We start from the raw sequence: 57,671 nt of genomic DNA, 5'->3' as shown, positions 1-57,671 counted from the left end.
TATGGTTAACAATTACGTAAAGCAAGGTTTGGTTTCTCCTCCTGTAAAGAAAAAGTATACTAAACATCATATTGCGTATATAATTGTAGTTTGTTCATTAAAACAAATTTTATCAATTTCTGAAATTTGTGATTTAATAAAAATACAAATAGATACATATCCGATAGAGGAAGCTTATGATTATTTTGCAAGTGAAATGGAAAAGGCTTTTAGAATTGCTTTTATCGGGGATGAAGATATAATAGAAAGTTCAAACAATACTTATGAAGCAAAAATTGTAAGACTTGCGACAAAGTCCCTTGCAAATAAAATTTATTTACAAAAATATTTACTATTTAAAGAAGATGAAGAGAAGCATTAAGCTTTTCTTTTTTATTTCCTAATATCATTTTATTTTTTCATAAATATTTTAATAACTTTATTACATATTCTTTTGTTCTAACACACGAATTTATTTAATTTAGAATATTTTAATATATGATGATAACTTTACTATATGAGTAAATGTATATATAAATATTATTGTTTATTCATGTATGTTTTAAGGAGGTTAATATGTTAAATGTTAAACAGGTTCAAACAAATTTAAAATATTATTATGGTTATTATAAAGGTAATATTGATGGAAAAATTAATAAAGAGACTATAGATGCAATAAAAATATTTCAAAAATTAAATGGACTTAATGTAGATGGAATATATGGTAAAAAAACAAATGATAAGTTGATAGAAAAAATAAAAGTTGTTCAAACACTTTTAAATAAAAAAGGTTTTAAGTTACTAGTAAATGGGATTATAGATAATAATACAATTCAGGCAATAAAAATTTTCCAAAAGAAAAATAAAATTAAAGTAGATGGTATTGTAGGTGAAAATACAATGAGAGCATTACAAGGTATTATTCTAAATAATGTTGGTAAGCCTGAACCTAATAATAAATATTCAAAGTATTTGATTTATATTAATCCTGGACATGGTGGCGTTGATTCCGGTGCAGTAAGAAAATCTGCCGGAAAAATTTTGGCTAAAGAATCAGATATGAACTTATCAGTATCAAAATATTTAATGGAATATTTGAAACAAATGGGATTTAAAACAGCAATTACAAGAACAGGAGACTATTATATGAGCCTTGCAGACAGAGCAAAAAAAGCAAATAATGCAAAAGCTGATTTATATGTATCTGTACATTTTAATGCCGGTGGTGGAGATGGTTTAGAATTAATAGTAAACCCTTCATCTGAAAAAGGATATAAACTTGCAACATATTTAAACAATTCAGTTGTAAAGGAGACAGTCCAGAATTTCAGAAGATATATTAAAAGAGATGATGCAGATGTTACTTATTCAAATATGCCTGCGGTAATTATTGAAGGCTGTTTTATGGATTCAGCTGATTTCTATTTGATAAACACAATAAGTAAAAGACAAAAGTTAGCTATGGTATATGCAAAGGGAATAAAATCTTATATAGATAGTTTATAGGAGGGAAAATAAATGAATATAATTATTTCAAAAATAAGAGAGAGAATGAATGTAACTGTTTTAATACAAACATTATTAGCTATTGTAATGCCTGTTGGTGTATATTATGGGATAACTGTAGATGATATTACTTCATGGTCTAAATTATTAAATATTTTTGTTCAAGCACTTTTAAATCCTGCTGTTATTATTGCAATATGTATTAGTCTTTGGCAAACTTTTAATAATCCAACCGTTTGTAAATTTTCCATACCTGAAAAAGTAGAAATTGAAAAAGACTTATATGACAATAAAAATATTGAAGATTAAAAAAAGGAGTGTATGCTCCTTTTCTTTTGAAACGATTTTATATAAAATATTTTATTTCATGTTATTTAATAATGAAATGATTGTATTACATTTTCTATTAATGTAAAATCGTCACTAATTGGTTGGCTATAAATAATGTAATCTACTATTTCTTCATTACTAAAAACATATAATCTACAATGCATAGTTTTTCCTTTGTTTACACCGCCCATATCATATGTATATTCTATCATTCTACCTTTTACTTCATTAATTGTTATATATTCTTTATTTATTATTTTAAAATCAGTATTATTTTTTTCATTATCCAAATATAATTGAGCATATTCATCTAAAGATGTAGTATTAAAAGTATTGTAGTATTCGCCCATATTATTTTCAAATATCATAATATCAAAAAAATCTGTATTAGGATCTGTTGATTCAAAATTAGAAAAATGTGAGCCACTATCAAAATTTTGTTTACATTCTTTCCATTTTTGTGGAATACACATATAAGCATTTTCTGTTACTTGTATTTCTTCTCCGATACTATTATTATCCCCACCAGTGCATAATGATAGACAAAATAGAGCAAAAAGAGATGCAATTACTATTAGTATTATTTTTATTCCTTTATTTTTCTTTTTAACGGGTATACCATACTTAGCTTGTTCTAATTGAATTTCCTGTTTTAATCTTTTTTCTTCTTTTTTTGACATTTTCATAATCATTTCCTCTTTATTATATTATTGTATTAGAATATTTTGTGAAATAAAAAGTTTTATATTATTTCCATTTTATAGTAAATATTATATCATAAAAATATATTAATTTTAATAAAAATTATAAGAATAAAAAAAGACGGTATTTCCGTCTTTTGAAATTTATTTACTCGAATTATTCATCTTCTAAAATCCTTTAATATAGCATGTCTGCGTGGCTTTTATATTTGTAATAATTTAAAAATCTGGTGCGAGTGATGGGACTTGAACCCATACGTCCGTGGGACACACGGCCCTCAACCGTGCCTGTCTGCCTATTCCAGCACACTCGCATTATTCTTATACATTATATACAAATCTTTTTTTCTTTTCAAGTTAAATATTATGAATAATTTTTACTTTGATTAATATACTTAAGTGAGATAAATATAAGAGGTGTTATTATGTATAGTAAATATAGCAGAAATTCAAAAACAAATAAGAAAAGAAAAAATTATTATAATTATAATCAAAGTCGATATAACAGCAAAAAGAATACAAAAGTTAAAAAAGACAGGTTTTTAAATATAATGATATTTTTAGTTATTATTGCTATTTCTTATGTTTCAATGGACATGTTTGATGTAAAATTACCGTCTTCTTTAACTTCAAAGATTTCAGAAGTCTTTAACAGCGAATTTTTGTCTTTTGGTGAAACGAAAGATAAAGTTGTTTCTTTTGTAAATAATACGGCAAGTGTTTTTAATGGAGAAAAGAGCAGTGTTAATAGCTCATCAAATGCTTTAAAATTGGAAATGCCTGTAAACGGAGAAGTTATAACAACTTTTGAAGATACAACTCACCCTGTTTTTAATACAACAGTAAAACCAAGGGGAATTGAAATTCAAACAAGTAAGAGCGAGGAGGTTTTTGCAAGTATAGGGGGAGTAGTTTCAAATATTGTATCTAGTTCTTACGGTGGCAGCAGGGTTGTATTTGATGTTGGAAATGATACTACGGTCGTATATGACGGTGTAAAAAGTACCTTTGTAAAAGTAGGCGATAATGTAAAAACCGGAGATTTGATAGGCTCTATGGGTAGTGAAGAAAGTGGCGACGTATTAGGTTTTGAAGTGTGGGTTGATAATACTGCTGTTGATCCAATTTCTTATATGGATATAGATGATAATAAGGAAAATGAAAAATAATTTTTGAAAAAGGAGTATTATGTTTGATAAGTTTAAGCCTTTTTTGAGTAAATTTACACTAACTTCTCTTAGTTTATTTGCTCTTTTAATTATTTATTCTCAAAGTGGATTTGTAAATTTTTTGATTTTTTTATTTACTATTTTAATTCATGAGGCATCGCATCTTATTTGTGCAAAGGTATTTGATGTTAAGATAAATAACATAAAATTTTTACCTTTTGGTGCAAAAATTTCATATAGTTGTGATGCCTTAAGTGCAGATAAAGCGCTTTGCCTTTATTTATCCGGTCCAATGTCAAATTTTATTTTTGCAGGTATAATTGTCTTTTCATCTTATTATTTGTATATACCTTCTTATGATTTTTTTATTTTCTATAATATTCTTATAGGTTCCATAAATTTAATTCCTACAATACCTTTGGATGCTTCAAAGTGTCTTTTTACGCTTTTGAATTTAAAATTAAATAAGCTAGATTCATTTAAGTATATAAAGCTGATAAGTATAATAATCGATATGGGTATTCTAATGCTTGGAATTTATGTATTACTTCTTGGAAGTAAAAATGTTTTGCTGATTTTTTTATCTGTTTTTCTTTTGAACAATATAAAGAGTGAAAAAGAAAAAAATTATTTTTCATATATAAACGAAAATAAGAATAAAATATTAAATAATGGTGATTTAAAATAATTATCAATACTAAAAAATAAAACATATGTGCTATAATATAAAGTAGTTTGTTTTATTAGGAGAAATAATGAATATAAGGAAACAAAAAGAACAAGAAGAATTAAAAAGATTAAGTAAATATGCTTTTAAAGTTGTAAATACAAAAGGAAGAAAAAAAGAAATAACACCATGTGAGATAAGGACAGATTTTGAAAGAGATAGAGACAGAATAATTCATTCAAAATCTTTTAGAAGGTTAAAGCATAAAACTCAGGTGTTTATTTCACCTGAAACCGATCATAACAGAACAAGGCTAACTCATACTCTTGAGGTATCTCAAATATCAAGAAGTATTGCAAGAGCTCTTTGTTTAAATGAAGATTTAACTGAAGCAATTGCACTTGGTCATGATTTGGGACATACTCCTTTTGGTCATAGCGGGGAACAGATTTTAAATGAGATTTGTCCATTTGAATTTAAACATAATTTACAAAGTGTAAGAGTAGTTGAAGAAATTGAATCAGAAGGTAAAGGTCTTAATCTTACTTATGAAGTTATTGATGGAATAAAAAATCATTGTCACGGGTTCAAGCCTAGTACATTAGAAGGTGAAATAGTTTTCTTTTCCGATAAAATTGCATATATCAATCATGATATTGATGATGCAATCCGTTTTGGTGTCTTAAACCCTTCAGATATTCCAAAAGAATATACTGATATTTTGGGAGAAACAAACTCCAAAAGAATAAACACAATGATTTTAGATATTATTAACAACAGCTATGATAAAAATAAAATAAAAATGAGCGATGAGATATTTGAAGCAACCATGGGACTTAGAAGTTTCTTGTTTAAAAATGTATATCATTCTAAAAGAGCTATGGAAGAGAGTGATAAAGGCAAGACCATAGTAAAAAGACTTTATGAATATTTTATGAAGCATCCTGATAAAATGTTAGAAGAATTTTATGTAAGAGTTAATTGTGATAATTTAGATAGAGTTGTTTGTGATTATGTAGCTTGTATGTCTGATATATATGCAATTAATATGTATAAAGAGTTATTTATTCCAAATGCTTATTGGGGAATGTAAGGAGTTTTATGAAAGGATATTTTAAAAAAGATTTTATTAGAAGATTAGTTGATGATGCAGATATTGTAGGTATAATAAATCAATATGTTCCTCTTACCAGAAGCGGAAACAGATATAAGGCAAGGTGTCCATTCCATACGGAAAAGACTCCTTCTTTTATAGTTACTCCTGATATGAATAGATATCACTGCTTTGGGTGTGGTGCAAACGGAGATGTACTGGATTTCTTGATGGAAATTAATAAACTGGATTTCTCTTCTGCAGTTGAAATGTTAGCCGATTTGGAAGGTGTAAATGTTCAATATGAAGAAAACGGCAATTATACAAGAAGCAGTGAAAATTCCATAAGCTATAATCAAAAACAGGAACTTTATAATTGTATAAAAGATACTGCAAATTATTTTTATAAAAATTTAATTCATAATAAGGTTACATTAAATTATTTATTAAATAGAGGGCTTAGTAAAGAGACCATAAAAAAATTTGGACTTGGATATTCTTTAAATAGTTTTGATGGGTTATATAATTATTTGGTAAAAGAAAAAAAATATTCTGTTAATGTTCTAATAAAAGCTGGGCTTGTAAAAACTAAAGAAGATGGGGGAGTTTATGATTATTTTAGAGATAGAATAATGTTTCCTATTCAAGATGTAAATGGAAAACTTATAGCTTTTGGGGGAAGAATATATAAAGATGTAAAAAATGCTCCCAAATACTTAAATTCACCTGAAACCATTGTATTTAAGAAGAATTCCACATTGTATAATTTGAATAATGCAAGAAAAGAACTTCCTCAAAAACCTCTTATTTTGGTAGAGGGGTATATGGATGTTATTTCTCTTGTAAATAATGGAATAAACAATGCTGTAGCCACACTTGGAACAGCGTTTAATATAAATCATGCAAAGTTAATAAATAGATATACAAAAAATGTTGTTGTTATGTACGATTCTGATACGGCAGGGTTAAATGCAACAATTAAAGCTTGTGAAATACTTGAAAGTGCAAATATTTATCCTAAGGTTGTAAGACTTCCTGAGGGTGATGATCCTGATAGTTATATTCTAAATAATAGCATAGAGAAGTTTAATAATTTGGTGGAAAATGGAATTGACAGTATTGAATTTAGAATAAAATTATTAGAAAAAAATCATAACTTACTTGATAATTGGGAAAAGGTTGATTTTATAAAGAAAGCATGTGTTGTTATAGGTAAAGTTGATGATAATGTAAGAAAAGAATTTTATATAAAATATTTACATCATAAAACAGGAGCTGAAATTTCAACGATTGAAAATGAGGTAAATACAAATAGTTTTATAACACCTAATCATTTAATTGGAAAAAACAAAAATGAAACTGCAAACAAAAAAAGCCAAATAATGAAAAAGATTATAAATGCACAAGAAATTATTTTAAGATATATGGTAGAAAATGCTTTAAATATTGATAAAATAAAAGATATTAATATTGATGAAAATGTATTTGTGGGAGATGATTATAAAAAAATATATGAAAAAATTGTTTTTTGTATAAATAATGAAAAAAAGGTTGACTTTATAGAGTTGTTTGATTATAATGATAAATTGGCTACAACCATGTCAAGAATCGTGTCTTTAGATCAAAATATAACTTGGGATGATGTAATAAAAGCGAGACAAACACTCATAATAAACAATATTAACAGAAAAATTATGAATGTTAAAAATGCAATTAAAGATATTCAGGATTCTGAAGATAAAGAAATGTTAGATGTTTTGATAGCCGAATTTTATAAATTAAAATCTGATCTTTTAAAAGCAAAAAATGGAGGTACTCTAATATAATGAGTCAAGAAAATACAAGTAATGTTACTATTGAAGTAGTAGGTAAAAATTCAAAAAAGAAGACATCTAAAAAAGACGCAGTTAGAAAAGAGGTTAAGAAGTTAAAAACCATTGATGATATAAAAGAATGGGCAAAAAAAGAAAGTGTAGTAAATCAAAGTGAAATGAATCAACATTTTACTGATTTAAATCTAAATAATGATGAAATAGATCAAATTCTAGAATTTTTCTTTAAAGAAGGAATTGTTCTTCAAGATGATGATATCGATAAAGATGTTGATGAACTTTTGGATGATGATTTAAAAGATGATGATATAGATATAAAAAAGGCAGATCTAAAAGGTTATGAACCTTCTGTACATATAAATGACCCTGTTAGAATGTATCTAAAAGAAATCGGTAAAGTTGACTTATTACATGCCGAAGAAGAAATGGAACTTGCAAAAAGAATAGAAAATGGTGATGTTGAAGCAAGAAAAAAATTATGTGAAGCCAACTTAAGACTTGTTGTAAGTATTGCAAAAAGATATGTTAACAGAGGTATGTCTTTCCTTGATTTAATTCAAGAAGGTAATTTAGGGCTTTTAAAAGCTGTTGAAAAATTTGATTATACAAAAGGATTTAAATTCTCTACATATGCCACATGGTGGATTAGACAAGCAATAACAAGAGCCATTGCAGACCAAGCTAGAACAATCAGAATACCTGTTCATATGGTTGAAACTATAAATAAATTAAAAAGAGTTCAAAGAATGCTAATTCAAGATTTAGGAAGAGATCCAAATGCTGCAGAAATAGCTAAAGAAATGGGGCTACCGGAAGAAAAAGTCAGAGATATTATGAAAATATCACAAGATCCGGTATCTTTAGAAACACCTATAGGTGAAGAAGAAGATTCTCATTTAGGTGATTTTATTCCTGATGATGATGCAGTTGCTCCTGAAGAAGCTGCAAGTTATATGCTTCTTAGATCTCAACTTTTTGAAGTATTAAAAACTTTAACAGATAGAGAAGCAAAAGTTCTTATTTTAAGATTTGGTTTAGAAGATGGAAGACCAAGAACTCTTGAAGAAGTAGGGGATATATTCTGTGTAACAAGAGAAAGAATAAGACAAATTGAAGCAAAAGCTCTTAGAAAATTAAGACACCCAACCAGAAGTAAAAAATTAAGAGATTTCTTATAGAAAAAAGCCATTTTAAATGGCTTTTTTTATTTTGATTTACTACATTTGATTTAATAATTAAAAAATATTATATGTATAGTGGTATAATGATATAAATTGGAGGTGTACAGTATGTTATTTGATAGTTATTCGCTAAAAGGTAATCTAATAAAAAATAGAGTTGTTATGCCACCTATGGTTACTTTTTCTTTGGTTAGGGAAGATGGTTTTATAGATGAAAAACATATAAGTTATTATGAAAAAAGAGCAAAGAAAGAAGTAGGCACAATCATTGTTGAAGCAAGCGGCGTAGATGGGAGTCAAAAAGCTTGGAATCAAATAGGTGTTTGGGATGATAAGTTTATAGATGATCTTTCTAAACTTGCATCAGCCATAAATTCTAATGGAGCTTTCAGTGTTATACAGCTTCATAATGCAGGACTAAAAGCAAAGTTAAGTGAATGTCCTTATGGTCCCAGTGTTATTGATGGTTTTGGAAGAGAAATGACAAAAGAAGATATTGAAAAATCAATTGATGATTTTAAAAATGCTGCTTTAAGAGCAAAAAAAGCAGGTTTTAAAGCTGTTGAAATTCATGGAGCTCACGGATATTTACTTTGTGAATTTACTTTAAAAAAATATAATAAACGAAATGATGAATATGGGTTTGATAATATAGTAGATAGATATAGATTTCCTTTAGAAGTTGTAAGAGCCGTAAGAGAAGCTGTAGGAGAGGATTATCCTATTTATTACAGACTTGGAGTTAATATGGATGATATAGAAGATGTAAAAAAGGGTGCTAAAATGCTTGAGATGGCAGGAGTAGACGTTCTTGATATTTCTTCTGCTTTTGATGCTTCAACATCTTTGGAGGATAAAGAACATGAATTTAATGAGGTTGTTACAAGTGCAAAGATAATAAAGGGAAATGTAAATATACCTGTAATAGCTGTTAATAGAATATCAACACCTGACAGGGCAGAAAAACTTTTAAAAGAAGGATATTGTGATTTTACAGCAATAGGAAGAGAATTGTTATCTGATTATAGGTGGGCATATAAAGCAAAAAATAACATTCCTATAAATTATTGCTATCACTGTAAACCTAAATGTAAACTTAATGGTGGAGATAATAAATGTCCCAATTTAATAAAAAACAATGAAACACTATATTAAAAAAGACGCTTATGCGTCTTTTTTATTCGTCTTCTTCTTCGATATCAACGTTGATTTCATGAATGATATCTTCTTTTTCTTCTTCTGAAATATCAGCATCTTCACCTAATTTGATTGCAATAATTTGATCAAATAATGCATTTATTTCTTCACATAATTCGTCTGCAACATGGTCATACGTTCCTTCTTCTTCATATGCTGCATAAATTAATTTACCAATTTCTCTGTATTTTCTTGAAATTTGATAATCAAGTTTTTCTGCTTTAATTGTTTTTTTAGCAGATTCTGCAAAGTTTTTTGATGCTTCTATTACTTCAGATGAAATTTGTTTTGTTTTTTCTGTTGCTTCTCCGATAAATTCACTGGCTTTGTTAATTAATTCGTCTTTGTTCATTTTGTAACCTCCTGTATTTCCATCATTATAACATATTTTATAAATAAAAAATATTTTTATTTTTAGTATTTGTATAAATTTTCAAATTAAAAGCAATAATATCAATTGCATAAACAAATTGGGAGATAGATAATGAGACATTCGTATATTAATTTTTTTAATAATAAAGTAGAAGAATCGGGCGTAATAAAATCTGATATAGATTTTTCATCGGTTGCCGGACTTGATGAGATTAAAGAAGAATTATTGGAAATAAGTGACTTTTTGGATAAACCTCAAAAATATAAAAATTTTGGTGCAAAAATTCCAAGTGGAGTTTTACTGTATGGTCCTCCCGGAACAGGAAAAACCTTAATAGCAAAGGCCTTAGCCGGGCAATGTAAGGCAACATTTATTTATGCTTCAGGAAGTGAATTTATAGAAAAATTTGTAGGAATTGGTGCAAGTAGAATAAGGGCTTTGTTTGAAAAAGCAAGAAAAAAAGCTCCCGCAATTATTTTTATAGATGAGCTTGATGCAATAGGAGTTAGTAGGAACACTGATAATAATTCTGAAAGAGATCAAACTTTAAATCAGTTTTTAATTGAATTAGACGGATTTAGTGATAACAGCGGTGTTGTGGTTATGGGAGCAACAAACAGAATAGATATGCTTGATAAGGCTTTGCTTAGACCGGGAAGGTTTGATAGACATATTTTTGTAGGAAATCCTTCTGCTATTACAAGAAGAGAAATTTTAAAATACCATATTAAAAATAAACCTATTGCAAAGAATTTTAAAATCGACAGTGTTGTTGAAAAGACAAACGGTTTAAGTGGTGCTCATCTTGCTAATATCGTTAACGAATCTGCACTTCTAGCAATTAGAAAAGGAAAGAAGACCATAAATAATGAAGATTTTGATAGGGCAATAATAAAAACAACTGCAGGACTAAAAAATAAAAGTATGGTTTTAAGCAATAAAGAAAAAAGGATAGTTGCTTTTCATGAGGCAGGGCATACGCTTATAAGTTTTTTGTTAAATGGAATTTTACCGGATAAAGTAACAATCGTTCCTTATGGAGTTTCTCTTGGATTTGTTTTATCTTCTTTTGGAGAGGATAAAATGATATTGACAAAAAATGAGTTGGAAGATAAAATATGTATTTTACTTGCAGGAAGAGCAAGTGAAGAAATAATATTTGGTGAAATAAGTACAGGAGCACAAAATGATATTTTAAAGGCAAATGAACTTGCTTATTCTATGGTATGTGATTATGGAATGAGTAAATACAAAAATAAGATTTTTCCAGGGGACAAAAATAACTTTTTAAAAGAAGATATAGAACACGAAATAAGTAATATATTAGATAATGCATATGAGAAGGCTATAGGTTTATTAAACGAAAATAGTAATGTTTTAAATTTAATAGCTAAAACTTTATATAAAAAAGAGGATTTGAATGCTTCAGATCTTGAAAAAATCTTTCACATGGCTCTTATATAAAAAAAAGACTGTATTAACAGTCTTTTTATAATACTTTCTTTAAGAATTTTTTTGTTCTGTCATGTTGAGGATTGTTAATAATTTCTTTTGCACTTCCTTGTTCAACAATTACACCGTCAGCCATAAACACTACTCTATCAGCAACTTCTCTTGCAAATCCCATTTCATGAGTTACAACAATCATTGTAATATTATGTTTTTTTGCAAGATTTTTCATTACTTCTAATACTTCTCCAACAAGTTCAGGGTCTAATGCTGATGTCGCTTCGTCAAAAAGCATAATTTCTGGTTCCATTGCAAGAGCTCTGGCTATGGCAACCCTTTGTTGTTGTCCTCCTGATAATCTGCTTGGATATTCATCTGCTTTATCTTTAAGACCTACCATATCAAGTAATTCAAGAGCTTTATCTTTAATAGCATCTTTATCTACTTTTTTTACTACCATTGGTGCTAATGTTACATTTTCAAGGGCAGTTTTATGAGGGAAAAGATTAAATCTTTGAAAAACCATACCAACTTTTGTACGTAGTTTTACAAGTTTGTCTTTGTCTGTTTTTATTAAACTTTTATTATCTTTTCTATCAAATATTAGTTCATCATCTATATATATTTTTCCTGAAGTCATTTTTTCAAGGTGGTTTAAACATCTTAAAAATGTACTCTTACCTGAACCGGAAGGTCCTATTATACATACTACTTCACCTTTTTCAACTTCAAGGTTAATATCTTTTAATACACTTAATGTTCCAAAATCTTTTTTTAAATTTTCTACTTTTAAAGTACTCATTATAACCTCCTATAGGTATTTGCTTGATTTCTTTTCAAGATGTCTAAAGAATAAGATACATACTGATGTTAATACTAAATATATACCGCCGGCTACAAAGTAATAACTCCAATCACCACTTGCGGCAAATTGTTTTGATACCCTCATTAAATCAGCCATACCTATTGTAGATACAAGGGAAGTATCTTTTAAAATCATGATAAACTCATTTGCAAAAGGTGGGATAACTCTTGCGTATGTTTGTGGAATAATTACTTTAAACATAGCTTGTGAATATGTCATTCCAAGAGCTTTTGCTGCTTCAAGTTGACCTTTATCAATTGATTGGATACCTGCTCTGAAAATTTCTGCGGTATAAGCTGCTGTATTTAATGTAAGTGATATTATAGCAGCAGTAAAAGGTTCGAAATTTAAAGGTTCTCCAGTTACTTCTTTAAACATTAATGGAATTGCAAAATATACAACCATAATTTGAAGTAGCAAAGGGGTTCCTCTGAATACCCATGTATATAACCATGCTATACCTTTTAAAATTTTATTTTTTCCTATGCTCATAAAAGCTAAGATTAAAGCAAGTATCATTCCAAGAATTATACTTATTATTGTAAGCTCTATTGTTGATATTGTACCTTCAACCAGCTTTTCGATTTGTATACTAGTCATATTTAATCTCCTAAATTTTTATTTATAAAATGAAGAAAACCTATATACAATATAGGCTTTCTTTTTATGCTGACATATTATTCGTCGTAACCTTTTATTGTTGTATCTATATTACTTGTTAAATCTTTACCGAATATATCTTTTGATATATTTGCTAACGTTCCGTCATTTTTAAATTCTTCGATAATTTTATTTACTTCATCTATTAAAGGTTGATTTGATTTCTTTGCAGCAACAGCAATTGGTTCGTTTGTCAATTTATCACATGTTTTTATAAATTTATCAGGGTTATTATGTACATAATATTCTCCAACAACCAAGTCTGTAACAACACAATCAACACTTCCGCCTTCAAGAGCAACAAATGCTTCTGTCATTCCGTCAAATTGACGTAAATCAAATTCACTACCTTGAGATAAATAGTATTGGCAAGTATCATCTGAAGTTGTGCTTACTTGTACTGCAACTTTTTTGCCGTTTAATTCATCAATTGATTTGATTTGTGTACCATTTTTTGAAGAGATGATAACTTGTTGATTTGCAAGGTATGCATCTGAAAGAGCAAGCTGTTCTTGTCTGTCCTTGTTAATTCCAACAGAAGAAATTACAAGGTCATATTTGTCTGAATCAAGTCCTGCAAATATTCCATCCCAAGCTACATTTACAAACTCAACTTTTCTTCCCATTTTTTCAGCGATTGCTTTTGCAAATTCAATATCAAATCCTACTGTTTTACCACTATCATCAACATATTCCATTGGGGGGTAAGTATTGTCTATTCCAACAACCAAAGTACCTTCTTTTACAAATTGTGGAGTTGTTGAAACTTCTTCACTTGAACCACATCCTGTAAGTAAACAAGTAGTTAATATTGATGTAATGATCAAAGCAGTAATTTTTTTTGCTTTTTTCATTTTTTTCCTCCGTTCCAAATAACAAAAATACTTTATAAATATACTATATATAATTAAAAAATGCAATAGGTTTAATTAATTTTTATAAACAAATATGCATATTTATACTTTTTTTGTGATTATAAAAAAGTATAAAAAAATAAAAAAGCCCGTATCAGGCTTTTTTATTTTTATAAAATTAAATTATTTATTATTCATCATAATTTTTTAAATTTGAGTCAATGTTTTTAGTTAAGTCTTCACCAAATAACTCTTTTGAAATTTCAGCAGTTTTTCCGCTTTCAATTAAAGATTTTAAAGATGTATTTACTGCATTAATAACAGCTGTATTACCTTTTTTAGCAGCAATTGCGATAGGTTCGTTTGTTAAGTTATCGCAAGATTTTACATAATCATTAGGATTGTTATTTACATAATAGTCCCCAACAACTAAGTCTGTAACTACACAATCAACGCTTCCGCTTTTTAGTGCAAGGAATGCTGCTGTCATATCGTCAAATTGTTGTAATTCAAATTCCATGCCTTTATCGTTTTGATAATATTGACAAGCTTCGTCTGCAGTTGTTCCAACTTGAACGGCAACTTTTTTACCTGTTAATTGATCTACAGATGTAATTTGTTTTCCGTCTTTTGCTGAAATAATTACTTGTTGGTTTGCTAAATATGTATCAGAAAGTTCTAAAGTTTCTTGTCTTTCTTCTGTAACACTTATTGCAGAAATTACAATATCATATTTATCTGCATCAAGACCAGCAAAAATTGCATCAAATCCAACTTGAACAAATTCAACTTCTAATCCCATATCAGCTGCGATTGCTTTTGCAAGTTCGATATCAAATCCTGTAAGTTCTCCAGTTTCTTCATCAATATATTCCATTGGTGGATATGTAGCTTCAAGTCCAACTGTTAAAGTTCCATCTTTAACAAGTTTCATTTCTCCGTTATCTGCTGTTTCTTTACTTCCACATCCTGTAAACATTGCAAGACTCATTATTGCAACTGTTGATAATGCAATTATTTTTTTCAATTTCATAATAAAAATAATCCTCCTCTATACCTATAACTTTATTAAAGTTTACTATGATTTTACAAAAAAATCAATACATTTTTTTATTTTTATGCATTTTTATTTATATTTATGCTTTTTGTTTATTTTGTTTAAAGAGGAGCTTTTTTTATTTTCGCTTGTTTTCTTGGATATTTTTTGTTAGTTAATTCCATTTTCTTTATTTCTATAATATCTCTGTTTGAAAGAGAATAAGGAAGTTTTTCTTTATGGTTTTTTATAATTTTGCAAGAAAGAATATTTAATGCATTTTTGCTTTGATCTATTTCTTCTTCTCCTTTACTTCCTTTTAAAGCTATAAAACTACTTTCTTTTTTTATAAAGGGAATTGTATATTCTAAAAGAACATTTAATGAAGCGACCGCTCTTGCAGTTACATAATCAAATTGTTCTCTATATTCATCATCATGTGAAAGTTCTTCTGCCCTTTGATGTATTGCTTCTATATTATTAAGGTTTAATTCTTTTATTGTATTATTTAGGTAGTTTACTCTTTTATTTAAACTGTCAAGAAGAAGGATATTTAAATCTTCTCTAAGTATTTTTATTACAATTCCGGGCATACCGGCCCCAGAACCTATATCTATAAGTTTTCCTTCATTTTTAATATATTTTATGGAAAGGGCACTGTCGATAATGTGTTTTTCAATAAATTCTTTTTCATCGGTTATTGCCGTAAGATTAAATTTTTTATTTTCTCTTAAAACTATATCCATAAATAAAAGTAGTTTTTCTGTTTGTTCTTCAGTTATTTGGATATTGCATTTATTAAGTCCCTCAGTTAAATATTCTTTTAAATTCATTATATTCTCCTTATTGTTTGTAAAAAATAGTATAGCAGAATTACTTAATAAGAAAAAGAGGTAATATATTTATTTTTTTTACCTTTTATGTTATTCTTTATAATAGAATTTTTTTGATTGTGAGGAAAAAATGAAGAAAAAATTAGTTATTATAGATGCATATTCGATTATTTATAAATGTTTCTACGGAGTAAGACCAATGCACTCTCCAAAAGGCGTTTCGACGAATGCTATTTTTGGGTTTTTAAATATAATTTTAAAGCTTATAGAACAGGAAAAACCTAATTATTTATATGCTGCTTTTGATAAAGGACATAAAAATTTTAGACACGAAAAATACAGTGAATACAAAGCAGGAAGACAAAGTATGCCTGAAGAATTAAGAGAACAACTTCCTTATATTGATGAACTTTTAGATGCTGCGAATATTATTTCTTTAAAAGTAGATAATTATGAAGCGGATGATATTATAGGAAGTGTAAGTGAGATAGCAGATTCTAAAGGAATCGACACTGTTGTTATAACAGGAGACAGAGACTCATTCCAACTAGTTTCTGAACATACAAAGATTCTTTATTCAAAAAGAGGAATAAGTGATATTGAAGTAATAGACGAAGCTTATATCATGGATAAATACTCTCTTACACCAAAACAAATGATAGATTTAAAAGCTTTAATGGGTGATAAATCTGATAATATTCCAGGTGTTAAAGGGGTAGGAGAAAAGACGGCTTTAGGTTTACTTGAAAAATATAAGACACTTGAAGGTGTGTATGAAAATATAGATGAAGTAAAAGGAAAATTAAAAGAAAAGTTAATAAATGATAAAGACAATGCATTTTTGAGTAAGGAACTTGGAAGTATTGTCGTAGATATGGATGTTGATATAAATCTTGAAGAAGAATGCGATTTTAACTTTAAAAATGAAAAGTTTATTACAATATTATCAAGTCTTGATTTAAAATCAATAATGAAGAAACTTGGTGTTGAAAATAATTTAGACAAAGAAGAAAAAAATGATGATTTTTCTAATTTAAAAGAAGAATATTTAAACATAGGTAATGACATAAAACCCGATGAACTTTGCAAAGTATTAGAGAAAAAAGACTATATTAGCATTTATTTTGTTTTAAATGATGAAAACAATAAATTAAAAGAAGCTATGATATTTGACGGGGAAAAGTTTTATCTTTTTGATTTAACCGTTTTACCTGTTTCGGATATGGCAGCAATAATAAATAAAAATAATAATATAATTACTCATGACTTTAAAAATGTATATAAATGTTTTAAACGTGAAGGATATGATGTTAAGTGTTTATTTGATACTTATATTGGAGGATATGTTTTAAATCCAAGTGATGAAAGATACTCCCTTGAAGTAATGGGTAAAAAATATCTTGATGTAGATTTAAAAGAAGACAAATATGAAGCTGTTCAACAAAGTTTTCTTGATATTGAGGATAAAGAAAAGTATCTAACATATATTAAAAAGGCAAAATGTATATATTCATTATATAAACTTCTAAATGAAAAAATAAAAGAAGAGGGAATGGAAGAATTATATAATAATATTGAACATAAACTTATGTATGTTCTTGCCGATATGGAAATAGAAGGCTTTAAGGTTGATGTGAATATGCTTGAAGTTTTAGGTGAAGACTTTGATAAACGAGTTGAAAATTTAACGAAACAAATAAGAGAACTTGCAGGAGAAGATGAAAGCTTTAATGTTAATTCTACAAAACAACTAGGACATGTTCTTTTTGAAAAACTTAATCTTCCTGTAATAAAGAAAACAAAAACAGGATATTCAACAAATATAGAAGTACTTGAAAAATTAAAAGATCATCATCCTATAATTCCTCTTATAATCGAATTAAGACAGGTAAGTAAGCTTAATTCAACATATGTAAAAGGATTTGTTACTTTAATTGATAGGAAAGAAGATAAAATTCATTCTACTTTTAATCAAACAATTACTACAACAGGAAGAATATCTTCTTCAAATCCAAATTTACAAAATATTCCTGTTAGAACGAATGAAGGAAGAATAATAAGAAAAGTATTTATACCTAGTAAAGAGGGGAATGTTTTAGTTGATGCGGATTATTCTCAAATAGAGCTTAGAGTTTTGGCACATATATCTTCAGATGAAAAGTTAATTAATGCATTTAAAAATAATGAAGATATACATGCAAGAACTGCAAGTGAAGTATTTGGTGTTAATATAGAAGATGTTACAAGCGAAATGCGTAGTAGAGCAAAAGCAGTTAATTTTGGTATTGTATATGGGATAAGTGACTTTGGTCTATCAAAAGATTTAAACATTTCAAGAAAAAATGCGAAAGAATATATTGATACGTATCTTGCTAAATATCCAAATGTAAGTAAATATATGAGGGATATTGTTGAATTTGCAAAAGAAAATGGATATGTAACTACAATGTTTAACAGACGTAGATATATTAATGAAATTCATTCAAAGAATTTTAATGTAAGATCTTTTGGAGAGAGAACAGCTCTTAATACTCCTATTCAAGGAAGTGCAGCTGATATAATAAAACTTGCAATGATAAATGTTGAAAGTGAGATTAAGAAAAGAAATCTTAAATCAAAACTTATTTTACAGGTACACGATGAACTAATAATAGATGCACCTGAAAATGAAGTTATGGAAGTAAAAGAAATTTTAAAAGATAAAATGGAAAATGCAGTTAAGATGGATTGTCCATTAAAAGCTGATATAAATGTAGGTAAAAATTGGTTTGAGGCAAAATAATGAAAGTAATAGGGTTAACAGGTTCAATCGGAACAGGTAAAAGTTCCGTTTCAAAAATTTTAAATGAAGATTATAATATACCAATTATTGATGCTGATAAAATAAGTAAAGAAGCTGTTCAAAAAGGAAGCAGAGGGTTAAATAAAATAAAAGATGTTTTTGGCAGTGATTATATTTTAGATAATGGTGAACTTAATCGTCCAAAAATGGCAAGTCTTGTTTTTAATGATGAAAAAGCAAGGCTTGCTTTAAATAATATTGTCCATCCGGAAGTAACAGATAAATACAATTATCTTATAAACAAATATAAACAAAGAGATGAAAAATATGTAATATATGATTGCCCGCTTTTAATAGAAGAAAAACTTACCAATATGGTTGATGTTGTAATGCTAGTATATACTTCATTAGATATTCAAATTAAGAGAATAATGTTAAGGGATAATGTGAAAAAAGAGCAAGCCTTAATGCGTATAAAAGCTCAAATGTCCACAGAAGATAAAATGAGGTATGCGGATATAATAATAGACAACAGTTCTGATTTTAATGATTTAAAAAATAATATAAATAAAATATACAATAGTGAATTTTCTAAAAATAATACTTGCATAAATATACATTAATATGTATAATATATCATATTATGGAGGTATTGGAATGATTGATGTAGGTATTTTGGGTGCTACGGGATATACCGGAGCAATTTTAGTAAGTATATTAAAAAAACATAAAGAAGTTAGAAATATAAAACTTGGCTCTCACAGTTATGTGGGTAAAGAGTTTAGTGATGTTTATGAAGCATTTAGAAATATAGAAGATGGTCCATGTTTGGAAAGCGATATGAATGAATTTGCAAATGACTGCGATGTTGTTTTTATGGCTCTTCCTCATGGTGTTGCATCAAAGGTTGTTACAAAAGAGGTTTTAGAAAAGACAAAGATAATAGACCTTGGTGCTGATTTTAGATTAAATGATAAGGCTACATATGAAAAATGGTATAAGACAGAACATTTTGCAGAAGATTTACTTAAAGAAAGTGTATACGGACTTTGTGAAATTGAAAGAGAAAATATAAAAAATACAAGACTTTTAGCAAATCCGGGATGTTATACAACTTGTTCTATTTTATCACTATATCCATTGGTAAAGGAAAATATTATTGATGTGAATTCAATAATAATAGATGCCAAATCGGGCGTAAGCGGTTCAGGAAGAAAAGCAAATGTTAGTTCTTTATTCTGTGAATGTAATGAATCCATAAAAGCATATGGAGTAGGTACACACAGACATACGCCTGAAATTGAACAACAACTTTCAAAATATGGACATGATATTAAACTTTCTTTTACTCCTCATTTGGTTCCAATGAATAAAGGAATTCTTACAACTATTTATGCAAATGTGGATGAAAGTATAACGAAGGAAAAAATAAAAGAAGTTTATGAAGAGTATTATAATGATGAATATTTTATAAGACTTAGAGAGTCTGGTAATTTGCCTTCAACAAACTATGTAAAAGGCACTAATATTTTTGATACATCTTTTGTTCTTGATAAAAGGGTAAACAGAATTATCGTTTCAAGTGCAATAGATAATTTAATGAAAGGGGCTTCATCTCAAGCAGTTCAAAATATGAATATAATGTTTGGGTTTAGCGAAAAGGAAGGTATTGATTTTCTTCCTTTATATATATAAAAATATTTTAATTTAAAAGATTTATATTTTTTAGTTATTAAGGAGTTTTGATAGATGAAAATAGTAAAAGGTTGTGTTGTTGCACCAAAAGGTTTTTATGCATCAGGAAAGTCAACAGGGCTTAAAAGAAAAAGAAAGGATATGTCGCTTATTTATTCTGAAAAACCTTGTAATGTTGCGGCAGTATTTACAACAAATAAAGTAAAAGCAAGCAGTGTATTACATAATATGGCTTTATATGAAAAAGGATTAAAAGCAAGAGCTATTATAGTAAATAGTGGTAATGCAAATGCCTGTACAGGAGAACAAGGATTAAAAAATACAGATGAAATGGCAGCAGAAACAGCAAGATGTCTTGCTTTAAAGCCTGAAGATGTTTATGTTAATTCAACAGGTGTTATAGGGGTACAACTTCCTATGGATAAAATAATAAACGGAATAAGAGAAGTTTCTCTTGCACTTGATGATGATATTGTTTCAGGAGTAAATTGTGCAGAAGGTATTCTTACAACGGATACTTTTATAAAAGATAAATCAGTTGAAATAATAATAGATGATAAAAAAGTAAGAATAGGCGGTATTGCAAAAGGTTCAGGAATGATACATCCTAATATGGCTACAATGCTTTCATTTATTACAACTGATGTAAATATCGACGATAAAACTTTTAAAGATCTATTAAAAGAAATTGCAGACGATACTTATAATATGATTTCTGTTGATGGAGATACATCTACAAATGACAGCGTAATTGCTTTTGCAAACGGTATGGCAGGTAATGAAGTTCTTACTAAAGAACATAAAGATTATCATGTGTTTAAAGATGCTTTAATGTTTGTTTGCAAACACCTTGCCACTCAAATTGTAAAAGATGGTGAAGGAGCTACAAAATTCTTAGCTGTAAATGTATTAAATGCAAAGACAAAAGACGATGCTAAGAAAATTGCAAAGAGCATTATAGGTTCTTCTTTAGTTAAGACAGCATTCTTTGGAGAAGATGCAAACTGGGGAAGAGTTTTATGTGCAGCAGGATATTCAGGAGTTGATTTTGATCCTAATATAGTTACACTTTCTTTTAAAAGTGTAAAAGGCGAAATAGAGTTATATAAAGACGGTATAGCTCTTGAATTTGATGAAGATAAAGCTCTTGAAATTTTACAACAAGTTGAAATAGAAATTGATATAAACATGAACTGCGGAAAAGAAAACGCAACAGCATGGGGATGTGATTTAAGTTATGAATATGTAAAAATTAACGGAGAGTATAGAAGCTAATGGATGATAAATATTTTAAACAAGCCAGTGTATTAATAGAAGCTCTTCCTTATATAAAAGAATTTAGTGGACAAATAGTAGTTATTAAATATGGTGGAGCTGCTTTAGTAGATAAAAAAATGGAGCAAAGTGTAATAAATGATATTGCTCTAATGAAATTAGTTGGTATTTTACCTGTAATTGTTCATGGTGGCGGTAAAGATATAAATAAAATGCTTGATAGAGTAGGAAAAGAACATAAATTTGTAAATGGACTTAGATTTACAGACAGCGATACAATGAATATTGTTCAAATGGTTCTTGCAGGTGGAGTAAATAAAGATTTAGTTTCTCTATTTACAAAACAGGGAATGAATGCAATTGGTATTACAGGACAAGATGGTAAACTTTTAGAAGTTGAAAAACATACTCCTGGTGGAGATGATATAGGTTTTGTTGGAAAAATTAAAGGTGTAAATCCAATGCTTATTGCAAAACTTTTGGATGATGATTTTATCCCTATTATTGCACCTATTGGTGTTGACGAAACAGGACAAAGCTATAATATTAATGCTGATTATGTTGCTTGCCATGTTGCAAGCGCTCTTCATGCAAAAAAACTTCTTTTCATGTCTGATATTGAAGGAGTTATGGACAAAGAAAAAAATCTAATTAAACAAATTAATATAGATGAAATTCAAGGTTTAATTGATGATGGTACAATTAATGGGGGAATGATTCCAAAGATTAGAGGCGCAAAAGAAAGTGTTGAAAACGGAGTAAGTGGTGTTCATATCATTGACGGAAGAGTTGAACATAGTTTATTAATAGAATTATTTACAAACTGTGGAATAGGAACTATGATAAAGGAGTAGGCAGCAATGGAAGATATAGTTAAAACAGGTGAAAAAGTATTAATGCATACATACTCAAGATTTCCTTTAGTTTTTGAAAAAGGAGAAGGTGTGTATCTTTATGATGAAAACGGAAAAAAATATTTAGATTTTGTAGCAGGTATTGCTGTAAATGATTTGGGATACAATGATGAAGGTTTAAATAAAGCATTAGAAGAACAAATGCATAAGTTATATCATGTATCAAATTTATATTATACTAAAGCGAATGTAGAGGCTGCAAAAACTTTGGTTGATAATAGTGCATTAGACAGAGTTTTCTTTTGTAATTCAGGAGCTGAAGCAACTGAAGCAGCCTTAAAATTATCAAGATTATATGCATATAAATTTAGAAATAAAGAAACAAAAATTATTGCTATGAATAATTCTTTTCATGGAAGAACTTTCGGTTCTATAACAGCTACAGGACAACTTAAATATCAAAAAGGTCTTGGTCCTATTTTACCTGATGTTGTTCATGTTCCTTTTATGGATTTTGAAGCAATTGAAAAAGAAGCAAGAAGTGGCGCTTGCGGAATTATAATAGAACCTGTTCAAGGAGAAGGCGGTATAAGACCTGCAAGTAAAGAATTTTTGCAAAAGGTAAGAGCTTTATGTGATGAACTTGATATATTATTAATATTTGATGAAGTTCAATGTGGTATAGGAAGAAGTGGATATTTATTTGCATATGAATATTTTGATGTTGTTCCTGATGTAGTTTGCATGGCAAAAGGTTTAGGAGGAGGTTTCCCAATAGGTGCAATTCTTGTTAAAGAAGAAAAGGCAAAAGGTTTTGAACCTGGAAACCATGCTTCAACTTTTGGAGGAAATGCACTTGCTTCTACTGCAAGTAAATATGTTTTAAATAAGATAATAAATGAAAATATTTTAGATAACGTAAAAGAACAAGGAAGTTATTTAAAATCTAAACTAGAACAGTTAAAAGAAAAATATGATTTTATTAATGATGTAAGAGGTATTGGTTTAATGCTTGGAATGGAATTTGAATTCCCTGTTTCTGACATTATTAATAAGGCTATTGATAAAGGACTATTACTTTTAAATTCGGGACAAAACATTATAAGATTTGTGCCTCCATTGATTATTTTAAAGGATGAAATAGACGAAGGTATTACAATCTTAGACAATATTTTACAAGAAATATAACATATTTTGTAAAATATTTCGTATTAGTATAATAAAAAGAAAAAATTATGTATTTTTCTAATTTTTTCTTTTTTTTAATGTAAAGTTTGTGGTATTATATATTTATATATTGATATTTTATATTTTATAAAAGAATGGGTGATACATATGGAAGAAAAGAGTACAGCAAAAAACAGAGTAGTCGTTAATATTTTAGGGTCAAATTATACAATCATTACAGATAATGACGAAGAACAATTAAAAAAAGTTGCCGGTTTTGTTGACGAATTAATCAGACAAGTTAAGAAAAATAATCCTTATATGAATCCTTATACCGCTGCAGTCTTGTCTTCTTTAAATTTATGTGAAGAACTTTTCGAACTTAAAGATGAAGTTGAAGATCTTAGAAAAGATAAAGAGGAATATGAAATTCTAACTGATTATAAAGAAAAATTAATGTCTGCACTGGAAGAAGCAGAAGCTAATGAAGCAAAAAGACTTTCTATGCAATATAAATATGAAAAAATGGAAATAGAAAACGAAGAGTTAAAAGATCTGCTTGAAGAGTACAAGGAAAAATTTACTTCAATGAGAAGTGAGATAGAACTTAATAGAAGATCTATAAGTGAACTTCAAAATAAACTTTTAGAAAATCAAATAGAGCTTGTTAAAGCAAGAAAGAATATTTTGGATTATTCAAGCTAGAATATAAAAAATAAAAAGATGCAGTTTTGCATCTTTTTTATTTGCTCATTATAACTGTAACTTTACTGGCTCTTTGGTATTTGTTTTCTCTTCCGTCTTTTATATCTTCCTCAGATACAAATACATCAACAAGGGTATAACCTTCTTCAGCTTTTTCATTAAGATAATTTTGCAATTTACTCATGAATAAATCTCGCTCAACAATATACTTCAACTCTTTTCCCTCCTGTAATTCCAGCTTGTTTTATTATAGAATACTATAACATAATTACATAGATAAGTAAATAAACATAATTATTATTTTTAACAAACTTCATTACAAAATCATTACAAAAAAAGAAGAGTTTTATCTCTTCTTTTTCTATATTGATTCATTATTTATTTTATTTTCTTCTGCAAATGTTAATGCATACGAACCATAAGGTGCATATATTTTTATGTTTTTACTTCCATCAAATGCTGTAGAATCTATTGTTGAAAGACTATATGTTGCTTCTATTTTGGTAAGTTTTGGGCAGTTGCTGAAAGCTTTTTGATTAATGTTTGTTACTCCTTCATTTAAAGTTACTTCTTGTAAATTAGAGCAATCAGCAAATACATAATCTCTTAAATAGTTTACGTAAATTGGAAGACTTACTTTTGTTAAACTTGAACATCCTCTGAATACTTCTTTACCTATTGTATGAAGAGAATCAGGGAAAGATACATTATTTAGTTTTGTACAATTTTTAAATGCACCGCCTTCTAATTTTTGAAGTGTGTTAGGGAATTTAACTGTTGTAAGATTTTCGCATTCTCTAAAAGAATTGCTGCCTATTGTTATAACACCATCTTTAAATTTTACAGTTGTTAAACTTACACTTCCTAAAAATGTTTCTTCTTTGATTTCTTCTACATTTTCCGGTATTTCTATGCTTGTTAGGCTTCTAGTGTTGTAAAAAGCATATTTACCTATTGATTTAAGTTTATTTGGAAGTGTGATGTTTTTTAAATACTTATTAGAATAAAATGCACTTTCTTTTATTGATGTCGTTTTTTCATTTACTGTGAAACCTTCATCTTCTTTGCTTATTGGGTAAGATATTAAAGTTTTCATGTTTTTTGAATATAATACACCATTTTCTGCCGTAAATTTTTTATTTTCTTGTGCTACTGTAAAGCTTTTTAAATTAGTACAATTTGTAAAAGCATTAGAGCCTATTTTTTTTACTGATGCAGGAATAGATACTTCCTTCATACCACAATTTAAAAATGCATTTTCTGCAATATTTTCAATTCCTTCTTCTAAAGTAATATCTTTTAAACTTATACAGTTTGCAAAGGCATATTCATTTATATTCTTGCATCCGTTTATTGTTACAGATTCCAATTTATTACAATTGTAGAAAGCATAATCACCTATAGTTTCTAAGCTGCTTGGAATTGTAAGATTTATTATCGGCGTATTTTTAAATGCATTATCTCTGATTTCTATAACAGGATAATTATTAATTTTATCAGGTATAGAAAGGTTTTTTACTTCTTCTTCCTTTGTAGTATACGATATTATATAAGCTTTTGAATCTTTTATCATATACGTAAATCCATTTTGGTTGCCTTGAATTGTGTTTGCAAGGTTTTGAGTTATTTCCGTTTCTGTTTGTGTATCTGCATTTATAAAGCTAAATATTGGTGATATAAAAAATGTTAATAATAGAATAAATATTAATGTTTTTTTATTTGTCATACTTTGAACCTCTTTTCCATTGCTAATTATTCTATCATAAATACATTAAATTTTAAACTTTTTAAATTACATATTTATATTTTAAATTAAAAAATAATTAAAATTTTAAAGTTTAGTTGACAAATAAAATTTTAGATTGTATTATTGTATTAGTTAATTAATACAATAATACAATCTAAAAGAAAGGCAGGATTAATATGGGATGGGAATTTGAAAATGATAGACCAATATATTTACAAATAGCCTCATTTATTGAAAGAGATATATTAAAAGGAAGATATAAAGCAGGGGATAAACTTCCTTCGGTTCGTGAATTTGCCTCTGTTGCTGATGTTAATCCAAATACAATGCAAAAGGCCTTTAGTGAACTTGAAAAAAATAATATAGTTTTTTCTTCAAGAACAAGCGGAAGATTTGTAACGGAAGACGAAGAGATTATTCAAAGGAGGCGATTATTGCTGGCTAAAGAATATGTTTATGATTTTTTAATTAAGATGAAAGAAATTGGATTTGATGAAAAAGAAATAAATTTAATTATGGAAGAATCAATGAAGGGAGACAAAAATGAATAACTTAATTGAGATAAAAAACTTGTTTAAAGAATTTGACGGAAAGTTTGCTCTTAATAATGTAAATTTAAACATTAAAAGTGGAAAAATCGTTGGATTGTTAGGACCTAACGGAAGCGGTAAAACAACTCTTATTAAACTTATGAATAAACTTCTTGTTCCATCTGGTGGAGAACTTTATATTGACGGTTTAGCTCCAGGAATAGAAACAAAAAAAATAGTTTCATATTTACCTGATAAAAGTTATTTGAATGAGTGGATGAATGCAAAAGAACTTATCAATTTCTTTAGTGATTTTTATGAAGATTTTGATAGTAAAAAGGCATATCAAATGTTAGAAAGCTTAAATATTTCTCCAAATGATAAACTTAAGAATATGTCTAAAGGAACAAAAGAAAAAGTTCAGCTTATTTTAGTAATGAGCAGAAAGGCAAAAATATATCTTTTGGATGAACCTATAGGGGGTGTTGATCCTGCAAGCAGAGATTATATTCTTAAAACCATAATAAATAATTATTCTGATGATTCAACTGTGATTATATCTACTCATTTAATTTCTGATATTGAAAAAGTTTTAGATCAAGTAATATTTATAAAAAACGGTAGCATTGTATTAAACGGGGATGCTGATGAAATAAGAGAAGAAAAAGGTATGTCTATTGATAAATTGTTTAGGGAGGAATTCAGGTGTTAAGTAAATTAATAAAGTACGAAATTAAAGCAACTAAAAGAATTATGATACCGGTTATAATTGCTTTAATATGTGTATCTGTACTTAATGGCGTTTTAGTTGGAATATCTACTAATAATATACTTCATGATAGTATTATATATAATATCTTTTCGGCAGTAAGCGGTTCAGTATATATGTTAGGAATTATGGCAATATTAATCTTGGCAGCAGTTTTAAGTATAATTAGATTTTATAAGGCAGATTTATCTAATGAAGGTTATCTTACTCATACTCTTCCAATCAATATTGGAAAAGAGATTTTAAGCAAAGTAATTGTTGGTACTTTATGGGTTATTTTAACCGGTATTGCAATAATTATATCAATGTTGTTTGTATATATGTTTGCAAGTTTCTTTAATTTTTCAAGTGTTGATTTGAATTATTATATGGATAATTTGCATAGAATTGTAACAATGAATAATTGGGGTGATTTACTTATTGCTATGCTATATCTATTTATAGTTATTTTATTAGGTTGTGCAAATAAAATTTTATCTGTTTATTCTGCTATGGCAATAGGTTTTAGCTTTAATAAAAATAAAATTTTATTATCATTTGTGTCTTACATTGCAATATCTGTATTAACTACAATTCTAACAATTATTTTAGGAGTAATATTTGCAAGTCCATTGTATAACTTTTTAAGTAATACATTATCTCCAATAGCTATGGCTCATTTGGTATTTGTAGGATTAATTGCTTTCTTATTAATTTTAAGTATTATATATTTCTTTATTGTTAAATTTTTCTTTGAAAGAAAATTAAATTTAGAATAAATATGTATTTGGATAGATTATATATTTTTAGAAGGGGAATACCCCTTCTTTTTATATTTTATTAAATAATGTTTTATTAGTTTGTATAAAATTTTATGGATTTTTTATGTTTTGTTGTAACAACTCAATATTTTCATTAATTTTATGAAAAAATTTTCTAAAAATTCTTGAAGTTATATATAAGTAATGATATTATTTAATTTAATAATATTTTAGGAGGAGTAAAATATGGCAATAGTAAAACCATTTAAGGGTGTTAGACCCGATGCAAAATATGCAAAAGAAGTATCCTGTCTACCTTATGACGTAATGAACAGAGATGAAGCAAGAGAAATGGGTAAAGATGAAAAATCCTTCTTGCATATTGTACGCTCCGATATTGATTTACCTGACAGTGTAGATATACACGATGAAAAAGTTTATGAAAAAGCAAAAGAAAATTATGATAAATTTTTGAATGAGGGTTATTTAATCAGGGAGGAAAAAGAAGTTTATTACATCTACAGAGAAATAATGAACGGAAGAGTTCAAACGGGGATTTGTGGATGTTGTTCCACTTTCGAATATGAAAAGGGAATAATAAAGAAACATGAGTTTACAAGACCGGAAAAAGAAGTTGATAGAATAAATAACTTTTTGGCTTGTTCGGCTCATACTGAACCTGTTTTCTTCGCTCACAGACATAACGAAGATTTACATAATTTTATATCTGAATATACAAAAAACAATAAACCTGTATATGATTTTGTAGCAGAAGATGGAATAAGTCATATTTTATGGGTTGTTGATAAAGATGAAGATGTTGAAAAAGTAAGAGAATTTTATAATAAAATTGATTATTTATACATAGCTGACGGTCATCACAGAACAGCTTCTTCATATGAAGTAGGAAAAAGAAAAAGAGAAGAAGCGGGGGATAGTGTTGATAGAGAATACAACTATATCTTAGCTGTAATATTTGATAGTAATGAACTTGAAATAATGGATTATAACAGAGTTGTAAAAAACTTAGCTGGTTATTCCAAAGAAGAGTTTTTAGATAAAGTAAGTGAAAAATTCGATATTGTATCAAATGATGAAAATATAATAAAACCAGAAAAGAAACATGATTTTTCAATGTATCTTGATAAGAAGTGGTATCTTTTAAGAGCTAAAGAAGGAACTTATGACAAAGAAAATCCTGTAAAAAGTTTAGATGCAGATATTTTACAAGAAAATCTTCTTGCTCCTGTACTTAATATAGAAGATCCAAGAACAAGTGACAACATAGAATTTGTTGGTGGAATAAGAGGATTAAAAGAACTTGAACAAAGAGCAGATAGCTTTAACGGTGTTGCTTTTGCAGTGTATCCTGTAACAATGAATGATTTATTCTCTGTTGCAGATGCAAACATGGTTATGCCGCCAAAATCAACTTGGTTTGAACCAAAACTTAGAAGCGGATTATTTATTCATGAAATTTAAACAAATATAATAATATAGTAATGATAAAGGAGATTTTATAAAATGGGAAGAGTATATAATTTTTCAGCAGGTCCTGCTGTTTTACCTGAAGAAGTATTAAAAGAAGCTGCGGCAGAAATGCTTGATTACAATGGAAGCGGAATGTCAGTAATGGAAATGAGCCATCGTTCAAAATGGTTTGATGACATTATTAAAACAGCTGAAAAAGATTTAAGAGAATTAATGAATATTCCAGATAATTATAAGGTTTTATTCTTACAAGGCGGTGCAAGCCAACAATTTGCAATGATTCCTATGAACCTTACAAAAAATGGTGTTGCTGATTACATAATAACAGGACAATGGGCAAAAAAAGCTTATAACGAAGCTAAAAAGTATACAAATGCAAAAGCAGTTGCTTCAAGTGAAGATAAGACTTATTCTTATATTCCTGACTGCTCTGATTTAGATATTGATGAAGATGCAGATTATGTATATATTTGTGAAAATAATACAATTTACGGTACAAAATATCATACATTACCTAATACAAAAGGAAAAACATTAGTTGCTGACGTATCTTCTTGTTTCTTATCAGAACCTGTTGATGTTGAAAAATATGGTATCATTTATGGTGGGGTACAAAAAAATGTAGGTCCTGCCGGTGTAGTAATAGTAATTATCAGAGAAGACTTAATTCCATCAGATGATGAAATTGATGAAAAAGTTCCGACAATGTTAAGATATAAAACTCATTCTGACAATGATTCTTTATTTAATACACCACCTGCATATGGTATTTACATTTGCGGTAAAGTATTTAAGTGGCTTAAAAAACAAGGTGGTCTTGCTAAAATGAAAGAACTAAATGAAAAGAAAGCAAAAATCTTATATGACTATCTTGATGAAAGCAAAATGTTTAAAGGCACAGTTGTAAAAGAAGACCGTTCTTTAATGAATGTACCTTTCGTAACTGGAGACAAAGACTTAGATGCAAAATTTGTTGAAGAAGCTACAAAAGCAGGCTTTGTAAACTTAAAAGGACATAGAACTGTAGGCGGAATGAGAGCTTCAATTTACAATGCTATGCCTATTGAAGGTGTTGAAAAATTAGTTGAATTTATGAAAAAATTTGAAGAAGAAAATGCTTAATATAAAGCGTCGGATTACCGACGCTTTTTTATTTTATATATTAAATTTTTTAAATAATAAATTATAATTTATGTAATAATTTTATTATATATGTATAAAGTATAAAATAATATTATTGTTTTTATTAATATATTAAATATATTTAAAATAAATATTTAATAATATCATGAATAGTTAGATAGGATATGAAAAATGATGAATTATAAAATAGATGATAAAGATATTAATGTAAAAGATTTTATTTCCTTTGTAAATCAAATTTGGAAAGGTGAGTATGATGTTTTAAAAACAAAAAATGCTTTAACAAAAACCATGAATATAACTGCTTATGATGAAGAAAAATTTATTGGATGCATAAGAATATTAACAGACGGATACTTTTTTGGAACAATAACTGGGCTTCTTGTACTCCCAGAGTATCAAAAGAAGGGGATAGGAAGTAAACTTTTAGAACTTGCAAAAGAACATACACCTACAATGTTATATTTCGGTTCAAAACCTGGGACCCAAAATTTTTATGAGAAAAATGGATGTAAAAAAGTTTACAATCTTTTATAATTGAAAAATAAAATATGATGTATACATTAAATTATCTGTGTAAATATTATTAAAAATAAGATTTTCATAAATAAAAGTAAGTGGTCAAATAAAAAAAATTATTGAAAAAATTTGAAAATAGCATAACACTAATACTAAAACTAAAAATAAACAAAACTGTTTAAATTTAAAAAAAAAGTTGATTCATTTTTCATATAAATTATTGATTTTAGTAATTTTTTTATATATAATACTCTTAAAGTTCAATTTATGCTCGAATATTGGGGCTAATTTAAACTTGCTACTATTTAGAAGTTCTGTTTGGAACTTCAAGAAAAAATAATAAATAATTATAATATTTAGGAGGAATTTTATTATGGCAGTAAAAGTAGCTATTAACGGATTTGGTAGAATTGGGAGGTTAGCATTCAGACAAATGTTTGGCGCTGAAGGTTATGAAGTTGTTGCAATCAACGACTTAACTTCTCCAAAGATGTTAGCACATTTATTAAAATATGACTCATCTCAAGGTAGATATGAATTAGCAGACAAAGTATCTGCAACTGATGATTCTATCATTATCGATGGAAAAGAAATCAAAATTTATGCAGAAGCTGACGCTAAAAACCTTCCTTGGGGAGAAATCGGTGTAGACGTAGTACTTGAATGTACAGGTTTCTATACATCAAAAGCAAAAGCAGAAGCTCACATCGAAGCTGGTGCTAGAAAAGTTGTTATCTCTGCTCCTGCAGGAAACGACCTTCCAACAATCGTTTACAATGTAAACCATGAAACATTAAAACCAGAAGATACAGTTATTTCTGCAGCTTCTTGTACAACAAACTGTTTAGCTCCAATGGCTAAAGCATTAAACGATTTAGCTCCAATCCAATCTGGTATCATGAGCACAATTCATGCTTACACAGGTGACCAAATGACTCTTGACGGACCACAAAGAAAAGGTGACTTAAGAAGATCTAGAGCAGCTGCAGTTAACATCGTTCCTAACTCAACAGGTGCTGCAAAAGCTATCGGTTTAGTTATTCCAGAACTTAACGGTAAATTAATCGGTTCTGCTCAAAGAGTTCCAACTCCTACAGGTTCTACAACAATCTTAGTAGCTGTTGTTAAAGGTAATGTAACAGTTGAACAAATCAACGAAGCTATGAAAGCAGCTCAAACAGAATCTTACGGATACACAGAAGAAGAATTAGTATCTAGCGATATCGTAGGTATGAGATATGGTTCTTTATTCGATGCTACACAAACAATGGTTTCACCAATGGAAAACGGTGATACACAAGTTCAAGTTGTATCTTGGTATGATAACGAAAACTCTTACACAAGCCAAATGGTAAGAACAATCAAATACTTCTCAGAATTAGCTTAATTAATTCTAAACAAAGTAAAACTTACAAAGATCCAAAATGGGTCCGGGATCATTACTGGCCCGGACCTTTTTATTTACAAAAAATTGAAAGGAGCACTCTTAGATGCTAAATAAAAAATCAGTAGATGATATAAATGTAAAAGGAAAAAGAGTATTAATCAGATGTGACTTTAACGTACCTTTAAAAGATGGTGAAATCACAGACGAAAACAGAATTAATGCTGCTCTTCCAACAATTAAAAAAGTAATGAACGACGGTGGTAAAGTTATTTTATGTTCTCACTTAGGAAAACCAAAAGGAGAACCAAAACCAGAATTATCTTTAGCACCTGTTGCAAAAAGATTATCTGAAAAATTAGGTAAAGAAGTTGTTTTTGCAGCTGATGACAATGTAGTAGGCGAAAATGCTAAAAAAGCAGTTGCTGAAATGAACGACGGAGATGTTGTTTTACTTCAAAATACACGTTACAGAGCTGAAGAAACAAAAAATGGCGAAGCATTAAGCAAAGACTTAGCTTCACTTTGTGATATTTTTGTTAACGATGCTTTCGGTACAGCTCATAGAGCTCACTGCTCAAACGTTGGTGTAACAGAATATGTTGACACAGCTGTAGTTGGTTACTTAATGCAAAAAGAAATCGACTTCTTAGGTAATGCTGTAAACAATCCTGAAAGACCATTCGTTTCAATTTTAGGTGGTGCTAAAGTTGCTGATAAATTAAACGTAATCAACAACTTACTTGAAAAATGTGATACATTAATCATCGGTGGTGGTATGGCTTATACATTCCTTAAAGCTAAAGGATATGAAGTTGGTACATCATTAGTTGATGATTCTAAAATTGATTACTGTAAAGAAATGATGGCTAAAGCTGAAGAACTTGGCAAAAAATTATTACTTCCTATCGATACAACAATCACAAAAGATTTCCCAGATCCAATCGATGCTGAAATTGAAATCACAGTAGTTGATTCTAATAAAATTCCTGCTGACATGATGGGACTTGATATCGGAACAAAAACAGCTGAATTATTTGCAAGCGAAGTTAAATCTGCAAAAACAGTTGTTTGGAACGGACCTATGGGTGTATTTGAAAACCCAATTCTTGCAAAAGGTACAATGGCTGTAGCTAAAGCTCTTGCTGATACAGACGCTACAACAATTATCGGTGGTGGTGACTCTGCTGCTGCTGTTAACCAACTTGGTTTTGGTGACAAAATGACTCATATCTCAACAGGTGGCGGTGCCAGCCTTGAATTCTTAGAAGGTAAAGACCTTCCTGGTGTTGTTGCAGCAAACGACAAATAAACAATTTTAGTAATTAAAGGAGAAATATATAAAATGTCAAGAAAAACAGTAATTGCCGGAAACTGGAAAATGAACAAAACAGCTGCCGAAGCAAAAGAATTTTTTAATGAATTTTTAGATAAAATCAATGTAGCAGATCCTGAAGTTGTAATTTGCCCAACTTATATGACAATTCCTGCTGCTGTTGAAGCTACAAAAGGTACTAATGTTGGTATCGGTGCTCAAAATATTTATTTTGAAGATAGTGGTGCTTACACAGGTGAAGTAACAGCTGATATGATTATTGAAGCTGGTTGTAAATATGTAATCATCGGTCACAGTGAAAGAAGACAATACTTCAACGAAACTGATGAAGGCGTAAACAAAAAAACAAAGAAAGCTTTAGCAAAAGGCTTAATTCCAATTCCATGTGTTGGTGAAACACTAGAAGAAAGAGAAAGCGGAAAAGCTTTTGATGTATTAAAAGAACAAACAACAAAATTACTTGAAGGTATCTCAGCTGAAGATGCTAAGAAAATTATTCTTGCTTATGAACCAGTTTGGGCTATCGGTACAGGTAAAACAGCTACTGATGAACAAGCTAACGAAGCTTGCGGTTACATTAGAAGCCTTGTTAAAGAATTACTTGGTGAAGAAGTTGCAGAAGCAATGAGAATTCTTTACGGTGGTAGTGTTAACGCAGGTAACGTAAAAGCTTTAATGTCTATGAGCGACATCGACGGTGCTTTAGTTGGTGGAGCAAGCTTAAAAGCTGATTTTGTTACACTTGTAAACTACAAAGAACTATAATAGGTGGAATTAATGAGTAATAAAGTATTATTAATGATTTTAGACGGATTTGGATTTTCAACAAAACATGAAGGAAATGCCGTTTATAGTGCCAACACTCCCAATTTAGATAAATTATGGGAAAACAATCCTCATTTATTATTAAATTGTAGTGGAGAAAGCGTTGGTCTTCCTGACGGACAAATGGGTAACAGTGAAGTTGGTCATTTAAACTTAGGTGCAGGAAGAATCGTATATCAAGAACTAACAAGAATCACAAAGTCTATAAAAGACGGTGATTTCTTTGAAAATGAAGAATTTTTAAAAGCTGTTCAAAATGTCAAAGATAACGGCTCAGCTCTTCATTTAATGGGTCTTGTATCTGACGGTGGTGTTCACTCTTCTAATGAACATTTATATGCTTTACTTGAACTTGCTAAAAGACAAGGTTTAGAAAAAGTTTATGTTCATTGCTATATGGACGGAAGGGATACTCCTCCAAAAAGTGGTAAAGGCTACATTGAAGAACTTGAAGAAAAAATCAAAGAAATCGGTGTAGGTAAAATTGGTGTAGTATCAGGAAGATACTATGCAATGGATAGAGATACAAGATGGGAAAGAACAAAAAAAGCATATGATGCTTTAGTATATGGTATCGGTGAAAAAGCTAATAGCGCTGCTGAAGCTATGCAACATTCATATGATAATGATGTTACTGATGAATTTGTTCTTCCTACAATCGTTTGTGAAGATGCAAAAATTTCTAAGAATGACAGCGTAATATTCTTTAACTTCAGACCTGACAGAGCAAGACAAATCACAAGAGCTTTAGTTGAGGATGATTTTGACGGCTTTGATAGAGAAGAAGATTTGAATTTAACTTTTGTTACATTCACAAATTATGATGCAAGCTTTAAAAACGTATTAATCGCATTTAAACCACAAGTTATTACAAATACTTTAGGTGAATACTTAAGTAATAACGGATACACTCAACTTAGAATTGCCGAAACAGAAAAATATGCTCATGTAACATATTTCTTTAACGGTGGTGTTGAAACAGAATATAAAGGTGAAGACAGAGTTTTAGTTTCTTCTCCAAAAGTTGCAACATATGACTTAAAACCTGAAATGAGTGCATACGAAGTAAAAGATAAACTTGTTGATTTAATTAACAACAAAGATTACGATTTTATTGCAGTAAACTTTGCAAACTGTGACATGGTTGGTCATACAGGTATATTTGATGCAGCAGTAGCTGCTGTTGAAGCTGTTGATAAATGTGTTGGTGAAGTTATGGAAGCTGCTGAAAATAATGATTACAATGTTATTATTACAGCTGACCATGGTAACGCTGAATTAATGTTTGAAGATGGAAAACCATTCACAGCTCATACAACAAATAAAGTTGAATGTATAGTTGAAAGCAAATTAATTAAAGGAGTAAAAGATGATGCTGCTTTATGTGATGTTGCTCCAACAATACTTGACTTAATGGATATTGAACAACCTGAAGAAATGACAGGTAAATCTTTTGTTGAAAAATAAGAGAATAAAATAAAAAAGAGGCGAGAGCCTCTTTTTTTTGTTTTATAAAATATATTTAAGCTAAATTTATTACTTTAATATTTTTTTCTTTTGCATAATTTATTGTATAAGAAGTTTCTCCTGTGTTTTTTGTTTTATAGGTAATACATACACTGCTATTATTAATTAAAAGTCTGTTTCTATTCAAAATACAACTTTTATCTTTGTAATATTCTGATGTATATACAACTTTATCACTTTGCTTTTTTATAAATTCATATATATTTTTATCTGCTTTATTCCAGTATTTTGATTGGTCTTTACAAGGCAGAACCATTATTAATTTAATATGAGGGTATTTTCTTCTTAAATTTAAAACTTCTATTGCTGCCATTGTATCAAATCCTAAAGCACCTCCGGCAGCAAAAAAACGATATCCTTTATTTATAAGTTTTTCTAATTCTTCAATTAATTTTATTCTTATTTCTTCTTCTTTATCAGCGGGGATATTTCTATGTCCGCTAAAACAACAGGTTTTTGATTTCATTTTATCACTTCCTTTACGATATGTAGAATATAATATCACTTTTAAAACGATAAAACAATGTATATTACGGAAATAATCATATAAATTAAATATATGTGTAATATACAATGAGATAAAAAGGTGGTGAGAAAATGTTTAAAAATGAATTTGCAGATAGATTATCAAAACTAAGGTTAGAAAAAGGTGTTTCAGCAAGAGATATGAGTTTATCCTTAGGTCAAAATCCAGGTTATATTAATAATATTGAAAATGGGAAAGCTCTTCCGTCTATGTCTGTTTTCTTTTCTATTTGTTATTTTTTAAATATTTCTCCAAGTGAATTTTTTGATATAGAAAATGATAACCCAGAAAAGATTGATGAAATAGTTGATGATTTGAAGAAATTAAATAAAGAACAATTAGATAATATTGCAAAATTAATTAAAGGACTTTTATAAAAATAACCGCAAAATTGTGGTTATTTTTTTAATTTCTTGAGTCTAATAATATAAATTTTATGGTATAAATTTCATTTTAAAGAGAAAAATATTTACAAAAAGGAGGAGTAAATATTTTGGAAAATACAAAAATAAATGATATTTATGCCAGAGAGATTTTGGATTCAAGGTCTAATCCTACCGTTGAAGTTGATGTAGTTCTTGAAGATGGTTCCATTGGTAGGGCTGCTGTTCCTTCAGGTGCTTCAACGGGTGAGTTTGAGGCTGTTGAGCTTAGAGATAAAGATGAAAATAGATATGTAGGTAATGGTGTATTAAAAGCGGTAGAAAATGTAAATCATTATATTAAAGCGCATTTAATAGGAATGAATGCTGCTTATCAAGATGATATTGACGCTGCATTATGTAAAATAGATGGTAGTAAGAATAAAGGAAATATTGGTGCAAATGCAATTTTAGGCGTTTCTCTTGCATGTGCCGATGCAGTAAGCAAATCTTTAAAACTTCCTTTATATAGTTATATAGGGCAGTTATCTAATAATGATGCGACATTACTTCCGGTTCCTATGATGAATATTTTAAACGGTGGAAAACACGCAAATAACAATTTAGATGTTCAAGAATTTATGATACTTCCTCATAGTGCAGATACTTTTAAAGATGCTTTAAGAATGGGCAGTGAAATCTATCACAAATTAAGAGGCATTTTAATAGAGAAGATGATGAGTGTTTCCGTTGGTGATGAAGGAGGATTTGCTCCTGATGTGGATAGTGCGGAAGAAGCTATTATGCTTATAATGAAAGCTATTGAAAATGCAGGGTATAAACCGGGAGATGATGTATATATAGCTCTTGATATGGCAAGCAGTGAGCTTTATGAAAAAAAGCTTGATTCGTATTTTTATGAAATAAAAGAAAGAAAATACGGCGAGATGATAGCATATTATGAAAAACTTATAAGTAAATATCCTATCATATCTATTGAAGATGGTATACATGAAAATGATTTTGAAAGCTGGAAATTTTTAAGTGACAGACTTAATAACAGCGTTCAGCTTGTTGGAGATGATTTGTTTGTAACCAATAAAGAAAGACTTAAAAAAGGTATTGATATGGGGGTTGCAAACTCTATATTAATAAAATTAAATCAAATAGGAACATTAAGCGAAACTTTAGACACTATGAATTTAGCAAGAAAAAATAATTATACAACGGTTGTATCTCATAGGTCAGGTGAAACGGAAGATACTTTTATTGCTGATTTGGCTGTTGGTTTTAACGCAGGACAAATAAAAACAGGAGCACCTTGCAGAAGTGAAAGAGTTGCTAAATATAACAGACTTTTAAGAATTGAAGAAGAGCTAAAGGATAAGGCAAGATATATCGGTAAGGATGTTTTTACTAATATAAGATTAAAATAAAAAAAGCAGTTGTAACTGCTTTTTTTTACTTCTCTAAATAGGGTTATATTATAGTTCTTGTAGGTTAATACAAAATATTTTACTTGCATATATTTCCCAAAATGAATTTTAGGATGGTTTTACCGCGTTTATGGTAAATTAATTAATTGTTCCCAATTATATCTTTTAAGATATAAAAATGTATATTTGAAACACTGAGAGGAGATTTAATAAAAAACAAATATTTAAAAAAGTATTTATATTTAGAGCATTATTAGTTATAGGGTCCTTTATTATAAAATTAGTTATGGTATATTGCTATAATATAACTTCTTAAATACTTTTGTGAAACTTATTATAAAGGGTAAGTGTGAAATAAGTTTGTTAAAATGTGAATATTTGATTATATTGTATCTAAAAAATAAGTGGTAAAAATAAAAAATAAAATGAACTTAATATGAAAAAAGAATACGCTTAGCGTATTCTTCTATCCTTTTAAACCATCGGCTTGTCTTTGCATATTTTCTACTACTATGTCGTGTATGTCGCCAAGAGAGTTGCAATATTTTAATACATCCCATGGTTCATTTGTATGAAAGTGTATTTTTATTAATTTTTCATCTCCGACTGCAAGCAGGCAGTCCCCTTTAAAGTTATTTGTTATATAATCATGGATTTCATCTTCATCTAAATTTTCTCCGGCAATAAGAAGCTGTGTATCAAATTTGAATTCTATCATAAATTTTTCTCCTTTTATTTAAGGGCTTTTATAATTTGTTTAGTCCTATTTTATATTTTGATTATATAATATAAATTTTATATTTACAATAATCTAAAAAAGAGTTATACTTATTTAGTAATGAATTTATTTATTGGTGTAATCCTCCAATTATTCTTATAAATAAATTATTATAGAAAATTGAATATTGAAGAATTTATCTTCAGGGCAAGGTGTAATTCCTGACCGCCAGTAAAGTCTGGGAGCGAAAGCTGATATGGTGTGATTCCATAACCGACGGTATAGTCCGGATGAAAGAAGATATGATAATTAATGCCCTGTTATTTTAGTATAACAGGCATTTTTTAAATTCACCTCATATCTATAATAAGGAGAATAATGGAAAACTTAACAACAAATCAAACAACAAACTCAAAAATCAGTACAAGGGTAATGGTATGTACGGCTATGTTAGCGGCTGTATCATTTTTACTCGCATTTTTAGAAGTACCAATGCTTTTATCACCATCTTTTGCAAGAATGGATTTATCTGACCTTCCTGCATTAATCGGTGCATTTGCTTTTGGACCTATGGCTGGTGTTGTAATTGAACTAATTAAAAACGGGCTTCAAGTATTTTCAACACAAACAGCAGGAATAGGGGAACTTGCAAATTTTGCAATGGGTGCTTCTTTTGTTTTTACTGCAGGATTAATTTACAAAAGAAATAAAACAAAGAAAACTGCTTTAATTGCTTGTATTATTGCAAGTGTAGTAATGGGAGTAGTTGCAGGATTACTTAATTATTTTGTTTTACTTCCTATGTATAGTGCATTTATGCCAATTGATCAGGTTATTGCTTCTTTTGGAGAAATAATACCTTTCATTCAGACTAAATTTGAAGTAATTTTATTTAGTGCAATTCCTGCAAATATTATTAAAGGTCTGATTATTTCATTATTTGCTATTCTTATTTATAAAGGGGTAAGTCCTATATTAAAAGGAGAAAAGTAAAAAATGGAAAAAGCCAAAGATTATTTATCATTTTTGGTAGATGAAGTTCATTCTACGGTTTTTGCAACAGTAGATAAAAACGGAGAACCTGAAACGAGCATTATAGATTTAATGCTTTATGATGAAGACAGTGTTTATTTCTTAACAGCAAAAGGGAAGCCTTTTTATGATAGACTTATGGATAAAAAGGTAGTTTCCATATCTGCAATGAAAGGAATGAATACAATGTCTACAAAAGCCATTATGATGAAAGCTAAAGTAATGAATATAGGTAGAGATAAACTCGATGAAATATTTGAGAAAAATACTTATATGAATGAAATTTATACAAGTGAAGAAAGTAAAATGGCTCTTGAAGTATTCAAGGTGTACGATATGGAGGGCGAATATCTTGATATGTCACAACAACCCATTTTAAGAAAAACATTTTCAATTGGAGGGGGAAATGTTAGAAAAGCAAGTTATCATATAAATGGAGATTGTATAGGGTGTGGGAAGTGTTTTGAGGTATGTTCCTTTAAAGCAATAAAGAAAGGAAATCCTTATAAAATAATTGATAACTATTGTTTTGAATGTGGAAATTGTTATAGTGTTTGTCCTGTAAATGCTGTTGATAAAAATAATTAGGACTTATGAATTTTTAAATTCAATTAATATTACATAGTTAAAATAAAAAAGACACTTAAGTGTCTTTTTTATTTTGATAAAAGTTTCTTTTCAATTTTATTTTTATTTTTTAAATAATATAAAATCCCTGTAATATCGGCAAGCGTCCAACCAATAGGCACGCTCATCCATATACCTTTTACTCCTATAAATGAAATAGAAGATAAAGTATAAGCAAGGAAGACTCTGCTTCCAAGAGAAATAATTGTTAAAATAACGGACATTAAAGGTTTTTCTATTGCTCTGTAAATACCATAAAGTAGGAACAAACATCCTATTCCTATATAAAAAGCACCTTCAATTCTTAAGTATTCTATTCCTGCATTTATAATTGCTGTTTCATTTGCATTTACAAATATCATCATTAATTGTTTTGCAAATACAAAAACTATAAAGGAAATAATTAAACAGAAAATGCTTGATAAAGTAATTGCACTTTTTATTCCTTTTTTTATTCTCTCAGTTTCTTTTGCTCTGTAATTTTGAGCTATAAATGTTGAAAATGCATTACCAAAATCTTGAACCGGCATATAAGCAAAGGAGTCTATTTTTACAGCAGCGGCAAAGGCTGCCATTATTGTAGCCCCAAAAGAATTAACTAAACCTTGTACCATTAAAATTCCAAAATTCATTATAGATTGTTATATACAAGTTAAGAAGGAAAACTTAAATATTTCATTTAAAATATTTTTATTCCATTTCATATATTTCTTTTTGAATCTAAAATCAGGGAATTTAAAAAGTGTATATATTGTTATTCCAAGACCTGAGATGTACTGAGAAAATACTGTGGCTATGGCTGCTCTTTCTACTCCCATATTTAGAGTTATTACAAAGAATAAATCAAGTATAATATTAATAATTGCAGATATCCCAAGAAATACAAGAGGAATGATTGAATTCCCTACTGCTCTATGTACACAAGCATAATAGTTGTAAAGAAAAGTTGCCGTTATTCCAAAGAAAATAATAAAAGTATAACTTTTCATTATCATAAAAATATTTTCCGGAATATTTAAAAAGTATAGTATCGGATCAATAAAAATAAAAACTAAAATATTTAATATAATTGTTATTAGAAGAATTAAGAAAAAGGAAACAAATAAACTTTCTTTTAATTTTTCTTCATTTTTTTCTCCATATCTAATGGAAAAAATAGCACCGCTGCCCATACATAAACCCAAAAGAATTGATGTAATAAAAACCATTAATGTATAGGCAGAACCTACTGCCGCAAGAGCATTTGTTCCGATAAATTTTCCTACAATTAATGTATCTGCTATGTTATATAGTTGTTGCAAAAGATTTCCAGTTATCATCGGAAATGCAAATAATAATATTTTTTTTGTGATGTTTCCTTTTGTTAAATCAAGCTGCATATGTTTTGCCTTTTGTTTTTTTTATTAATGATATATCTATATTGTAAATTTGTCAATTTGATGTATTATTGTATTAATAAAATATTGTTTAAATACACTGTTTTAATGGTTGTATAATTGACTTTGATAACATATTTTGATATACTCTTTTGTTAGGTAAAGGTATTTTTTTACCGTGATAAAAGGAGGAAATAACAATGATAAAAGTAACATTTCCGGATGGAAACATTAAAGAATTTGAAAACGGCGTAAGTGTATTAGATGTAGCTGAAAGTATTTCTCCTGCACTTAAAAGAGATGTTTTATGCGCTAAAGTAAATGATGAGATTGTGGATATAAGAACCACTTTAGATAAAGACGTTAGCATTGTATTTTATAAATTTGATGACTTAGACGGCAAAAAAGCATTTTGGCATACTACAAGCCATATCTTAGCTCAAGCAGTTAAAAGAATATATGGCGATAAAGTAAAACTTGCAATTGGACCAAGTATAGATGATGGTTTCTATTATGATTTTGATACAGAAACACCGCTTCTTGAAAGTGATCTTGAAAAAATAGAAGCAGAAATGAAAAAAATCGTAAAAGAAAATATTTCAATTGAAAAATACGTTTTACCAAGACAAGAAGCTATTGATTTTGAAAAGGAACAAAAAGAAGATTATAAAGTTGAATTAATTGAAGATTTACCTGAAGACAGCATTATATCTTTCTATAAACAAGGAGACTTTACAGACCTTTGTGCAGGTCCTCATCTACTTAATACAAAACCTGTAAAAGCAATTAAACTTTTATCTATTACAGGTGCTTACTGGAGAGGGGACAGCAACAAAAAGATGCTTCAAAGAATTTACGGTATTTCTTTCCCTAAAGCAAAAATGCTTGAAGAATACTTACAAATGCTTGAAGAAGCAAAGAAAAGAGATCATAGAAAAATTGGTAAAGATATGGACTTATTCATGATTTGTGAAGAAGGTCCAGGATTTCCTTTCTTCCTTCCAAAAGGAATGGTTATAAGAAATGAACTTGAAAACTTCTGGAGAAAAGAACATAGAAAAAGAGGATATGAAGAAATCAAAACTCCTCTTATCTTAAATGAAGATTTATGGCATACATCAGGTCACTGGGATCATTATAAAGATAATATGTACTTTACTCAAATTGACGGAAACGATTATGCAATAAAACCAATGAACTGCCCTGGTTCAATGCTTGTATATAAAAGAAAAATGTATTCATACAGAGATTTACCTTTAAGAATAGGTGAACTTGGACAAGTACATCGTCATGAACTTTCAGGTGCACTTCACGGACTTATGAGAGTTAGAACATTTACTCAAGACGATGCTCATATCTTTATGTTACCTGAACAAATTAAAGATGAAGTTATAGGCGTAATTGATTTTATCGATTATGTATATAATATGTTTGGATTTAAGTATCATGTAGAATTATCTACACGTCCAGATGATTCAATGGGTTCTGATGAAGATTGGAACATGGCAACAGAAGCTTTAAGAGAAGCTATGGAAGCAAAAGGAATGGATTATGTTGTAAATGAAGGCGACGGTGCATTCTATGGTCCAAAACTTGATTTCCACTTGGAAGACTGTCTCGGAAGAACATGGCAATGTGGTACAATCCAACTTGATTTCCAAATGCCTCAAAGATTTGACCTTACATATGTAGGTCATGACGGAGAAAAACACAGACCTGTAATGATTCACAGAGTAATCTTCGGTTCAATCGAAAGATTTATTGGTATCTTAACAGAACACTTTGCAGGTGCATTCCCACTTTGGTTAGCTCCTGTTCAAGTTAAATTAATTCCTATTACAGATAGAAACCTTGAATATGTAAAAGGAATTAAAGATAAATTGGAAGAAAAAGGCATTAGATGCGAAATTGATGATAGAAGCGAAAAAATGGGATATAAAATCAGAGAAGCTCAACTTGAAAAAGTTCCTTATATGTTAATTGCAGGAGATAGAGATATGGAAGGTAACGTTGTTTCTGTTCGTGCAAGAAAAGATGGTGAAAATTTAGGAGCAATGAGCGTTGATGAATTTATTGAAAAAGCTTTAAATGAAATAAATACAAAATCACTTTAAAAAAACACCCTTTGGGGTGTTTTTTTTAATTAAAATATTTACCGTTTGGTTTATTATACTTATATTTTTTATAGTGTTTATGACATATTATGTAGTATACAATATATCCGATTACAGCGCTTATTGTATTAAATATCACATCATCAATATCAGCAACACGGCTTACTAAAAAGAAAAATTGCATTATCTCAATAAATAGAGATAAAAAAAATGCACTTTTTACAGTTCTTTTAAAAGTTATTCTTCCTGGAAAACTTAAAGGAAGTAAAAATCCGTAAGGAAGTAACAACCCAATATTACCAAATAAATTGATGAAAGCTATCATGGAAAGCTTTCCTCCGTTTATAAGTTCAGTATATTGTAAACTTTGCCAGTAGTTTTTAATACTTAGAAAAGGAACTAAGTTATAATGTTGTTCATATGTATATTCTCCAATATAAGGAACTAGCGTCATTGAAAATACAATAAGCAGATATATTGATAAAATTAAAAAGCAAAGCCAATTTACTTTTTTATTTTTTCCTGTCAAAATTTTACCTCTTTTCTAAAAAAATGCTATTTAATGATACAATAAAGAAAAGCAAAAAACAATTAATATGAAAAAGTTTAATTTTTTCTTAATAAACTTCATTGTAAATTAAAGATATATTTATACTACATTGCTATTTATATTTTTTAGATGTATAATATTTAAGATTTCAAATTAATGGAGAATAAAGATATGAGCTTTCAAATAATAAGCGATGGTGCTTGTGATTTACCTAAAAGTTATGTAGAAGAAAATGATATAAAACTTGTTCCTTTTTATGTTTCATTTGGCGATGAAGAATTACACAAAGAGGGTAGTTTTATAACTGTTGAAGAGTTTTATACTAAAATGGTTGAAAACCCTTCGGTTTTCCCAAAAACATCTCTTCCAAGCGTTAACGACTATATAGATGTATTTACTCCTTTTGTAGAAAAGAATATTCCTATATTATGCATTTGTACAGATTTACAATTAAGCGGTTCTTTTAATAGTGCGAGAATGGCAAAAGAAGTTTTAGAGGATAAATATGATAATGCTAAAATAAAAGTAATCAATTCAATTAATATAACAGCTTCTCAGGCAGTTTTTGTAGGTGAAGCCATAAGAATGAGAGATAATGGTATTGAATTTGAAGATTGTTATGAAAGACTTGAAAAACTTAAAGAATATGGAAGAATTCATTTTATGGTAGGAAGTATTGATTATCTTAAACATGGAGGAAGAATAGGTAAACTTGCTGGCTTTGCTGCCGGTGCACTTGGTTTGAAACCTCTTATTGAGCTTAAATATGGAGAGGTTTGTTCAGCAGGTGTAGCAAGAAGCAGAAAAAAATCTATTAAACAAGTTTTGGATTATACAAAAAAATTCTTTGAACGTAAAAATGAAAATCCTGATGATTATGTTTTTTGTGTAGGTTATGGATACAGTAAAGAAGAGGGGGAAGAATATAGACTTAAACTTCATAAATCTTTACAAGAGTATTCTAATGTTAAATTAGAAGAAATACATATGATACAAATAGGAGCAACAATTGGTGTTCATACAGGTCCTTATGCTCTAGGACATGGATTTATAAAGAAATATGATAAATAGTATTCCTAAGCGAGTTTATATTAATATAAGCTCGCTTTTCTTTTTGTATGGTATAATATGTAAAATTAATTTTAAATTGAGGTAGATATGAATAATATAATTTCCATTTTTATTGTATTAATATTATTTTTAATATGTTTAACAATAAGTATTTTACAGTTAAGTTGTAAAGGTCCGTTGTTAAATAACGCTTACCTTTTTGCTTCAAAGAAGGAAAGAGAAAATATGAATAAAAAGCCTCATTATAGACAAACAGGAATAGTTTTTCTATTTTTATCAGCAATTTTCTTATGTCTTTTAATTAATATTATATTTAAAATTAAGATTTTGGGTTATATTAGATGGTGTTTAATATTATGTACGATACTGTATGCTTTGGTATCTTCAATAAAATTATATAAGTAAAGTTAAATTTTTTCTTGACTCTAACGTTAGGTAATAGTGTATTTTAAATTTGGAGGTAAGATATGAAGTTAACTGTTGGTGAAGTTTCTAAATTATTTGATATTAGTGTGCGCACACTTCATTATTATGATGAAATAAACTTATTAAACCCAAGTGAGAAAAAAGATAACGGATATAGATACTATACAGATGAAGATTTGGTATTGCTTCAAGAAATTATTTTTTATAAAGATCTTATGTTACCTCTAAAAGATATAAAATATATTTTAAAACAAGAAAAAAGAGATAAGGTTGATATCTTAAATAAACATAAAAAAATTCTTATGTTAAAAAGAGAAAAGATTGACTTATTGATTAAATTTGTTGATGATACTTTAAATGGAGGGAAAACTAAAATGAATAAAGATAATATTGATAAAATAAATATGTATAAAGAGGAATATAAAAAAGAAGTGTTGGATAAATGGGGAAAGACTAAGGAATACGCTGAATATAAGGACAAAACATCTTCTTATACAAAGAATAAATGGAATCAAATAGAGGAAGAAACAAAGAAGATTTTTTTACTTTTCTATAAAAATAAGAACAATGATGTAACAAGCAATCAAGTAAAGGCATTAGTAAGAATGTGGAAGGATTTTATAAGTGATAATTTTTATTATTGTTCAAATGAGATATTATTATTTTTAAGTGATATGTATATAAATGATGAAAGATTTAGAAATAATATCGATAGTGTAGGGGAAGGGACTGCAGAATTTATGAGTAGAGCAATAAAAGAATTTGTTAGGGAGAATTAAATGGATAAAAAAAGATTAAAAGAAGAATATAAAAAGAAAAGGACTGATATGGGAGTTTATAAAGTTAATTTTAATGAAAGTAATAAAGTTTATTTAGGAATAGCCGAGGATTTAAAAGGAAACATAAATTCCCTTAAATTTCAATTAAAGTTAGGATCCTTTAGGCAAAGTAATAATTTACAAAATGAATATAATAAATTTGGTGATAAAAGTTTAAATATTGAAGTTGTTGAAATTCTTGAATATAAAGATAATAAAGAAAATTATATAGAAGAATTGGAAGAGCTTAGAGATTTGGTTATTGAAAATTATAAAGACGCAGAAAAAATAAAATATAGAAAGAAAAAATAATGGTAGAGAAATTCAATATTAATGATTTAGATATTATATTAGATATTTGGTTAAATGGAAATTTAGATGCTCATAATTTTATAAATAAGAAATATTTTTATGATAATTTAGATTATGTAAAAGAAATATTACCTAAAAGTGAAATATATATTTTAAAAGAAGATAATATAATAAAAGGGTTTATTGGGTTAAATAAAGGATATATAGAAGGATTATTTATAAAAAGAGAATACAGAAATCAAGGTATTGGGAAAATACTTATTGATAAGGCAAAAAGTCTTTATAATGTTTTAAGCTTAAGTGTATATGAAAAAAATAAAAAAGCTTTAGAATTTTATTTAAAACGAGGCTTTGAAATTAAAGAAAAACATATTGATGAAGATACAATGGAGTTAGAATTATTACTTAAATATAAAAAGATGTAGCATAAGCTACATCTTTTGTTTTATTCTTCAAATAATTCTGTTGAAAGATATCTTTCTCCTGTATCAGGAAGTAATGCAACAATAGTTTTACCTTTATTTTCTTCTCTATTTGCGATGATTGTTGCTGCTTTAATTGCTGCACCTGAAGAAATCCCGACAAGAATTCCATCACTTTTTGCAACTTTTCTTGCGCTTTCAAAAGCTTCATCATTTTCAATTGTTATTATTTCATCATAAATATTTTTATCAAGAGTATTTGGAACGAAATTTGCACCTATTCCTTGTATTTTATGTGCACCTGCTTTACCTTCTGTTAATACAGGTGATGATTTAGGTTCAACTGCAACAATTTTAATATTTGGATTTTTTTCTTTTAAATATTTACCAACCCCGCTTAAAGTTCCTCCTGTGCCTACACCTGCAACAAAGTAATCTATTTTTCCTTCAGTATCTTCATAAATTTCAGGACCTGTTGTATTGTAGTGCATTTTAGGATTTTCCATATTTTCAAATTGACTTGGAATAAAACTATCTTTTATTTCTTTTTGTAATTCTTCTGCTTTTTCTATTGCACCTTTCATTCCTTTACTGCCGTCTGTAAGTACAATTTCTGCTCCATATGCTTTTAAAAGTTTTCTTCTTTCAATGCTCATTGTTTCTGGCATTGTTAAAATTGCTTTATATCCTTTTGCAGCTGCTATACTTGCAAGTCCAATACCAGTATTTCCGCTTGTTGGTTCAATTATTGTACTTTCTTCTTTTAATAATCCCTCTTTTTCTGCATTTTCAATCATTGCTTTTGCAATCCTATCTTTAACGCTTCCTGCAGGATTGAAAAATTCTATTTTGGCAAGAATATTTGCTTGTAAATTGTTTTCTTTTTCATAGTTTACAAGTTCCATTATTGGTGTTTTCCCAACAAGTTGTGTTATATTTTTATATACTTTCATTTTATCCTCCATAAAATAAATTATTTTTCTTATTTCCTATATAAATACTATGAAATAAATATATATAATATTAAATAAAAAGTCAAGTGAAAAATAAAAAAAAGCAGAAAAATCTGCTTTTAAATACTATAGTTTAAATTTTCATCACTATTTTTTATAAGATCTTCTAACGTAACACTGTTTACGTAGTCTTCAATTACTTTATATAAGCCTTTCCAAAACTCTAAAGTTGCACAGGCACCACATCTTGTACAGCTGTTTTTTTCATCTTCAAGGCATGCAATAGGGGCGAGACTTCCTTCAGTAACTCTTAAAATATCACCTACGGTATAATTTTTAGGTTCTTTTGAAAGTTTATATCCTCCTTTAGGTCCTCTTACACTAATTAAGTATTCTGCCCTGCAAAGTTGAGTTGTAATTTGTTCTAAATATTTGATTGAAATTTCTTGTCTTTTTGAAACTTCTTTTAATGTAATGTATTTACCATCGTAATTTTTTGCTAAATCTATCATAAGTCTGAGTGCATATCTTCCTTTTGTAGAAATCTTCATATAAATACCTCTTTATAATGAAATAAGCTTTTTATAATATAACATAGTCATGTTTAAAAATCAAAGAAAAAAAGGATAAATTCTGTAAAAAAATAAAAAATCAAATGTTTGCATAAAATTTTGTTTAATATTATAATAATGAATATTTAGTATTTAGGGGGATATATGGAAAATACCAGAAATACAATTCAAAAGAAAATTATTTTTAATACACTAAAAGATATAAATGGGCATCCTACGGCAAAAGAAGTTTATGAAACATTACATACGAAATATTCAACAATAAGTAGAGCAACGGTATTTAGAGTGTTAAATAATCTTGCAAGTGCAGGGCATATAAATAAAATAAAAATATTAGATAGTTCTGATGTTTATGATTATATAACGGATGGACATCAACATATTATATGTACAAAATGTAATAGAATTTCCAATGTAAATATTTCATTTGATAAAAATATTAGTAGTGAAGTTGAAGAAGAAAGTAAATATAAAGTATTAAGTTATAACTTAGTTTTTAAAGGGATATGTAGTGATTGTTTGGAAAAGGGAAAAAATAAATAAATGCTTTATATAATTATATTTATGTGAAGAATATGTGAAAAAATATATATTTATTCATAAATATTATTTCAATTATAAGTTATCAAAGGTTTTATATAGCTTCATTATCGTTTCATTATATTTTCACATTTGAAAAATATAATATAAACAGTTCAAAGAAGGAGGTCATATATTATGGATGATAAAATTAATGATATGATGACAGATAATGAAGTTGATAATAAATTTGATTCTATAACAAATGATAATGCTAAAGAAAAAAAATTTTTTAAAAAGGAACATAAAAGTAATAAAAAGAGAAGAAATGCTGCTTTTGCTTTGATTATCGTTGCAATGATGATTACTTCAACTTGCTTAGGATTTGTGGGCGGTGTTGTAGCAAATAAATTTTTAGCAACTAATAAAGCTGATGGTGTTACCTCAACAGAAATTCCCGTAGCTTCAACGTCTACTGATAGTAGTGGGAAAATGGATGTTTCAAGTGTTGTAAAAGGTGTTCAAAGTTCAGTTGTTTCAATTGAATGCCAAAGTGAATCAGAAGCAAATAGATATAGTTTTGGAGAAAGTGCTACTACAACTTCTGCTGGAAGTGGTGTTATTATAACCAGTGATGGGTATATTGCAACAAACAATCATGTAGTAGAAGGTGCAAGCAAAATTACTATTACAACTGCAGACAGTAAATCTTATACAGCTAAACTTGTTGGTAGGGATGAGCAAACAGACATTGCCGTTTTAAAGATAGAAGCAACAGGATTAAAAAATGCGACTCTTGGTAAATCAAGTTCTCTTGAAGTTGGTGATGAAGTTGTTGCAATAGGTAATCCTTTGGGTGAACTTTCAGGAACAGTAACAAATGGTATTGTTTCTGCTTTAAACAGAGAAGTTACTATTGAAAATGAAACAATGAGTTTAATTCAAACAAACGCATCAATAAATGCCGGAAATTCAGGTGGTGGTTTGTTTGATAAAAACGGACTTCTTGTAGGTATTGTAAATGCAAAAGCTTCAGGTGAAAATGTTGAGGGGCTTGGCTTTGCAATTCCAATAGATACTGCAAAAGAAGTTATAGAACAGATAATGGATTATGGTTATGTTAAAGGCAGAGTTACAAGTGGTCTTACTCTAATAGATATTTTAGATAAACAAACTGCAATGCAATATGGAGTAAATGAACTTGGAGTATATATTTACAGCGTAGAAGAAGGTTCGAATGCTGAAAAAGCAGGATTGAAATCAGGATATATTGTAACAGTGGTAAATGATACAAAAGTTGAACGTGCAAGTGATTTTAAGGCAGTAATTAATAAATTAGAAGTTGGGGATACAATAAAAGTAACCGTTTCAAACGGTATAAATCAGGGAAGTGTAGAGTATAAGTTAACAGAAAAAACTAATTAACAAATACATGAATATTTCAAAATGAGTTCACATATTTTACACATTACTTTGTTAACATTTTTGTATAAGCAATATGCTTATGGATATTCGTTTTAAACGAATAATTCCCTCTTTTAAAAATATGTAATCTAATATTACCGATGCATTTGCATCGGTAATATTAGTATATGAACAAAAAAAGTGATATAATATATTTAAAATTATGGGAGGATATTATGCCAAGGATATTAATTGTTGATGATGAGCCAAAGATAGCAGAACTTATAAATAAATATGCTACTTTTGAAGGATATGATACAGTAGAAGTTAATGATGGAATGAAAGCCATTGAGATATGTAAAAATGAAGATTTCGATATTATTGTAATGGACATAATGATGCCGGAACTTGATGGTTTTTCAGCTGTAAGAGAAATAAGAAAAGTAAAAGATACGCCGGTTATCATGCTTTCTGCAAGAGGAGAAGAATACGACAGAATACATGGGTTTGAAGTTGGTGCTGATGATTATGTTGTAAAACCTTTTTCTCCTAAAGAGCTTATGATGAGAATTGAAGCAATATTAAAAAGGACTAAACCTCGTAAAGATAAAGAAGAAAATGATGTAATTAACATAGATGGCATAAGTATAGATTTAGCAGCAAGAATTGTTAAAGTTGAAGGTGAAGTTGTAAATTTAACTCCTAAAGAATATGATTTACTTACATTCCTTGTTGAAAACAGAGGAATTGCTCTTTCTAGAGAAAAGATTATTTCTACAGTTTGGGGATATGATTATTATGGAGATGATAGAACACTGGATACTCACATAAAACTCCTTAGAAAAAATTTAGGACCTTATTCTAATAAAATTGTTACTTTAAGAGGAGTTGGATACAGATTTGAAAAAGAAGACTGATTTGAGCCTTAAATGGCGTATGTTTAAATACTTCGCCATATTTGTCGCAGTAGTATTGATTTTTTTATGGTTTTTTCAAATTGTTTTTTTAGATGCTACTTATAAATATATAAAAACAAAAGAAATAAAGGAAGCAGCTTCAAAAATTTCTCAAAATTTCAATGAACAATATATTGAAGAAATTGCACTATCGAAAGATTTTTGTGTTTTGATTTTAGATAGTTATGGCAATGAAGCTTTTTCTATAAAAACTTCATCAAAATGTACGATACATAAATTATCTCCACAAGGTATAGGTTATTATGTTTCAAAAGCAATAGATAATAATGGAGAATTTTTGGAAAAATCTATGTTATCAAGAGAAGAAAAAGAATTTAGATTTGGTAATATTATTTTTTCAAAACCTGAAAGTATAGTTTATACAAAAATAGTAAATGTTGGGGATACTTTTTATGTAATGCTTCTTGATGCAACAATTTCACCTATTAATGCAACTGTTTCAACGTTAAGAGCTCAACTTTTTTGGATAACAATAGGGCTTATATTATTTGCCGGAATTTTAGCTTTTTGGATTTCAAAAAGAATCTCGTCTCCAATTGAAAAAGTGACAGGAAAAGCGAGAGATCTTGCAAAAGGAAATTATAAATCGGAAGAATTTGATGGTGGATATAGAGAAATCAATGAACTTATTAGTACACTTGATTATGCGGCTTCTGAAATAGATAAAAATGAAGAATACAAAAGAGAACTTATTGCTAATGTTTCTCATGATCTACGAACACCACTTACTATGATTATTGGTTATAGTGAAATGATCAGAGACTATCCTGATAAAACGAAAGCAGAAGATATTCAAACTATTATTGATGAAGCAAAACGTTTAAGTAATCTTGTAAATGATACATTGGACATGGCTAAATATGAGTCAGGTGCGGTTGAGTTAAATAAAACGACTTTTGATTTAACATTGGAAGTAAAAAATATTATATTAAGATTATCGACTTTTACTGATTATAATATAACCTTTAATTATGATGAACATGTATATATTAATGCTGATGAGCTTCAAATTTCACAGGTAATTTATAATTTACTTACAAATGCAATAAATTATACAGGTGAAGATAAAGTTATAAAAGTTAATCAGATTGTTAATTCAAATACTGTAAAAATTGAAGTTACAGATACAGGGGAAGGTATACCGGAAGAAAAACTTCCAAATATATGGGAAAGATATTATAAAATAGATAAAACCCATAAACGTTCTGTTGTTGGAACGGGACTTGGACTATTGATTGTAAAAACAATTCTGTTAAGACATGGTGCAAAATTTGGTGTTAGAAGTCAGGTGGGAAAAGGAAGTACTTTCTGGTTTGAATTAAAAATAGAAGGTAATAAGAATAAAGAAAAGAAGGAATAAGCTCAGCTTATTCTTTCTTTTGTATAACATATATTTTACAAAACATTGAATAATAGTATGCTTTATGATATAATATAATGCAGAAAATTTATGGAGGGGTAATATGTCAGGACATTCTAAATGGTCAACAATTAAACATAAAAAAGCGAAAACAGACGCTCAAAAAGGTAAAATATATACAAAAATGGCAAAGCTTATTGCTGTTGCAGCAAGAGAAGGTGGTTCAGATCCTGATCTAAATGCTAAATTAAAAGATGCAATTGCAAAAGCAAAATCAAATAACATGCCAAATGATAACATTGAAAGAGCTATCAAAAAAGGTGCTGGGGAACTTGGTAACAGCGTATACGAACAAATCACATATGAAGGATATGGAATCGGTGGAGTTGCAGTTATTGTTGAAGCTTTAACAGACAATAAAAATAGAACTGCCGGAGATGTAAGATATTACTTTGATAAAAATGGTGGTAATTTAGGAACAACAGGATGCGTATCTTTTATGTTTGATAAAAAAGGAACAATTCTTGTAGATAATGACGGGAGTGTTGATGAAGAAGAACTTATGATGATTGCACTTGATAGTGGTGCAGAAGATTTTGATGTAAGTGATGATGGTTTTGAAATTACAACACAACCTGAAACTTTTTCAAAAGTATGTGATGCTTTAGAAGAAAATAATATAAAAACATTATCTGCTGAAGTTGCTATGGTTCCTAAAAATTATACAAAGTTGGAAGATGAAGAACAAATTAAGAAATTTGAAAAAATGCTTGAAATGTTCGATGATAATGATGATGTACAAGATGTATATCATAATGCAGAACTTCCTGATGATTATGAATAATAATTTTATAAAGCCTTAAAAGATTTTTCTTATAAGGCTTTTTTTATTTAATAGAATTAAACAAAATTTTGTATCATATATAAATTATAAATTATCTGAGTATAATTTATAATGTTATAAATTAATTTATATTGAAAATATATTACCTATTAAGATATTAAACAAACTTTATGTAGTTTGTTTTTTTATGTATAAAATTTCCGTATATGGCTAAAATATGAAATAACAAATAAATCTGATAAGAGGTTATTATGGAAAATTTAAGTAAACATAAAATTATGTTAATAGGATTTTTATTTTTAATGATATGCACAGTGTTCAGTGCTTGTTCTTTTGCCGGGATGGAAATTACAAAATCTGATGGGAATCAAGTAAAGGGAAGTTTGGAAAATAATAAAGAAAATATTATAACTACTACGACAACAAGTGTAACATTTAAGCGCTATTATACTAAAACTAATACAAAAAAAACAGAAACAGTAAATATAGAAGCTGGAAATGTAGGTTTAAATAAAAGCCAGTTTTTAGAAAAATATAAAGATTGGACGGTTGAAAGTTTTAATTCTGATTCAATTGTATTATCAAAAAATATAGATTCTTATCCTAAAGGATATTATTTAATTACTGTTAATGAAGATACTCCAGAAGGGTATATTGCTGTATATTCTTTTGATGATGATGGAAATAAAAGTATAGTAGAACAAACTCAAACTCCTATTGAATTATTAGACAGTACTGCAGTTGAAGAAATAAAAAAAGGTATTGTAGTTCAAAGTGAAGATGAGATGTATAATATATTACAAAACTATGCGGAGTAAGGTGAAAATGAAAAATAAAACAATGAAGAAAAAGACAAGTAAGAATAAGACAATGAAGAATAAAACAATGATTTTTATTATATTAATTTGTATTTTAATGACTACAGGTGTTTATTTTGTAAATATTTATGCTGGAAATTATGTTTATTATGGTTCCCCATCTTCTCAAGTTACTCCTGTGCAGCAAAAACTGAAAAGATGGGGGTATTATGATGGAACGGTAGACGGGAAATTTGGTTCACAAACGGAAAAGGCTGTTAAATATTTTCAAAGTAAAAATGGCTTAACAGTTGATGGTAAAGCAGGAAAGAGAACTTTGGAAAAAATGGGACTTTACAATTTATTGTCTTCAAGTTCTTCATCTTCTTATTACAATTTAAGCAGTAGTGAAATAAATTTAATAGCAAGAGCCGTAAACGGAGAGGCAAGGGGAGAACCTTATGAAGGGCAGGTTGCTGTTGCTGCCGTAATTTTAAATAGAGTAAAATCTTCATCATTTCCTAATACAGTAAGTGGTGTTGTTTATCAAAACGGTGCATTTGATGCAGTTGCAGATGGACAAGTTAATTTAACTCCAAGCACTTCTTGTGTAAATGCTGTAAAAGATGCTATAAACGGCTGGGATCCTTCCGGAGGAGCTTTGTATTATTATAATCCTAAAACAGCAACAAATGAGTGGATAAGAACAAGACCTATTATCAGAACAATAGGAAATCATGTTTTTTGTAAGTAGGTGAAAAGATGAAAAAAAATATTTTGATTGGATTTTTATTGATTACTGTAGTTACACTTGGTGTGTTTTCTTACCTTGAAATAAAAGATAGCAAAGTGTTGGCAAATAGCATAGAAAATAACTACGATAAAAGTTTAAATTCGCTTCTTGAAAGTTTTGAACAGCTAAGTTCCAGACTTTCTAAAGTTAATGTAAGTAATGACGAGGAATTTATAAAAGAAGAGCTAATAAACTTATATGGACTTAATTTATCTATTAACGAAAATATAAATAATCTGCCTATAAATCATAGTGCAGTTGTTGATGCAAGCGAATTTTTAAATAAAACGACAAACTATTATTATTCATTAATAACATCTGATAAAAAAATTACAAATGAAAATAAAAAAGATATAAATGAAATATATGAAGCATGCGATAAAATATACAAAAAATTGGATGAAATGAATAGTGAAATACAATATGGAAATGAAGGTTATGATTGGATTGAAAACAGTAATGTATTTATGGCAAATGAGTATACAAAAATAGATAATACCTTTAAAGCTTTAAACGAAGAGGTAAATGAATATCCTACACTGATATTTGACGGTCCATTTTCTGATGCTATAAATCAAAATAAGAAAATATCATTATCAGATAAAATAATAACTAAAGAAGAAGGTATAAAAATTGTAAAAGAACTTATAGGTAATGGTGTAGACGTAACTTATAACTCTGATATGAATTCAAGCATAGAATGTTTTGTATATTCTTATGAAATTTCAGATGTTAAATATTATGCGTATGTTAGTAAAAGAGGTGGAAAAATAATAAGCATAAACAGTAATTATGATGCTGATGAAACAGCTAACAGGTTAGTAAGCATAAAGCAAGCAATTGAAATAGGAAAAGAATATATGCAAAAGATGGATATTGATAATATGGAAGAAAATTATTATGAAACAAACGGAAATGTTATCACCATAAATTATGCTTATGAAACGAATGGAGTTACTTGTTATCCTGATTTAATAAAAATTAAAGTAAGCCTAACCAATAAAAGTGTTGTAGGATTTGAAGCTACAAACTATTATTCAAATCATAAACAAAGAACTTTTGATAAAGATATTTTAAGTAGCAAAGAAGTGTTAAGTTTGGTTAATGAAGATCTTGATGTAACAAGAGTAAGGCTTGCTGTTATTCCGACAAGTACGGAAGAAGAAAAATATTGTTATGAAATAAAAGGCAAATATAATGATGAAATTTTTATAATATATATAAATGCTAAAACAGGACATGAAGAGGATATTTTAAAAGTTATAGAAGCAAATGAGAGTATTCTTACGATGTAATATTTTGTTGAAAAAGATTTTTAAAAATGATATAATAAACCTTTAAATAGCAAGTCGTTTGATCGCTTTTATTTTAAAAGAGGAAAGTCCGAGCTCCATAGGGCAACGATGCCGGTTAACGGCCGGTTAGGGTAACCTAAAGGAAAGTGCAAC

61 protein-coding genes, 1 tRNA gene, 1 other RNA gene and 1 riboswitch (2 of these 64 cut by a window edge) are annotated in these 57,671 nt (G+C 28.5%); of the genes, 46 read left to right on the top strand and 17 right to left on the bottom strand.

Annotated features, from left to right (window positions below; translation table 11 throughout):
• The 3 genes from ACTQYZ_RS06090 to ACTQYZ_RS06080 all read left to right on the top strand — a co-directional run.
• Positions 1–361, top strand: partial view of a DUF1836 domain-containing protein gene (locus ACTQYZ_RS06090; RefSeq protein WP_441022010.1) — the 3' portion only. Its footprint begins 170 nt before the window's first position; only the last 361 of its 531 coding nucleotides appear in the window; its start codon lies off the left edge, out of view; it ends in the stop codon at positions 359–361.
• Positions 362–555: 194 nt separating this feature from the next.
• On the top strand, positions 556–1,485 hold the full coding sequence (locus ACTQYZ_RS06085) for an N-acetylmuramoyl-L-alanine amidase (RefSeq protein WP_441416217.1): 930 nt from the start codon (positions 556–558) through the stop codon (positions 1,483–1,485).
• 12 nt (positions 1,486–1,497) lie between these two features.
• A complete protein-coding gene (locus ACTQYZ_RS06080) occupies positions 1,498–1,794 on the top strand; it encodes a phage holin (protein WP_441416216.1) in 297 nt (98 codons plus the stop codon).
• Positions 1,795–1,859: 65 nt separating this feature from the next.
• Here ACTQYZ_RS06080 and ACTQYZ_RS06075 read toward each other — a convergent pair whose 3' ends face one another.
• On the bottom strand, positions 1,860–2,501 hold the full coding sequence (locus tag ACTQYZ_RS06075; RefSeq protein ID WP_441416215.1) for a hypothetical protein: 642 nt from the start codon (positions 2,499–2,501) through the stop codon (positions 1,860–1,862).
• A 243-nt stretch (positions 2,502–2,744) separates the two neighbouring features.
• Positions 2,745–2,830: transfer RNA gene (locus ACTQYZ_RS06070), tRNA-Leu, on the bottom strand.
• A gap of 111 nt (positions 2,831–2,941) precedes the next feature.
• Between ACTQYZ_RS06070 and ACTQYZ_RS06065 the strand changes: the two genes are divergently transcribed.
• The 6 genes from ACTQYZ_RS06065 to ACTQYZ_RS06040 all read left to right on the top strand — a co-directional run bounded on the left by ACTQYZ_RS06065 (position 2,942) and on the right by ACTQYZ_RS06040 (position 9,613).
• The gene (locus ACTQYZ_RS06065; RefSeq protein ID WP_329381492.1) at positions 2,942–3,685 is read left to right on the top strand and encodes a murein hydrolase activator EnvC family protein; all 744 of its coding nucleotides are present in this window, start codon (positions 2,942–2,944) and stop codon (positions 3,683–3,685) included.
• 43 nt (positions 3,686–3,728) lie between these two features.
• Complete coding sequence (locus ACTQYZ_RS06060; protein WP_441022006.1) at positions 3,729–4,373, top strand: site-2 protease family protein; 645 nt, start codon at positions 3,729–3,731, stop codon at positions 4,371–4,373.
• Between the two features lie 67 nt (positions 4,374–4,440).
• Positions 4,441–5,445: a deoxyguanosinetriphosphate triphosphohydrolase gene (locus ACTQYZ_RS06055; RefSeq protein WP_441022004.1), complete on the top strand. Its 1,005-nt coding sequence runs from the start codon at positions 4,441–4,443 to the stop codon at positions 5,443–5,445.
• An 8-nt stretch (positions 5,446–5,453) separates the two neighbouring features.
• Positions 5,454–7,271, top strand: a complete 1,818-nt coding sequence (gene dnaG / locus ACTQYZ_RS06050) for a DNA primase (protein ID WP_441416214.1) — start codon at positions 5,454–5,456, stop codon at positions 7,269–7,271.
• Entirely contained in the window at positions 7,271–8,455 is a 1,185-nt protein-coding gene (gene rpoD / locus ACTQYZ_RS06045) for an RNA polymerase sigma factor RpoD (RefSeq protein ID WP_329381482.1), read from the top strand. The genes dnaG and rpoD overlap by 1 nt, the downstream gene beginning before the upstream one ends.
• A gap of 111 nt (positions 8,456–8,566) precedes the next feature.
• Entirely contained in the window at positions 8,567–9,613 is a 1,047-nt protein-coding gene (locus ACTQYZ_RS06040; protein WP_441416213.1) for an NADH:flavin oxidoreductase, read from the top strand.
• 22 nt (positions 9,614–9,635) lie between these two features.
• Here ACTQYZ_RS06040 and ACTQYZ_RS06035 read toward each other — a convergent pair whose 3' ends face one another.
• A complete protein-coding gene (locus ACTQYZ_RS06035; RefSeq protein WP_138268316.1) occupies positions 9,636–10,007 on the bottom strand; it encodes a hypothetical protein in 372 nt (123 codons plus the stop codon).
• Positions 10,008–10,139: 132 nt separating this feature from the next.
• Between ACTQYZ_RS06035 and ACTQYZ_RS06030 the strand changes: the two genes are divergently transcribed.
• Positions 10,140–11,492 (top strand): ATP-dependent metallopeptidase FtsH/Yme1/Tma family protein, encoded by a 1,353-nt coding sequence (locus ACTQYZ_RS06030; protein WP_441021998.1) that lies wholly within the window; start codon positions 10,140–10,142, stop codon positions 11,490–11,492.
• A gap of 25 nt (positions 11,493–11,517) precedes the next feature.
• Here the strand turns inward: ACTQYZ_RS06030 and ehuA are convergent, their stop codons facing one another.
• The 5 genes from ehuA to rsmG form a co-directional block, all read right to left on the bottom strand.
• On the bottom strand, positions 11,518–12,279 hold the full coding sequence (ehuA, locus tag ACTQYZ_RS06025) for an ectoine/hydroxyectoine ABC transporter ATP-binding protein EhuA (protein WP_425353934.1): 762 nt from the start codon (positions 12,277–12,279) through the stop codon (positions 11,518–11,520).
• A gap of 9 nt (positions 12,280–12,288) precedes the next feature.
• The gene (locus tag ACTQYZ_RS06020; RefSeq protein WP_253230108.1) at positions 12,289–12,942 is read right to left on the bottom strand and encodes an amino acid ABC transporter permease; all 654 of its coding nucleotides are present in this window, start codon (positions 12,940–12,942) and stop codon (positions 12,289–12,291) included.
• A 77-nt stretch (positions 12,943–13,019) separates the two neighbouring features.
• The gene (locus ACTQYZ_RS06015) at positions 13,020–13,856 is read right to left on the bottom strand and encodes a substrate-binding periplasmic protein (RefSeq protein ID WP_441021995.1); all 837 of its coding nucleotides are present in this window, start codon (positions 13,854–13,856) and stop codon (positions 13,020–13,022) included.
• A gap of 190 nt (positions 13,857–14,046) precedes the next feature.
• The gene (locus ACTQYZ_RS06010) at positions 14,047–14,889 is read right to left on the bottom strand and encodes a transporter substrate-binding domain-containing protein (protein WP_441416212.1); all 843 of its coding nucleotides are present in this window, start codon (positions 14,887–14,889) and stop codon (positions 14,047–14,049) included.
• Between the two features lie 125 nt (positions 14,890–15,014).
• The gene (gene rsmG, locus ACTQYZ_RS06005; RefSeq protein ID WP_441021991.1) at positions 15,015–15,725 is read right to left on the bottom strand and encodes a 16S rRNA (guanine(527)-N(7))-methyltransferase RsmG; all 711 of its coding nucleotides are present in this window, start codon (positions 15,723–15,725) and stop codon (positions 15,015–15,017) included.
• Between the two features lie 130 nt (positions 15,726–15,855).
• On the opposite strand from rsmG, the gene polA reads away from it, so the two are divergent.
• The 7 genes from polA (at position 15,856) to ACTQYZ_RS05970 (ending at position 24,203) form a co-directional block, all read left to right on the top strand.
• Entirely contained in the window at positions 15,856–18,507 is a 2,652-nt protein-coding gene (polA, locus tag ACTQYZ_RS06000) for a DNA polymerase I (RefSeq protein WP_441416211.1), read from the top strand.
• The gene (gene coaE, locus ACTQYZ_RS05995) at positions 18,507–19,130 is read left to right on the top strand and encodes a dephospho-CoA kinase (RefSeq protein WP_441021988.1); all 624 of its coding nucleotides are present in this window, start codon (positions 18,507–18,509) and stop codon (positions 19,128–19,130) included. Before polA ends, coaE begins: the two co-directional genes overlap by 1 nt.
• Positions 19,131–19,164: 34 nt before the next feature.
• Entirely contained in the window at positions 19,165–20,202 is a 1,038-nt protein-coding gene (gene argC, locus ACTQYZ_RS05990) for an N-acetyl-gamma-glutamyl-phosphate reductase (RefSeq protein ID WP_441416210.1), read from the top strand.
• A gap of 54 nt (positions 20,203–20,256) precedes the next feature.
• The gene (argJ, locus tag ACTQYZ_RS05985) at positions 20,257–21,477 is read left to right on the top strand and encodes a bifunctional ornithine acetyltransferase/N-acetylglutamate synthase (protein WP_329381451.1); all 1,221 of its coding nucleotides are present in this window, start codon (positions 20,257–20,259) and stop codon (positions 21,475–21,477) included.
• Positions 21,477–22,331, top strand: a complete 855-nt coding sequence (argB, locus tag ACTQYZ_RS05980) for an acetylglutamate kinase (protein ID WP_329381447.1) — start codon at positions 21,477–21,479, stop codon at positions 22,329–22,331. The genes argJ and argB overlap by 1 nt, the downstream gene beginning before the upstream one ends.
• A gap of 6 nt (positions 22,332–22,337) precedes the next feature.
• Complete coding sequence (locus tag ACTQYZ_RS05975) at positions 22,338–23,519, top strand: aspartate aminotransferase family protein (RefSeq protein WP_441416209.1); 1,182 nt, start codon at positions 22,338–22,340, stop codon at positions 23,517–23,519.
• A 147-nt stretch (positions 23,520–23,666) separates the two neighbouring features.
• Entirely contained in the window at positions 23,667–24,203 is a 537-nt protein-coding gene (locus ACTQYZ_RS05970; protein ID WP_138268304.1) for a cell division protein ZapA, read from the top strand.
• 37 nt (positions 24,204–24,240) lie between these two features.
• Here ACTQYZ_RS05970 and ACTQYZ_RS05965 read toward each other — a convergent pair whose 3' ends face one another.
• On the bottom strand, positions 24,241–24,417 hold the full coding sequence (locus ACTQYZ_RS05965) for a hypothetical protein (protein WP_171020559.1): 177 nt from the start codon (positions 24,415–24,417) through the stop codon (positions 24,241–24,243).
• 147 nt (positions 24,418–24,564) lie between these two features.
• On the bottom strand, positions 24,565–25,929 hold the full coding sequence (locus ACTQYZ_RS05960; protein WP_441416208.1) for a leucine-rich repeat domain-containing protein: 1,365 nt from the start codon (positions 25,927–25,929) through the stop codon (positions 24,565–24,567).
• Between the two features lie 197 nt (positions 25,930–26,126).
• On the opposite strand from ACTQYZ_RS05960, the gene ACTQYZ_RS05955 reads away from it, so the two are divergent.
• The 10 genes from ACTQYZ_RS05955 to gpmI all read left to right on the top strand — a co-directional run bounded on the left by ACTQYZ_RS05955 (position 26,127) and on the right by gpmI (position 36,154).
• Positions 26,127–26,501: a GntR family transcriptional regulator gene (locus ACTQYZ_RS05955; protein ID WP_441416207.1), complete on the top strand. Its 375-nt coding sequence runs from the start codon at positions 26,127–26,129 to the stop codon at positions 26,499–26,501.
• Complete coding sequence (locus ACTQYZ_RS05950; protein ID WP_441021977.1) at positions 26,494–27,192, top strand: ABC transporter ATP-binding protein; 699 nt, start codon at positions 26,494–26,496, stop codon at positions 27,190–27,192. Before ACTQYZ_RS05955 ends, ACTQYZ_RS05950 begins: the two co-directional genes overlap by 8 nt.
• A complete protein-coding gene (locus tag ACTQYZ_RS05945; protein WP_441416206.1) occupies positions 27,186–28,007 on the top strand; it encodes a hypothetical protein in 822 nt (273 codons plus the stop codon). Before ACTQYZ_RS05950 ends, ACTQYZ_RS05945 begins: the two co-directional genes overlap by 7 nt.
• Before the next feature lie 228 nt (positions 28,008–28,235).
• A complete protein-coding gene (locus ACTQYZ_RS05940) occupies positions 28,236–29,471 on the top strand; it encodes a DUF1015 domain-containing protein (RefSeq protein WP_441416205.1) in 1,236 nt (411 codons plus the stop codon).
• 42 nt (positions 29,472–29,513) lie between these two features.
• Positions 29,514–30,602, top strand: a complete 1,089-nt coding sequence (gene serC / locus ACTQYZ_RS05935; protein ID WP_138269588.1) for a 3-phosphoserine/phosphohydroxythreonine transaminase — start codon at positions 29,514–29,516, stop codon at positions 30,600–30,602.
• Positions 30,603–30,794: 192 nt separating this feature from the next.
• Positions 30,795–31,160 carry a GNAT family N-acetyltransferase gene (locus ACTQYZ_RS05930; protein WP_441021972.1) on the top strand — a complete coding sequence of 122 codons (366 nt, stop codon included), beginning with the start codon at positions 30,795–30,797 and terminating at the stop codon, positions 31,158–31,160.
• Between the two features lie 355 nt (positions 31,161–31,515).
• Positions 31,516–32,529, top strand: coding sequence for a type I glyceraldehyde-3-phosphate dehydrogenase (gap, locus tag ACTQYZ_RS05925; protein ID WP_138269587.1), 1,014 nt, complete (start codon positions 31,516–31,518; stop codon positions 32,527–32,529).
• Between the two features lie 103 nt (positions 32,530–32,632).
• Complete coding sequence (locus ACTQYZ_RS05920; RefSeq protein ID WP_441416204.1) at positions 32,633–33,838, top strand: phosphoglycerate kinase; 1,206 nt, start codon at positions 32,633–32,635, stop codon at positions 33,836–33,838.
• Positions 33,839–33,871: 33 nt separating this feature from the next.
• Positions 33,872–34,627, top strand: a complete 756-nt coding sequence (tpiA, locus tag ACTQYZ_RS05915; RefSeq protein WP_329381416.1) for a triose-phosphate isomerase — start codon at positions 33,872–33,874, stop codon at positions 34,625–34,627.
• A 12-nt stretch (positions 34,628–34,639) separates the two neighbouring features.
• Positions 34,640–36,154, top strand: a complete 1,515-nt coding sequence (gpmI, locus tag ACTQYZ_RS05910) for a 2,3-bisphosphoglycerate-independent phosphoglycerate mutase (RefSeq protein ID WP_441021965.1) — start codon at positions 34,640–34,642, stop codon at positions 36,152–36,154.
• 55 nt (positions 36,155–36,209) lie between these two features.
• Here gpmI and ACTQYZ_RS05905 read toward each other — a convergent pair whose 3' ends face one another.
• Positions 36,210–36,680, bottom strand: coding sequence for an SLOG family protein (locus ACTQYZ_RS05905; protein WP_441021963.1), 471 nt, complete (start codon positions 36,678–36,680; stop codon positions 36,210–36,212).
• A gap of 131 nt (positions 36,681–36,811) precedes the next feature.
• Between ACTQYZ_RS05905 and ACTQYZ_RS05900 the strand changes: the two genes are divergently transcribed.
• Complete coding sequence (locus ACTQYZ_RS05900; protein ID WP_441021961.1) at positions 36,812–37,117, top strand: helix-turn-helix domain-containing protein; 306 nt, start codon at positions 36,812–36,814, stop codon at positions 37,115–37,117.
• 113 nt (positions 37,118–37,230) lie between these two features.
• The gene (eno, locus tag ACTQYZ_RS05895; protein ID WP_441022054.1) at positions 37,231–38,538 is read left to right on the top strand and encodes a phosphopyruvate hydratase; all 1,308 of its coding nucleotides are present in this window, start codon (positions 37,231–37,233) and stop codon (positions 38,536–38,538) included.
• 466 nt (positions 38,539–39,004) lie between these two features.
• Here eno and ACTQYZ_RS05890 read toward each other — a convergent pair whose 3' ends face one another.
• Entirely contained in the window at positions 39,005–39,256 is a 252-nt protein-coding gene (locus ACTQYZ_RS05890; RefSeq protein ID WP_138269627.1) for a kinase to dihydroxyacetone kinase, read from the bottom strand.
• A gap of 194 nt (positions 39,257–39,450) precedes the next feature.
• Positions 39,451–39,562, top strand: a riboswitch (FMN riboswitch).
• 72 nt (positions 39,563–39,634) lie between these two features.
• Between ACTQYZ_RS05890 and ACTQYZ_RS05885 the strand changes: the two genes are divergently transcribed.
• Together ACTQYZ_RS05885 and ACTQYZ_RS05880 are read left to right on the top strand one after the other, a co-directional pair.
• Positions 39,635–40,249, top strand: coding sequence for an ECF transporter S component (locus ACTQYZ_RS05885; RefSeq protein ID WP_441416203.1), 615 nt, complete (start codon positions 39,635–39,637; stop codon positions 40,247–40,249).
• A 3-nt stretch (positions 40,250–40,252) separates the two neighbouring features.
• Complete coding sequence (locus ACTQYZ_RS05880) at positions 40,253–40,876, top strand: 4Fe-4S binding protein (RefSeq protein ID WP_441021958.1); 624 nt, start codon at positions 40,253–40,255, stop codon at positions 40,874–40,876.
• Positions 40,877–40,944: 68 nt separating this feature from the next.
• Here ACTQYZ_RS05880 and ACTQYZ_RS05875 read toward each other — a convergent pair whose 3' ends face one another.
• Positions 40,945–41,547: an MATE family efflux transporter gene (locus tag ACTQYZ_RS05875; RefSeq protein WP_441416202.1), complete on the bottom strand. Its 603-nt coding sequence runs from the start codon at positions 41,545–41,547 to the stop codon at positions 40,945–40,947.
• A 9-nt stretch (positions 41,548–41,556) separates the two neighbouring features.
• Positions 41,557–42,294 carry an MATE family efflux transporter gene (locus ACTQYZ_RS05870; RefSeq protein WP_441416201.1) on the bottom strand — a complete coding sequence of 246 codons (738 nt, stop codon included), beginning with the start codon at positions 42,292–42,294 and terminating at the stop codon, positions 41,557–41,559.
• Positions 42,295–42,491: 197 nt separating this feature from the next.
• Between ACTQYZ_RS05870 and thrS the strand changes: the two genes are divergently transcribed.
• The gene (gene thrS / locus ACTQYZ_RS05865; RefSeq protein ID WP_441416200.1) at positions 42,492–44,405 is read left to right on the top strand and encodes a threonine--tRNA ligase; all 1,914 of its coding nucleotides are present in this window, start codon (positions 42,492–42,494) and stop codon (positions 44,403–44,405) included.
• A gap of 25 nt (positions 44,406–44,430) precedes the next feature.
• On the opposite strand, the gene ACTQYZ_RS05860 is transcribed toward thrS, so the two are convergent.
• Positions 44,431–44,934, bottom strand: a complete 504-nt coding sequence (locus ACTQYZ_RS05860; RefSeq protein WP_441021950.1) for a VanZ family protein — start codon at positions 44,932–44,934, stop codon at positions 44,431–44,433.
• A gap of 192 nt (positions 44,935–45,126) precedes the next feature.
• Here ACTQYZ_RS05860 and ACTQYZ_RS05855 point away from each other — a divergent pair, with 192 nt between their 5' ends.
• The 5 genes from ACTQYZ_RS05855 to ACTQYZ_RS05835 all read left to right on the top strand — a co-directional run bounded on the left by ACTQYZ_RS05855 (position 45,127) and on the right by ACTQYZ_RS05835 (position 48,007).
• Positions 45,127–46,026, top strand: coding sequence for a DegV family protein (locus ACTQYZ_RS05855; RefSeq protein WP_441021948.1), 900 nt, complete (start codon positions 45,127–45,129; stop codon positions 46,024–46,026).
• 87 nt (positions 46,027–46,113) lie between these two features.
• Positions 46,114–46,431 carry a DUF3784 domain-containing protein gene (locus ACTQYZ_RS05850; protein ID WP_441416199.1) on the top strand — a complete coding sequence of 106 codons (318 nt, stop codon included), beginning with the start codon at positions 46,114–46,116 and terminating at the stop codon, positions 46,429–46,431.
• 62 nt (positions 46,432–46,493) lie between these two features.
• On the top strand, positions 46,494–47,231 hold the full coding sequence (locus tag ACTQYZ_RS05845; protein ID WP_441021944.1) for a MerR family transcriptional regulator: 738 nt from the start codon (positions 46,494–46,496) through the stop codon (positions 47,229–47,231).
• Positions 47,232–47,582 carry a GIY-YIG nuclease family protein gene (locus ACTQYZ_RS05840; protein WP_441021942.1) on the top strand — a complete coding sequence of 117 codons (351 nt, stop codon included), beginning with the start codon at positions 47,232–47,234 and terminating at the stop codon, positions 47,580–47,582. It abuts the gene before it with no gap.
• On the top strand, positions 47,582–48,007 hold the full coding sequence (locus ACTQYZ_RS05835; RefSeq protein ID WP_441021940.1) for a GNAT family N-acetyltransferase: 426 nt from the start codon (positions 47,582–47,584) through the stop codon (positions 48,005–48,007). The genes ACTQYZ_RS05840 and ACTQYZ_RS05835 overlap by 1 nt, the downstream gene beginning before the upstream one ends.
• A gap of 20 nt (positions 48,008–48,027) precedes the next feature.
• On the opposite strand, the gene cysK is transcribed toward ACTQYZ_RS05835, so the two are convergent.
• Positions 48,028–48,957, bottom strand: coding sequence for a cysteine synthase A (gene cysK / locus ACTQYZ_RS05830; RefSeq protein ID WP_441021938.1), 930 nt, complete (start codon positions 48,955–48,957; stop codon positions 48,028–48,030).
• Positions 48,958–49,076: 119 nt separating this feature from the next.
• Entirely contained in the window at positions 49,077–49,508 is a 432-nt protein-coding gene (locus ACTQYZ_RS05825) for an RrF2 family transcriptional regulator (RefSeq protein ID WP_441021936.1), read from the bottom strand.
• A gap of 165 nt (positions 49,509–49,673) precedes the next feature.
• Between ACTQYZ_RS05825 and ACTQYZ_RS05820 the strand changes: the two genes are divergently transcribed.
• The 9 genes from ACTQYZ_RS05820 to rnpB all read left to right on the top strand — a co-directional run.
• The gene (locus ACTQYZ_RS05820; RefSeq protein WP_441021934.1) at positions 49,674–50,072 is read left to right on the top strand and encodes a Fur family transcriptional regulator; all 399 of its coding nucleotides are present in this window, start codon (positions 49,674–49,676) and stop codon (positions 50,070–50,072) included.
• Between the two features lie 174 nt (positions 50,073–50,246).
• Positions 50,247–51,473: a S1C family serine protease gene (locus ACTQYZ_RS05815; RefSeq protein ID WP_441416198.1), complete on the top strand. Its 1,227-nt coding sequence runs from the start codon at positions 50,247–50,249 to the stop codon at positions 51,471–51,473.
• A 215-nt stretch (positions 51,474–51,688) separates the two neighbouring features.
• Complete coding sequence (locus ACTQYZ_RS05810) at positions 51,689–52,369, top strand: response regulator transcription factor (RefSeq protein WP_441021930.1); 681 nt, start codon at positions 51,689–51,691, stop codon at positions 52,367–52,369.
• Complete coding sequence (locus ACTQYZ_RS05805; RefSeq protein ID WP_441021928.1) at positions 52,353–53,789, top strand: ATP-binding protein; 1,437 nt, start codon at positions 52,353–52,355, stop codon at positions 53,787–53,789. Before ACTQYZ_RS05810 ends, ACTQYZ_RS05805 begins: the two co-directional genes overlap by 17 nt.
• A 103-nt stretch (positions 53,790–53,892) precedes the next feature.
• Complete coding sequence (locus tag ACTQYZ_RS05800; protein WP_329381342.1) at positions 53,893–54,633, top strand: YebC/PmpR family DNA-binding transcriptional regulator; 741 nt, start codon at positions 53,893–53,895, stop codon at positions 54,631–54,633.
• 251 nt (positions 54,634–54,884) lie between these two features.
• Positions 54,885–55,451 (top strand): BofC C-terminal domain-containing protein, encoded by a 567-nt coding sequence (locus ACTQYZ_RS05795; RefSeq protein ID WP_441416197.1) that lies wholly within the window; start codon positions 54,885–54,887, stop codon positions 55,449–55,451.
• A 7-nt stretch (positions 55,452–55,458) separates the two neighbouring features.
• Positions 55,459–56,184, top strand: a complete 726-nt coding sequence (gene sleB / locus ACTQYZ_RS05790) for a spore cortex-lytic enzyme (protein ID WP_441416196.1) — start codon at positions 55,459–55,461, stop codon at positions 56,182–56,184.
• Positions 56,185–56,192: 8 nt separating this feature from the next.
• The gene (locus ACTQYZ_RS05785; RefSeq protein WP_441416195.1) at positions 56,193–57,518 is read left to right on the top strand and encodes a PepSY1/2 domain-containing protein; all 1,326 of its coding nucleotides are present in this window, start codon (positions 56,193–56,195) and stop codon (positions 57,516–57,518) included.
• Positions 57,519–57,564: 46 nt separating this feature from the next.
• Positions 57,565–57,671: RNase P RNA component class A (gene rnpB / locus ACTQYZ_RS05780), an RNA gene on the top strand (it continues 237 nt past the right edge of the window).

This window comes from Anaerofustis sp. LCP19S3_F7 (assembly GCF_052119445.1).
In the GTDB taxonomy this organism is placed as follows: domain Bacteria; phylum Bacillota; class Clostridia; order Eubacteriales; family Anaerofustaceae; genus Anaerofustis; species Anaerofustis butyriciformans.
This window is presented reverse-complemented; position numbering and strand designations above follow the sequence as displayed.

Excerpts from the sequence above, each read along its gene's own strand:
- ACTQYZ_RS06085 (WP_441416217.1), top strand. The coding sequence starts at position 556 with ATGTTAAATGTTAAACAGGTTCAAACAAATTTAAAATATTATTATGGT.
- ACTQYZ_RS06080 (WP_441416216.1), top strand. The coding sequence starts at position 1,498 with ATGAATATAATTATTTCAAAAATAAGAGAGAGAATGAATGTAACTGTT.
- ACTQYZ_RS06075 (WP_441416215.1), bottom strand. The coding sequence starts at position 2,501 with ATGAAAATGTCAAAAAAAGAAGAAAAAAGATTAAAACAGGAAATTCAA.
- ACTQYZ_RS06065 (WP_329381492.1), top strand. The coding sequence starts at position 2,942 with ATGTATAGTAAATATAGCAGAAATTCAAAAACAAATAAGAAAAGAAAA.
- ACTQYZ_RS06055 (WP_441022004.1), top strand. The coding sequence starts at position 4,441 with ATGAATATAAGGAAACAAAAAGAACAAGAAGAATTAAAAAGATTAAGT.
- dnaG (WP_441416214.1), top strand. The coding sequence starts at position 5,454 with ATGAAAGGATATTTTAAAAAAGATTTTATTAGAAGATTAGTTGATGAT.
- rpoD (WP_329381482.1), top strand. The coding sequence starts at position 7,271 with ATGAGTCAAGAAAATACAAGTAATGTTACTATTGAAGTAGTAGGTAAA.
- ACTQYZ_RS06040 (WP_441416213.1), top strand. The coding sequence starts at position 8,567 with ATGTTATTTGATAGTTATTCGCTAAAAGGTAATCTAATAAAAAATAGA.
- ACTQYZ_RS06035 (WP_138268316.1), bottom strand. The coding sequence starts at position 10,007 with ATGAACAAAGACGAATTAATTAACAAAGCCAGTGAATTTATCGGAGAA.
- ACTQYZ_RS06030 (WP_441021998.1), top strand. The coding sequence starts at position 10,140 with ATGAGACATTCGTATATTAATTTTTTTAATAATAAAGTAGAAGAATCG.
- ehuA (WP_425353934.1), bottom strand. The coding sequence starts at position 12,279 with ATGAGTACTTTAAAAGTAGAAAATTTAAAAAAAGATTTTGGAACATTA.
- ACTQYZ_RS06020 (WP_253230108.1), bottom strand. The coding sequence starts at position 12,942 with ATGACTAGTATACAAATCGAAAAGCTGGTTGAAGGTACAATATCAACA.
- ACTQYZ_RS06015 (WP_441021995.1), bottom strand. The coding sequence starts at position 13,856 with ATGAAAAAAGCAAAAAAAATTACTGCTTTGATCATTACATCAATATTA.
- ACTQYZ_RS06010 (WP_441416212.1), bottom strand. The coding sequence starts at position 14,889 with ATGAAATTGAAAAAAATAATTGCATTATCAACAGTTGCAATAATGAGT.
- rsmG (WP_441021991.1), bottom strand. The coding sequence starts at position 15,725 with ATGAATTTAAAAGAATATTTAACTGAGGGACTTAATAAATGCAATATC.
- polA (WP_441416211.1), top strand. The coding sequence starts at position 15,856 with ATGAAGAAAAAATTAGTTATTATAGATGCATATTCGATTATTTATAAA.
- coaE (WP_441021988.1), top strand. The coding sequence starts at position 18,507 with ATGAAAGTAATAGGGTTAACAGGTTCAATCGGAACAGGTAAAAGTTCC.
- argC (WP_441416210.1), top strand. The coding sequence starts at position 19,165 with ATGATTGATGTAGGTATTTTGGGTGCTACGGGATATACCGGAGCAATT.
- argJ (WP_329381451.1), top strand. The coding sequence starts at position 20,257 with ATGAAAATAGTAAAAGGTTGTGTTGTTGCACCAAAAGGTTTTTATGCA.
- argB (WP_329381447.1), top strand. The coding sequence starts at position 21,477 with ATGGATGATAAATATTTTAAACAAGCCAGTGTATTAATAGAAGCTCTT.
- ACTQYZ_RS05975 (WP_441416209.1), top strand. The coding sequence starts at position 22,338 with ATGGAAGATATAGTTAAAACAGGTGAAAAAGTATTAATGCATACATAC.
- ACTQYZ_RS05970 (WP_138268304.1), top strand. The coding sequence starts at position 23,667 with ATGGAAGAAAAGAGTACAGCAAAAAACAGAGTAGTCGTTAATATTTTA.
- ACTQYZ_RS05960 (WP_441416208.1), bottom strand. The coding sequence starts at position 25,929 with ATGACAAATAAAAAAACATTAATATTTATTCTATTATTAACATTTTTT.
- ACTQYZ_RS05955 (WP_441416207.1), top strand. The coding sequence starts at position 26,127 with ATGGGATGGGAATTTGAAAATGATAGACCAATATATTTACAAATAGCC.
- ACTQYZ_RS05950 (WP_441021977.1), top strand. The coding sequence starts at position 26,494 with ATGAATAACTTAATTGAGATAAAAAACTTGTTTAAAGAATTTGACGGA.
- ACTQYZ_RS05940 (WP_441416205.1), top strand. The coding sequence starts at position 28,236 with ATGGCAATAGTAAAACCATTTAAGGGTGTTAGACCCGATGCAAAATAT.
- serC (WP_138269588.1), top strand. The coding sequence starts at position 29,514 with ATGGGAAGAGTATATAATTTTTCAGCAGGTCCTGCTGTTTTACCTGAA.
- ACTQYZ_RS05930 (WP_441021972.1), top strand. The coding sequence starts at position 30,795 with ATGATGAATTATAAAATAGATGATAAAGATATTAATGTAAAAGATTTT.
- gap (WP_138269587.1), top strand. The coding sequence starts at position 31,516 with ATGGCAGTAAAAGTAGCTATTAACGGATTTGGTAGAATTGGGAGGTTA.
- ACTQYZ_RS05920 (WP_441416204.1), top strand. The coding sequence starts at position 32,633 with ATGCTAAATAAAAAATCAGTAGATGATATAAATGTAAAAGGAAAAAGA.
- tpiA (WP_329381416.1), top strand. The coding sequence starts at position 33,872 with ATGTCAAGAAAAACAGTAATTGCCGGAAACTGGAAAATGAACAAAACA.
- gpmI (WP_441021965.1), top strand. The coding sequence starts at position 34,640 with ATGAGTAATAAAGTATTATTAATGATTTTAGACGGATTTGGATTTTCA.
- ACTQYZ_RS05905 (WP_441021963.1), bottom strand. The coding sequence starts at position 36,680 with ATGAAATCAAAAACCTGTTGTTTTAGCGGACATAGAAATATCCCCGCT.
- ACTQYZ_RS05900 (WP_441021961.1), top strand. The coding sequence starts at position 36,812 with ATGTTTAAAAATGAATTTGCAGATAGATTATCAAAACTAAGGTTAGAA.
- ACTQYZ_RS05890 (WP_138269627.1), bottom strand. The coding sequence starts at position 39,256 with ATGATAGAATTCAAATTTGATACACAGCTTCTTATTGCCGGAGAAAAT.
- ACTQYZ_RS05885 (WP_441416203.1), top strand. The coding sequence starts at position 39,635 with ATGGAAAACTTAACAACAAATCAAACAACAAACTCAAAAATCAGTACA.
- ACTQYZ_RS05880 (WP_441021958.1), top strand. The coding sequence starts at position 40,253 with ATGGAAAAAGCCAAAGATTATTTATCATTTTTGGTAGATGAAGTTCAT.
- ACTQYZ_RS05875 (WP_441416202.1), bottom strand. The coding sequence starts at position 41,547 with ATGAATTTTGGAATTTTAATGGTACAAGGTTTAGTTAATTCTTTTGGG.
- ACTQYZ_RS05870 (WP_441416201.1), bottom strand. The coding sequence starts at position 42,294 with ATGCAGCTTGATTTAACAAAAGGAAACATCACAAAAAAAATATTATTA.
- thrS (WP_441416200.1), top strand. The coding sequence starts at position 42,492 with ATGATAAAAGTAACATTTCCGGATGGAAACATTAAAGAATTTGAAAAC.
- ACTQYZ_RS05855 (WP_441021948.1), top strand. The coding sequence starts at position 45,127 with ATGAGCTTTCAAATAATAAGCGATGGTGCTTGTGATTTACCTAAAAGT.
- ACTQYZ_RS05850 (WP_441416199.1), top strand. The coding sequence starts at position 46,114 with ATGAATAATATAATTTCCATTTTTATTGTATTAATATTATTTTTAATA.
- ACTQYZ_RS05845 (WP_441021944.1), top strand. The coding sequence starts at position 46,494 with ATGAAGTTAACTGTTGGTGAAGTTTCTAAATTATTTGATATTAGTGTG.
- ACTQYZ_RS05840 (WP_441021942.1), top strand. The coding sequence starts at position 47,232 with ATGGATAAAAAAAGATTAAAAGAAGAATATAAAAAGAAAAGGACTGAT.
- ACTQYZ_RS05835 (WP_441021940.1), top strand. The coding sequence starts at position 47,582 with ATGGTAGAGAAATTCAATATTAATGATTTAGATATTATATTAGATATT.
- cysK (WP_441021938.1), bottom strand. The coding sequence starts at position 48,957 with ATGAAAGTATATAAAAATATAACACAACTTGTTGGGAAAACACCAATA.
- ACTQYZ_RS05825 (WP_441021936.1), bottom strand. The coding sequence starts at position 49,508 with ATGAAGATTTCTACAAAAGGAAGATATGCACTCAGACTTATGATAGAT.
- ACTQYZ_RS05820 (WP_441021934.1), top strand. The coding sequence starts at position 49,674 with ATGGAAAATACCAGAAATACAATTCAAAAGAAAATTATTTTTAATACA.
- ACTQYZ_RS05815 (WP_441416198.1), top strand. The coding sequence starts at position 50,247 with ATGGATGATAAAATTAATGATATGATGACAGATAATGAAGTTGATAAT.
- ACTQYZ_RS05810 (WP_441021930.1), top strand. The coding sequence starts at position 51,689 with ATGCCAAGGATATTAATTGTTGATGATGAGCCAAAGATAGCAGAACTT.
- ACTQYZ_RS05800 (WP_329381342.1), top strand. The coding sequence starts at position 53,893 with ATGTCAGGACATTCTAAATGGTCAACAATTAAACATAAAAAAGCGAAA.
- ACTQYZ_RS05795 (WP_441416197.1), top strand. The coding sequence starts at position 54,885 with ATGGAAAATTTAAGTAAACATAAAATTATGTTAATAGGATTTTTATTT.
- sleB (WP_441416196.1), top strand. The coding sequence starts at position 55,459 with ATGAAAAATAAAACAATGAAGAAAAAGACAAGTAAGAATAAGACAATG.
- ACTQYZ_RS05785 (WP_441416195.1), top strand. The coding sequence starts at position 56,193 with ATGAAAAAAAATATTTTGATTGGATTTTTATTGATTACTGTAGTTACA.